A 46,668-nucleotide genomic window follows, 5' to 3' on the forward strand; every position below is an offset into this window, starting at 1 on the left:
TATCGGCCGAAGGATTGGACGTCAGATTGTTAACGCTAACATTGCCTGGCCGCCTCCGGCGAACGCTTGCCGTACTGGCGTCATCGCTGCTCATCGCCGTTTTCCTCATCGCACCGCGCGCCGAGGCGGCGACCGTCGACACCAACGCCTGGTACGTCCTGATCAACCGCAACAGCGGCAAGGCCCTGGACGTCTACAACCTCTCCACCGCCGACGGCGGCCGGATCACCCAGTGGACCAGGAACGACCAGAACCAGCAGCAGTGGCAGTTCGTCGACTCCGGCGGCGGCTACTACCGCCTCAAGTCACGCCACTCGGGCAAGGTCCTCGACGTCTACAACTTCTCGACCGCCAACGGCGGCTCGATCGTGCAGTGGAGCGACCTGAACGGCACCAACCAGCAGTGGCGCCTGGCCGACAGCGCCGGCGGCCACGTCAGGCTCATCTCCCGCCACAGCAACAAGGCACTGGAGGTCCAGGGCGCCTCCACCGCCGACAACGCCAACATCGTGCAGTACGACGACTGGGGCGGCAACAACCAGCAGTGGCAGCTCGTCCAGGTCGACGGCGGCAACCCCGGGCCCGGCGGCAGCTACACCAACCCGGTCGTCTGGCAGGACTTCGCCGACGGCGACATCATCCGGGTCGGCGACGCCTACTACTACTCCGCCTCGACCATGCACTACTCGCCGGGCGCTCCGATCCTGCGCTCCTACAACCTGGTCGACTGGGAGTACGCCGGCCACTCGGTGCCGAGGCTCGACTTCGGTTCCGGCGCCTACGACCTGAACGGCGGCCGCGCGTACGTGAAGGGCATCTGGGCCTCGACCCTGAACCACCGTCCCAGCAACGGCACGTACTACTGGATCGGCTGCGTGGAGTTCAACCGTACCTACGTGTACACCGCCTCCGCCGTGGACGGCACCTGGACCAAGCGGTCACAGATCAACAACTGCTACTACGACGCCGGCCTGCTCGTCGACACCGACGACACGATGTACGTCGCGTACGGCAACGGCACGATCAGCGTCGCCCAGCTCTCCCCCGACGGCCTCAGCCAGGTGCGCGCCCAGCAGGTCTTCCAGACGCCGTCGAGCGTCGGCACGCTGGAGGGAGCACGCTTCTACAAGCGCGGCGGCTACTACTACATCTGGCTCACCCGCCCGGCCAACGGCCAGTACGTGCTCCGCTCGACCTCCCCGTGGGGCCCGTACGAGATGCGCCAGGTCCTGCTGAACATGCCAGGACCGATCTCCGGCGGCGGAGTCCCCCACCAGGGCGGGCTCGTGCAGACCCAGGCGGGCGACTGGTACTACATGTCGTTCGTCGACGCCTACCCCGGCGGCCGCGTCCCGGCGCTCGCCCCCATCACGTGGACCGACGGCTGGCCGGCCGTACAGACGGTCAACGGCGGCTGGGGCGTGAACTACCCGCGGCCCGCCATCCAGACCAGCCGCACGGTGGCCCCGATGATCGGCCCCGACGCCTTCACCTCGAGCGGCCTCGGCCACCGGTGGGAGTGGAACCACAACCCCGACACCAGCCGCTACTCCACCGGCAACGGCCTGCGCCTGCAGACGGCCACGGTCACCAACGACCTCTACAACGCCCGCAACACCCTGACCCACCGCATCCAGGGCCCCTCGTCGACCGCGACGATCGAGCTCGACTACTCCCAGATGGCCAACGGCGACCGCGCCGGCCTCGCCATGCTGCGTGACCAGTCGGCCTGGATCGGCGTCAGGCGTGACAACGGCGTCAACCGGGTTGTGATGACCGGCGGGCTGACCATGAACAGCTCGTGGGAGACCACCGGCACCGGCTCGGAGCAGGCGGGCGCCGCCGTCTCCGGCGGCCGGATCTGGCTCAGGGTCAGTGCCGACATCCGGCCGGGTACCGGCAGGCAGGCCCGCTTCTCCTACAGCACCGACGGGACGACCTTCGTCGGCCTCGGCCCCGCCTTCACCTTGAACAACGCCTGGCAGTTCTTCATGGGATACCGCTTCGGGATCTTCAACTACGCCACCCAAGCCCTGGGAGGAGCGGTGACCGTACGCCGCTTCGACCTGACCACCCCCTGATGGAATCGGAGCAGCACGTGCGAATCAAACCCCTGGCCGTCCTCGCGACCCTGGCCGCGTTACTGGTGAGCCTGTTCGTGGCCGTCCAGCCGGCGAACGCGGCCACCGTCGACACCAACGCGTGGTACGTCCTGGTCAACCGCAACAGCGGCAAGGCCCTGGACGTCTACAACCTGGCGACCAACGACGGCGCCCGCATCACCCAGTGGACCAGGAACGACCAGAACCAGCAGCAGTGGCAGTTCGTCGACTCCGGCGGCGGCTACTACCGCCTCAAGTCACGCCACTCGGGCAAGGTCCTCGACGTCTACAACTTCTCGACCGCCAACGGCGGCTCGATCGTGCAGTGGAGCGACCTGAACGGCACCAACCAGCAGTGGCGCCTGGCCGACAGCGCCGGCGGCCACGTCAGGCTCATCTCGCGCCACAGCAACAAGGCGCTGGAGGTCCAGGGCGCCTCGACCGCCGACAACGCCAACATCGTGCAGTACGACGACTGGGGCGGCGCCAACCAGCAGTGGCAGCTCGTCCAGGTCGGCGGCGGAGGCAACCCCGGGCCCTGCGAGCTCCCGTCGAGCTACCGCTGGACCTCGACGGGCCCGCTGGCCCAGCCGAGGTCGGGATGGGTCTCGCTCAAGGACTTCACCGTCGCCCCGTACAACGGCAGGCACCTGGTCTACGCGACCACGCACGACACCGGCACCCGGTGGGGCTCGATGAACTTCGGCCTGTTCACCAACTGGTCGGAGATGGCCTCGGCCAGCCAGAACGCGATGACCAACTCCACGGTCGCGCCCACGCTGTTCTACTTCGCCCCGAAGAACGTCTGGGTGCTCGCCTACCAGTGGGGCGGGACCGCCTTCTCCTACCGCACGTCGAGCGATCCGACCAACCCGAACGGCTGGTCGGCGCAGCAGGTGCTCTTCTCGGGCAGCATCAGCGGCTCGGGAACCGGGCCCATCGACCAGACCCTCATCGGCGACAGCCAGAACATGTACCTGTTCTTCGCCGGCGACAACGGCAAGATCTACCGGGCGAGCATGCCGATCGGCAACTTCCCCGGCAGCTTCGGCTCGACCTCGACCGTGATCATGAGTGACACGACGAACAACCTGTTCGAGGCCGTCCAGGTCTACAAGCTCCAGAACCAGAACAGGTACCTCATGATCGTCGAGGCGATCGGCGCCCAGGGCCGCTACTTCCGCTCGTTCACGGCCACCAGCCTGAACGGTTCGTGGACCCCGCAGGCCGCCACCGAGAGCAACCCGTTCGCGGGCAAGGTCAACAGCGGCGCCACGTGGACCAACGACATCAGCCACGGCGAGCTGATCCGCACCAGCGCCGACCAGACCTTCACGGTGGATCCCTGCAACCTGCAGCTCCTCTACCAGGGCCGCAGCCCCAACTCCGGCGGCGACTACGGCCTGCTGCCGTACCGTCCGGGCCTGCTGACGCTGCAGCGCTGACGGTCTGACACGGGCGGGCTCGGCACGACCGAGCCCGCCCGTGCTGTGCCCCGGCCCGCCCGTCCCGAAAGGATCATCATGAGATCTGCACTCGCCTGGGTCATGAGCGTGCTCTGCCTCACGATCCTGTTACCCCCGGCAGCCGCCAACGCGGACAACCCGATCGTTCAGACGATCTACACCGCCGACCCCGCGCCGCTCGTGCACAACGGCCGCCTCTACCTCTACACCGGCCACGACGAGGACGGCTCCACGTATTTCACGATGCGCGACTGGCGCGTCTACTCCACGACCGACATGGCCAACTGGACCGATCACGGCTCGCCCATGAGCCTGGCCACCTTCGCCTGGGCCGACGCCAACGCCTGGGCCGGTCACGTCGCCTATCGCAACGGCAGGTTCTACTGGTACGTCCCGGTGCGCAACCGGTCGACCGGCGGCATGGCGATCGGCGTCGGGGTCGGCGACAGCCCGACCGGGCCGTTCCGCGACGCGCTGGGCCGCCCGCTGGTGGAGAACAACGAGATCGACCCCAACGTCCTCATCGACGACTCCGGCCAGGCCTATCTGTACTGGGGCAATCCGCGCCTAGCCTACGTGCGGCTGAACAGCGACATGATCTCCTACTCGGGCGCCGTCACCTACATCCCGCTGACCACGGCGGGGTACGGCACGCGTACCGGCAACCCCAGCCGTCCCACGCTCTACGAGGAAGGGCCCTGGGTCTTCAAGCGCAACGGCCAGTACTACAACGTGTTCGCCGCGGAATGCTGCTCGGAGTTCATCGGCTACTCGACGGCGCCGAGCCCCACCGGGCCGTGGACCTACCGAGGAACCGTCATGCCCCGGCAGGGCGGCAGCTTCACCAACCACGCCGGGATCGTCGACTACGCCGGAGGGTCGTACTTCTTCTACCACAACGGCGCCCTGCCGGGCGGCGGCGGTTACACCAGGTCGGTGGCGGTGGAGAAGTTCGCCTACAACGCCGACGGCACCATCCCGACGATCAACATGACCACCGCCGGGCCGCCCCAGGTCGGCACCCTCGACCCCTTCGTCCGGCAGGAGGCCGAGACGATCGCCTGGTCGTCGGGGGTGGAGACCGAGCCGTCCGGCGAAGGCGGCATGAACGTCGGCTTCATCGAGAACGGCGACCACATCAAGGTCAAGGGCGTCGCGTTCGGCAACGGCGCCTCCTCCTTCACCGCCCGCGTGGCCTCGGGCACCACCGGAGGCCGGATCGAGCTGCGCCTCGGCAGCGCCACCGGCACCCTCGTGGGCACCTGCGCCGTCAACGGCACCGGCGGCTGGCAGAACTGGACCACGGTCACTTGCCCGGTGTCGGGCGCGAGCGGCACCCGTGACCTGTACCTGCGTTTCGCGGGCGGCGCCGGCTACCTGCTCAACCTCAACTGGTGGCAGTTCACCCCGTCCGGTGGCGGCGGCGGGAACCTGCTGACCAACGGCACCATGGAGGACGGCACGACCGGCTGGACCAGCTCCGGCGGCACCCTGTCGTCCGCGACCGACGTGGCCCACGCGGGCAGCCGGTCGCTGCTCACCTCCGGCCGCACGTCCGCCTGGCAGGGGCCGCACCAGAACGTCACGAACCGGCTCACCAACGGCAAGACCTACACCACCAGCGTCTGGGTGCGCTCGCAGAGCGGCACTCCCAGCGCGAAGGCGACCCTGACCCTCACCGCGAACGGCACCACGAGCTACCTCCAGCTCACCCCCGCGCAGACGGTCACCGCCACCGGCTGGACCCAGCTCACCGGCACCGCGACCGTCTCCTGGACCGGCACGCTGACCAGCGCCTCCTTCTACGTCGAGACGGCCACCGGCACCGACGGCCTCTACATCGACGACGCCTCCTTCCAATGAGCACCGGAGTGATGTCCATGCGCAGGAAACGAACCCGAGCACTGCTGGCCACGATGGCCCTGGCGGCGGCGCTCACCCCCGCAGCGCAGGCCCAGGCGCTGGAGAACGGCGTGGGCCGCACCCCGCCGATGGGCTGGAACACCTGGAACACCTTCGGCTGCAACATCAACGAGACGCTGATCCGCCAGACCGCCGACGCGATGGTGAGCTCCGGCATGCGCGACCTCGGATACCAGTACGTCGTCGTCGACGACTGCTGGTTCGACCCGAACCGCGACTCCGCCGGCAACCTGCGGGCCAACCCGTCGAGGTTCCCGAGCGGCATGAAGGCGCTCGGCGACTACCTGCACGCCAGGGGCCTGAAATTCGGCCTCTACCAGGCTCCCCTGGACCGGACCTGCGCGCAGTACTTCGGCTCCTATCCCGGCGCCACCGGCAGTCTCAACCACGAGGTCCAGGACGCCAGGCAGTTCGCCGCCTGGGGCGTCGACTACCTCAAGTACGACTGGTGCTCGCCCACCGGCACCATCGACGACCAGGTCCGCACCTTCGCCAAGATGCGCGACGCCCTGGCCGCCACCGGGCGGCCGATCCTCTACAGCATCAATCCCAACAGCATCCACGAGAAGACCGGCCCGCAGCGCAACTGGGGCGACGTCGCCAACATCTGGCGCACGACCGAGGACATCACCAACGTCTGGAACTCCGGCCAGGCCAACGGCTACCCGATGGGCATCCAGAACATCGTCAACGTCAACGCGCCCCTGTCGGGCTACGCCAAGCCGGGGCAGTTCAACGACCCCGACATGATGGTGGTCGGCCGAGGCGGCATGACGGACACCGAGATGCGCAGCCACTTCGCCCTGTGGGCGATCATGGCCGCGCCGCTGATCGCCGGCAACGACATGCGGAACATGGACGCCGCGACAGCCACGATCATGAAGAACCAGAACCTGATCGCCATCAACCAGGACCCGCTCGGCCTCCAGGCGACCCAGATCGTCAACGACGGCACCCGGCGCGTCCTGGCCAAGCGGCTGAACAACGGCGACGTCGCGGTCGCGCTGTTCAACCAGGGTGGCAGCACCACGACGATCAGCACCACCGCCTCGGCGATCGGCCTGTCGGGCAGCTCCTTCAGCCTGCGCGAGGCCTGGACGAACGCGGTCACCTCGACCACCGGGAGCATCTCGGCGAGCGTGCCGTCCCATGGCACGGTCGTGTTCAGGGTCAGCGGCGGGACACCGAACCCCGCGTCCACGATCCGCGGCGTCCAGTCGGGACGGTGCGTCGACGTCACCGGAGCCTCCCAGACGAACGGCACCAGGGCCGCGCTCTGGGACTGCCACGGGCAGAGCAACCAGCTGTGGACCTCCACGGCCGCCGGTGAGCTGCGCGTCTACGGCAGCAAGTGCCTCGACGTGAACAACAACGGCACCGCCGACGGCACCAGCGTGATCATCTGGGACTGCAACGGCCAGAACAACCAGAAGTGGCGCTTCAACACCGACGGCAGCATCACCGCACTCGGCGCGAACAAGTGCCTGGACGCCGCAGGCACGGCGAACGGGGCCGGCCTGCAGATCTGGTCCTGCAGCGGGGCCGCCAACCAGCGGTGGGCACGCCCCTGAGAAAACGATCCGCGCTGCCGTCCTTCACGGACGGCAGCGCGGAGCTGTTTCAGACGCGGGTCCAGCGCTGGTTGTTGCCGCCCCAGCACGAGTAGAGCTGGAGCCGGGCGCCGTTACCGGTGCCGGTGGCGTCCAGGCACAGGCCCGACTGCACGCCGACGATCGTCCCGTCGGCGTTCACGCGCCACTTCTGGTTGGCGCCGCCCCAGCACGAGTAGATCTGCACCCTGGCCCCGTTGCCCGTTCCTGCGGCGTCGAGGCACTTGTTGCCGTAGACGCGCAGTTCCTGCGCCGAGGTGGAGGTCCACTGCTGGTTGGGGTTGGAGTGGCAGTCCCACAGCTGCACCTGCGTGCCGTCGGTCGTGGAGGCGTTCGGCACGTCCACGCAGCGCCCGGACGCGACACCCCTGATCTGGCCGCCGGGGTTCGGCGCGGACGTCTCCAGGCCGAAGAACCGGATCGCGTGCACGGCCATGCCGGGGTGCGGCAGGTTGTGCCCCGCCCCGGTGATCGTGTACGCCTCGACCTGGCCGGACCCGTAGACCCTGCGTGTCCAGCCCGACTGCGGGCTGGTGGTCGAGGTGGGCGTCTGGCTCACCCCGTGCACGTCGGTCCACTGGTCGACCTGCTTCTGCAGCATGCTGAAGTTCAGCACGTCGTCAGCGGTGCCGTGCCAGGTCATCAATCTCGGCCGCGCACCGGTGTAGCCCGGGTAGGCGTTGCGGACCAGGTCGCCCCACTGCCGCGCCGTCCGGTCGCCGCACCCGGGCGGGCCGAGGCAGCCGTACGGCACGCCGGCGAAGGGGGCGCCGGCCTTGAACACGTCGGGATAGGTCGCCAGCAGGTTGACCGTCTCCATCGCGCCGGAGGAGAACCCGGTGGCGAACACCTTGGCCGGGTCGGCGTTGTGGCGCTGGACGACGTAGTTCACCATCGACACGATCGAGACCGGGTCGCTGCCTCCGCCGTGTCGCAGCGCCTCGGGCGACCACACGTCGAAGCAGTTCGACAGGCCGTTGGCGCTCTTGTTGGCCTGCGGGTAGATGACGATGAAGCCGTGCCGGTCGGCCAGCGACGCGAACTCGGTCTGCCGGTGGAAGTCGACCGCACGGCCGTTGCAGCCGTGCATCGCCACCACGATCCCGGGACGCGAGGCCACCGTGTCGGGCACGTAGAGGTGCATCTGGATGTTGCCGGGGTTGGCCCCGAAGTCGCCGATCTGGGTCAGCGTGGCCGCTCTCGCCTGGGGCGCGAGGGCCACGAGCCCGGCCAGGACGGTGATCAGCACGACGACAACCGTCGAGATCACCGTCCCGGCCCCGATCGGCACCGGCTGGTGCCGTCTCACGATGCCGCCTCCTAGCCTCGGTTCCAGGTCCACTTCTGGTTGTTGCCGCCCCAGCACGAGTAGAGCTGGAGCAGGGTTCCGTTGCCGGTGCCGTTGCCGACGGCGTCGAGGCACAGACCCGACTGCACGTTGGCGATGGAGCCGTCGGCGTTCACGCGCCACTTCTGGTTGTCGCCGCCCCAGCAGGAGTAGATCTGCACCCGGGCGCCGTTGGCGGTGCCGCCGGCGTCGAGGCACTTGTTGCCGTAGACGCGGATCTCCTGCGCCGAGGTGGAGGACCACTGCTGGTTGGGGTTGGTGTGGCAGTCCCACAGCTGGACCTGCGTGCCGTCGGTCGTGGAGGCGTTCGGCACGTCGATGCACCGGTTGGAGGCCACGCCACGGATCTGGCCCGCGTCACCGGGGTTCTGCGTGGTCGTCGGCGAGGACGTCGGGTTGGGGCCGGCGTTGTTGAGGGCGTTCAGGACCGAGGTGTAGGCGGCCTTCTTGTTCCCGTTGCCGTCGAAGAGCAGCGCGCTGGCGCCCGAGCCCAGCCACGAGTCGGTGTCACGGACGCCCCACACGGTGACGCCGGTGCATCTGGCCACCGCCAGGCAGTCGTTGACCACGTTGGCGTAGGTGGTCGCCGAGCCGCCCTGGATGTCGAGCTCGGTGATCTGCACGTCGACTCCCAGGGCGGCGAAGCTCTGGATGGTCGTGCGGTAGTTGCTGTTGTAGGGGCTGTTGCTGTTGAAGTGCGACTGCAGGCCGACGCAGTCGATGGGCACGCCGCGCTGCTTGAAGTCGCGGACCATGTTGTAGACGCCCTGCGTCTTGGCCCAGCTCCAGTTGTCGATGTTGTAGTCGTTGTAGCAGAGCTTGGCCGACGGGTCGGCGGCGCGTGCGGTGCGGAAGGCCACCTCGATCCAGTCGTTGCCGGTCCGCTGGAGGTTGGAGTCGCGCCGGCCGCCGGAGTTGCCGTCGGCGTAGGCCTCGTTGACGACGTCCCAGGCGTAGATCTTGCCCCGGTAGTGGCCCATCACGCCGTTGATGTGGTTGATCATCGCCTGGCGCAGGGTGCTGCCGGACAGCGACTGCATCCATCCCGGCTGCTGGGAGTGCCAGGCGAGCGTGTGGCCGCGTACCCGCTTGCCGTTCTGGACGGCCCAGTTGTAGATCCTGTCGCCGGCGGTGAAGTTGAACTGCCCGCGGTTGGGTTCCGTGGCGTCGATCTTCATCTCGTTCTCGGCGGTGATCATGTCGAACTCGCGGTTCGCGATCGTGGTGTACGCCTGGTCGCCCAGCTTGCCCGAGGCGATGGCGGTGCCGAAGTAGCGGCCGCTCTGTTGCGCGGCGGCGGCCAGCGTGGTGGCCGCCGCGTCCGCGGGCAACGACACGACCAGCGCGGTGCCCATGACGCCGAGCGCGCCGACGACACCGGCGATCCTGCGCAGGACGCCGCTACGTCCGTGCGCGGGGGTGGGTAAGGCCTTCATGCCCATGCCTGACTCCAGACTGAAATGACGGAAGAGGTAACGCGGGGAATCCAGTGATCGACGCCGCGCCCCGATCCGGTGCGCACACCACGATGGCGTCCGGCGGCCCTCACCGATCACCACATCAGGCGGGGCCGACCGTCTCGGGGATCAGTCTGGAAACGCGACCGAAACATGTCAACACCTAAGCGAAATTTTCGGTGACGCAGACGGCTCATCCCGTGGCCCGGAGCACGGCCGCCGAAAACACCTGTGAAATTTTCACCCCCGTCTTCCTGCCCATACGGGCCTGACGGGGGCGCTTACCGGGCCACACCTCTTGACGGCATCCGGCCCGCCGTATTGACTCGCCGTCATCACCACGATCCCGACGGTGCCGAAGGAGGACCGGACACCGGATTGTTAGCGCTAACAGCAGGACGGCACCACACGTCCTGAGCCAACGAAAAGGAGGCGGTGTCGTCGACACCGCCTCCGCACAACCTCACAGGAGTGGAGCTATGGGGATTCGAACCCCAGACCTCTTCCATGCCATGGAAGCGCGCTACCAACTGCGCCATAGCCCCTGGTCACCGCTTCGAGCCTGCTCGTTGCGGCGCTCGGAGAGCATATCGGCTCCGCGAGGATTCGCCTAATCGGCGACCGGGATGTCGTCGCTGTTGATCGGCTCCGGAAGGGTGCCGGCGTTGTGCTCCAGCAGCCGCCAGCCGCTGCGGCCCTCCTCCAGCACCGACCACGAGCAGTTGCCGAGCCCACCGACGGCCGACCACAGCTCCTGCGGAAGCCCGAGCATGGCGCAGATGCCCAGCCGCAGCGCCGCGCCGTGGGAGGCGATGACGAGCAGGCCGTCGTCGTCGAGCTTGGCGGCCCAACGGCGCATCGCCGCGGAGACGCGGGCGGCGACGTCGGCGACGTCCTCACCCTCGGGCGCCTCCCAGGCGATGTACTCCTGCGGCCAGCGAGAGGCGATCTCCTCGCGGGTCAGGCCCTCCCACAGGCCGCCGCCGCGCTCGCGCAAGTCCTTGTCGACGTGGACGTCGAGGTCGACCAGCCGGGCCACGGCCAGCGCCGTGTCGTTGGCGCGCCGCAGGTCGGAGGAGACGACCAGGGTGGGACGGAGCGAGGCGAGCAGGGAGCCCGCCCGCGCCGCCTGGGCGATGCCCGTCTCGTCGAGCGGGATGTCGGTGTGCCCCTGGAAACGGTGTTCGACGTTCCACAGGGTCTGCCCGTGGCGCAAGCAGACGATTCGCTTGCTCAATTACGGCCCCGCTGCTGGTTGACCTGCTGCACGCTCTCGGGCAGCGCGATGGCGGGGCAGTCCTTCCACAGGCGCTCCAGCGCGTAGAAGGTGCGGTCCTCCTCGTGCTGCACGTGCACGACGATGTCGAGGAAGTCGAGCAGGACCCAGCGGCCCTCACGCTCGCCCTCGCGGCGCACCGGCTTGGCGTCGGCCTCGATGCGCAGGCGGTCCTCGATCTCGTCGACGATGGCGCGCACCTGACGGTCGTTGGTGGCGGAGCACAGCAGGAAGGCGTCGGTGATCACGAGCTGTTCACTGACGTCGTAGGCGAGGATGTCATCGGCCAGCTTGTCCGCCGCGGCCTCGGCGGCGATCTTGACGAGCTGGACGGCTCTGTCGGATGCGGTCACGATGTGGGTCTGTCCTCCATGGATGACTAGTACCCTTTCAGGTTACCCTTCCCCGGCCGGGGCGCTCACCTGCAATTCCTGTCACCCGGCGTAGGCCTTGGCCTGGAGGGTGTACATCTCCGCATATACCCCGCCGCGTTCCATCAGCTCGGCGTGGTCGCCGCTCTCCACGACACGCCCGCGCTCCAGCACGTAGATGCGGTCGGCCCACCGCACGCTCGCCAGCCGGTGCGTGATCATGAGCACGGTCCGCTGCACGGCGTGGCGCCGGATGCTCTCGAAGATGGCGTGCTCGGAGCGGGCGTCGAGTGCCGCCGTGGGCTCGTCGCAGATCAGCAGCGGCGCGTCCCGATACAACCCGCGCGCGACGGCGATGCGCTGCCACTGGCCGCCCGACAGCTCCGTCCCGCCCCGGTAGGCCGGGTCGAGCAGGGTGTCCAGCCCGTACGGCAGGCGCTCGACGACCCGGTCGGCACCCGAGGCGGCCAGCACGCTCGCGGGCGGCCTGGCCGTACTCAAGGTGATGTTCTGCCCCGCGGTGAACGGCCAGTGCGTGAAGTCCTGCGCGATGACCGCGATCCGGCCGCGCAACGCGTCGCGGTCGATGTCACGCGACTCCACGCCGCCCCAGCTCACCGTGCCCTCCTCCGCCAGGTAGAGACCGCCGACGAGCTTGGACAGGGTGGTCTTGCCCGAGCCGTTCTCCCCGACCAGCGCGACCACCTGGCCGGGCTCGATCTCGATGCTCACCCCGCGCAGCGCCGGTTCCTCGGCGCCCGGGTAGGTGAAGCTCGCCTCGCGCACGCTGACGCGGTCCAGGTCGGCGGGCGCAGCCGTACCTCCCTGAGGGGAGATCCGTTCCTGAGCGCGCGTAAGGAAGTCGCGATAGTCGGAGAAGTACAGCCCGGCCTCGTAGGCGGAGTTCAGCCCGTACAGGAACGAGCTCGTGGCGGATCCGGCCCGCTGGATGGCCAGCACGGCGGTCGCAGCGGCGGCCAGCTCGACCTGACCCGCCCACAGCAGCACGCCGAGCACGACGTAGACCGCGCCGTCGGCCACTCCGCCCAGCGTGCTGCCCACCACCGTGGTGAGTTGCTGCCTGCGCGCCGCCCGCAGCTCGTAGCGGGTGATCCAGCTGTAGACACGTTCGAACTCGGCCAGCAGGTGGCCGCGCATGCCGTAGGAGCGCACCTCGGCGGCGGAAGCGCGCTCGGTCATCAGATCCTGCAAGGTCCGCTGCCTGCGGTTGGCCGCCGCGATCCCCGCGTTGACCTGGTAGCCGACCCGGGCGGAACGCACGCTGGCCCAGGTGGTCGGCACGGTCGCCAGCAGCACCAGCGGCATGAGGAGCGGATGCAGCACGCCCAGCGCCCCGGCGATCGTCACCAGGCCGAACAGCCCGCCGATGCTCCCCATCACGGCCCACAGCAGCCAGGTGGCGCCGCGCACGGATAGGGCGGAGGTGCGCTGCACCTGGTCGTGGAAGTCGGGGTCGTCGAAGGCCGCCAGCTCGACCCGCGTGGTCAGCTCGACCAGCCGGGTGCTGATCGTCTGGGTGATCTGCGGCTCCAGCCGGGCCTTGATCCAGGCGGCCGCCTCCCTGAAGGCCGCGCGTAACACCATCGACGCCACGACCGCCACGATCGCGGGCATCGCCGCCCGGATGCGCTCGCCGGTCGGCACCGCCTGGAAGAGCCGGGTGAGCACGTCGTTGGTGGCCAGCAGGCCGAAGGCGGTGAACAGCTCCGCGGCCATCGTCGCGCCGAGCATCACCACGGTGTCGGCGCGGCTCGTGCGCCACGAGAGGATCAGCACCTCTCGCACGAGGATCGGCAGGCGGCGCAGCATGGTGAGCAGCCCGGACGCCGCGACCTCGGCGTCGTGCATCCACCACGGCTGCTCGACCAGTTCGACGCCGTCGAGCGTTTCGTCCCCCACAAGGAGCACTATCACCGCCGACCGGCGACATTACCCCTGATATAGCCCCCGTTTTCCGATGTATTGCACGATTCCATCAGGCACCAGGTACCAGATCGGCTCGCCGTTCTCCACCCGCTCGCGGCACTGCGAGGAGGAGATCGCCAGCGCGGGCACCTCGATGAGGCTGACCTTGCCGTGGGGCAGGCCCGGGTCGCGCAGGGTGTGGCCGGGGCGGGTGCAGCCGACGAAGTGGGCCAGCTCGAACAGCTCGTCGACGTCCCGCCAGCTCAGGATGGCCGCCAGCGCGTCGGCTCCGGTGATGAAGTACAGCTCGGCCTGCGAGCCGTAGATGTCGGCCACGTCGCGGAGCGTGTCGATGGTGAACGTCGGTCCGGGGCGGTCGACGTCGACCCTGGAGACCGAGAACCGGGGATTCGACGCGGTCGCGATCACCGTCATCAGGTACCGGTCCTCGGCCGCCGACACCTGCTTGTCGTCCTTCTGGTACGGCCGGCCGGTCGGGACGAACACGACCTCGTCCAGATCGAAGTGGTGCGCCACCTCACTGGCTGCGACCAGGTGCCCATGGTGGATCGGGTCGAAAGTGCCGCCCATGACCCCGACGCGGCGCTTACCCTCCCCACTCGGTGCATTCATCATGGATCGGACCATACGCGCAAGCCGTATGAAGCTTTACGGCACCCCCTCTTCAATGAACCGCGCACCACACCATTCGCGGACGTAGCATGCCCGCATGACGACCACCCCGGATCGCAGCCGCGTCCAACTGCCCGGCATCTCATCCCGTGCCTACGAACACCCCGCAGACCGGTCCGCGCTGGTCGCTCTGCGCAAGCTGAGCGGGTTCGACACGGTTCTCAAGCAGATGTCCGGTCTCATCAGCGAACGCCGGCTCCGCCTCATGTACCTGGCCTCGGCCGTGCGCGCCAGCGAGACCCAGTTCCGCTCGGTCTACGACATGGGCCGCGACGCCGCCTACACCCTCGACCTGCACCGGGTCCCCGAGATCTACGTGCAGCAGGACCCGCGCGTCAACGCCATGGCCATCGGCTTCGACGACCCGTTCATCGTCGTGACGACGGGTCTGCTGAACCTCATGAACGAAGAGGAGCAGCGTTTCGTCATCGGCCACGAGACCGCCCACATCCTGTCGGGCCACGCCGTCTACCGGACGATGCTCATCATCCTCACCCAGCTCGCCACCCGCGTGGCCTGGATCCCGCTCGGCTACATCGGCCTGCGCGCCATCGTCGCCGGCCTCGAGGAGTGGTTCCGCAAGTCCGAGCTGTCGTGCGACCGCGGCGGCCTGCTCACCGGCCAGGACCCCGAGACCGCCAAGCGCGCCCTGATGAAGCTCGCCGGCGGCGACTACACCCACGAGATGAACATCGAGGCCTTCCTCGCCCAGTACCAGGAGTACGACACCGCCGGTGACCTGCGCGACGGCTTCCTCAAGGTGCTCAACCTCCTCGGCACCACCCACCCCTTCGCCGTCGTCCGCGTCGCCGAGCTCGACAAGTGGCACCGGCGCGGCGAGTACGAGCGCATCCTCTCGGGCGACTACCCCCGCCGCGAGGACGACGCCGACGTCAAGGTCACCGACGAGATCAAGGCCGCCGCGGAGTCGTACCGGCGCTCCTGGTCGGAGTCGCAGGACCCGTTCATCGGCGTGCTTCGCGACGTCGCCGAGGGAGCTGTCAACGCCGGTGAGCGCATCTTCAACCGCTTCGCCCGCCGCGACGGCAACTGACGGCGCCAGGAGGTTGCTCACGGGGCGGCTTTGACCGTATCGTCCCGCCCCGTGAGACTCCCCGCCATCGCCGCACTGAGCTGCGTCTTCGTGCTGGCGTTCACCTCCCCCGCCGCCGCGTACCCGATCAACGAGCCCGAGCTCACCGGCAACGCGCTCTACTCCTACGGCCCGCTGCCCGAGTCGGACTGCGCCGAGAAGCCGGTCGACCCCAACAACGTGAGCGCGGCCAAGAACTACCTGCGCGGCCTGTTCTCCTGCCTCGACTCCACCTGGGGCCAGTACCTCGCCGCCAACGGCGCGGAATCCGACCCCATCAAGGTCGTCTTCGTCAAGAAGATGCCCAGGAAGTGGTGCGGGAGCGCCACCGGCTCGGCGAACTCGTCCTACCGCTACTGCGACGAGACCAAGACCGTCATGTTCAAGCTCGGAAGCAGCTGGCTCGACTACCCGGAAGACCTGTGGCTCTTCCACATGGCTGCCACCGCCTACGGCTTCCACGTGCAGAATCTGGTCGGCATCACGCACGCCTACGACCGCGCCCCCTACAAGGGCAAGGCCGAGCTCAACGAGCAGATCCGCCGCCACAGCCTCCAGTCCGACTGCCTGAGCGGCGCCTTCCTCAAGAGCATCTGGCCGCTCAAGGGCCGCGACAGCGGGGACCTGGCCGAGCTGTACGACCTGTTCGAGAGCGACCCCGAGTACGGCAAGGCACGATCGCAGCGTTACTGGGTCAGGGAAGGCTTCGCCAACGCCGACCCGGGTGACTGCAACACCTGGAGCGCCTCCTCCACCAAGGTGGCCTGATCACGTGACTTCCTGATCGCCGCCTCTCGACAGGGCCGGGCGCGGGTTCGCCACCGGGTGAGCCCGGCTCGTGCAACACGTGGGCCGCGCCCTCGTCGAGGGTCTCCTAGCCGAACAGCAGAGCGATCGCGCGCACGGCGGCCGTGCACAGGGCGACGAACCCGCCCAGCACGGCCAGCGCCCGCAGGCCCTCGCGCCTCAACTGGGGCAGCCGTGCGCCGACCCGCTCGATCTCCCGGCCCAGAATGCCGCCGCAGACGACGCCGAACACGACGCCCGCCGCCGTGACCGGCGCGATCTGCTCCCACCAGACGGCTCCGAGCTCGCCGCCCGCCACCGCCCAGAGCGTCGCCCCGGCGATCGCGACGGCCGGGATGCCCGGCCACACCACGACGGTCACGGCCGACGCGGCGGCCGCCACCGGGAAGAGCAGGACGCGCAACGTTACCCTGACCTTGCGCGAGGCGCGCTTGTGCACCGACCAGTGGCCCAGCCACAGGGTGCGGGTCAGGATCACGAACACGGCGGTGATGGCGACGGTGGCCACCGGCCAGATGAAGGTCGCCACGACGCACGGCACCGCGAGCACGGCCAGGACCACCAGGGCGACGTTCCCTTGCGGGAGTGCCGTGGTGCTGGGCTCGGCTCCCGCGGCCGCGCGTGCTCTGGCCCGCACCTTGCGGCTCCGCGCCGCCGGGCCCGCCTCGGCGGCGCTTCGCGCGTCGACCGACGAGCGGCCGGCCAGCTTGGCCTCGGCGCGGAGCTTGGCCCGGGACTCACCCGAGACCCTGGCCGCCGCCCTGGCCTCCTGCGCGGCGGTGCGGCTGGAGACGGCCCCTCGCGCCTCGGCGGCGGACCGGGTCGTGACGCGCGGCTCCGCCCCTCCGGCTCGGGCCGCCGCCCGCGCCTCCCGCGCCTCCCGTGCTTCCGCCCCTCCAGCTCTCGCTGCCGCCCGCGCTTCCCGCGCTTCACGCGCCTCCGGCCCTCCGGCTCGGGCCGCCGCCCGCGCCTCCGCGCTCCCGGACCTGGCAGCCGCTCGTGCTTCCCGCGCCTCCCGTGCCTCCTGGGCCGATGATCGGCTCGTCGTGCGCGGCTCGGGGGCTCCGGACCGGCTCGCCGCCGCCGTGCCACGCGCGTCGTCGGAGGCACGCCCCGCGACCCGCGCATCGCCGGGCGTACGGCCCGCCGCCGCTCCTCGCGGTTCCCCCCCGGCCCTGGCGTCGGCCGCAGCCGATCGCCCAGAGGCCGCAGCCCCACGCGCCTCCGCCGCACCGGGACGCCCGGAACCCGCGGCCCCACGCCCGTCCGCCGAAGACCGCCCGGAAGCCGAAGCGCCACGCCCGTCGCCCGAGGACCGCCCAGACCCCGCAGCCCCACGCGGCTCGGGCGCGCCCGACCGTCCGCGCGGCTCCGTCGCGCCCCGCCCTTCGGCGGCCGAGCGGCCGGGCGTGCCGGCACCGCGCGACTCCCCGGAAGGCCGCCCCGTGGACGCACGCCCCTCACCGGAGCGACGCCCAGGTCGCGACCGCTCACCCGTGGTGCGCCCCTCCTCCGAACGCCCGGGACGCGACCGCTCACCCGTGGTGCGCCCTTCCTCCGTGCGCCCGCGCGGTCCGCCGCCCTCGACGGGGGCGCGCGGCTGCGGCGGCGAGTCCTGGGAGTCGGCCGAGGCCTTGGCCAGCCGCGTCAGCCGGTCGGCGAGCAGCGCGGCGGTGGGCCGCTTGGCGGGCTCGCGGTTCAGCGATGCCCTGACCAGCGGCAGCAACCCGGCAGGCACCCCCTTGAGGTCCGCCTGCCCGTTGAGCACGTTGTACATCTGCGCCTCGGCCGTACCCCGCCCGAAGGTGGGCCGTCCGGTGGCGGCGAAGGCGACGGTGGCGGCCCACGCGTAGACGTCGGCGGGCTCGGCCACCTGCTCGTCGGCGAACAGCTCGGGCGGCGCGTAGCCGGGGGTGCCGAGGAAGGTGCCGGTCAGCGTCAGCCGGGTGGCGTCGCTGACCTGGGCGATGCCGAAGTCGATCAGCACCGGGCCCTCGGAGCCCATCAGCACGTTGGCGGGCTTGAGGTCGCGGTGGACGATCCCGGCGGCGTGCACGATGGCCAGGGCGGTGGCGATGCCCCTGGCCAGGTCGACGAGCTCGGAGCCGAGCAGCGGGCCGCCCCGCCGTACGCGGTGGAGCAGCGTGTCGCCGTCGATGTACTCCATGACCAGGTAGGGCCGGTCGCACTCCAGGTCGGCGTCGAGGACCCTGGCGACGTACGGGCTCTCCACCCGACGCAGCGCCCGGACCTCGCGGTCCAGCCTGACCCTGGACTTCTCGTCGTCGACCAGGTCACGCAGGACCTTGATCGCCACCTGCTCACCACGGCGGCTGCTGGCGAGATAGACCTCGCCCATCCCGCCCCGGCCGAGCTTTTCGAGAAGGGCGTAGGGCCCGACCTTGCCGAGCTTGCTCACCGTCCCTCCCCTGCGCCCATAAGGGCACAACTTTAACCGTCACTGCCTCTCGGTTGGCTGAGGCGCGCCGTTACTTCGAAAGGAGGTTGTCGAGCTCGGCCCGCTCGTCGGCGATCTTCTTGCGTCCCTTGCGACGCCAGTGGATGTGTCCTCGTCCCTCCAGCCAGAGCAGCAGCCGGTCGGCGCAGAAGAGCACCACGGCGGCGAACACCAGCGCGATCACGATCTCCATGTCACCCAGTCAAGCCGCTACCCACGGCGAGAACACGGTGACACGCCGTCTAGCTGCGGATGTGGCCGTCGCCCGTGTAGATCCACTTGGTGGAGGTGAGCTCGGGCAGGCCCATCGGGCCGCGCGCGTGGAGCTTCTGGGTCGAGATGCCGATCTCGGCGCCGAAGCCGAACTCGCCGCCGTCGGTGAAGCGGGTGGAGGCGTTGACGGCGACCGCGGCGGAGTCGACGAGCGCCACGAACCGCCGGGCTGCGCCCTGCGAGCGGGTGACGATCGCCTCGGTGTGCGCCGAGCCGTACTTCCTGATGTGCGCGACGGCCTCGTCGAGCGAGCCGACGACCTTGGCGGCGATGTCGAGCGACAGGTATTCGGCGTAGTAGTCGTCGTCGGTGGCCTCGACCGCGCCCTGGGCGACGAAGGCGGGGTCGCCGTGGACGGTCACCCCGGCGCCGGCGAGCGCGGCCATGGCGAGCGGCACGAACGTGCCGGCCACGTCGGCGTGGACCAGCAGCGTCTCGGCGGCGTTGCACACCGAGGGCCGCTGGACCTTGGCGTTGAGCAGGATCGTCAGCGCCAGGTCGAGGTCGGCCTCGGCGTCGACGTAGACGTGGCAGTTGCCCACCCCGGTCTCGATGACCGGAACCGTGGACTCCTCGACCACGGAGTTGATGAGCGAGGCGCCGCCGCGCGGGATCAGCACGTCGACCAGGCCGCGGGCGCGCATGAGCTCCTTGACGGAGTCGCGGGTCAGTCCGGGCACGAGCTGCACCGCCCCGGAGGGCACCTCGGTGTCTTCGAGCGCCTCCTGCATGACCTTGACCAGCGCGGTGTTGGATTCGTAGGCGCTGGAGGAGCCGCGCAGCATCACGGCGTTGCCGCTCTTGAGGCACAGCGCGGCCGCGTCGACGGTGACGTTGGGCCGGCCTTCGTAGATGATGCCGATGACGCCGAGGGGCACGCGGACCTGGCGCAGCTCCAGGCCGTTGGGCAGGGTGGAGCCGCGCGCCACCTCGCCGACCGGGTCGGGCAGGTCGGCGATCTGGCGTACGGCCTCGGCGATGGCCTCGATGCGCCCGGCGTCGAGCCTGAGCCGGTCGATCATCGCCTCCGAGGTGCCGCTTTCGCGGGCCTTGGCGACGTCGAGGGCATTGGCCTCGACGATCGTCTCGGTGGCGGCCACCAGCGCGTCGGCCATGACGCGCAACGCCCGGTCCTTCGGCGCCCGCGGGAGCGGAGCCAGCTCGGCGGCGGCGTCACGCGCCGCGTGGGCGACCTTCAGGAACTCTTCGGACATCACGCTCTCCAATGACCGGGGGTCTCAGCTGTGGGAATCCAGTATGACGATGTCGTCGCGGTGGATCAGCTCGCGTTCGTATTCCGGACCGAGCGAGCTGGCCAGCTCGCGGGTGGAGCGGCCGAGCAGACCCGGGATCTCGCCCGCGTCGAAGTTCACCAGCCCGCGCGCGACCACCCGGCCGCGCGGCCCGCACAGGTCGACGGGGTCTCCCGCGGCGAACTCGCCCTCGACGGAGACCACCCCGGCGGGCAGCAGCGACTTGCGCCGGGTCACGACCGCCTCGACGGCGCCGTCGTCGAGCACCAGCCTGCCCCGCCCGGTGGTGGCGTGGGCCAGCCACAGCAGCCGGGTGCCGGGGTGTTTGCCGCCCGGGTGGAAGTAGGTGCCGACGTCGGCGCCCGCGAGCGCCTGGGCGGCGTGGGCGGCGGCGGTCAGCACGACCGGGATGCCGGCGCCCGTCGCGATGCGCGCGGCCTGCACCTTGGTGACCATGCCGCCGGTGCCGACGGCCGAGCCGTTGCGCCCGATCTCGACGCCTGCGAGGTCTTCGACGCCGCGCACCTCGGCCAGGCGCCTGGAGCCGGCCCTGGACGGCGGCCCGTCGTAGAGCGCGTCGACGTCGGACAGCAGCACCAGCGCCTCCGCCCTGGTCAGGTGGGCCACCAGCGCGGCCAGCCGGTCGTTGTCGCCGAAGCGGATCTCGTCGGTGGCGACGGTGTCGTTCTCGTTGACCACCGGCACGATGCCCAGCTCCAGCAGCCTGTCGAGGGTGCGCTGGGCGTTGGCGTGGTGGGAGCGGCGCATCATGTCGTCGGCGGTGAGCAGCACCTGGCCGACGCGCAGGCCGTAGCGGGCGAAGGAGGAGGTGTAGCGGGCGACCAGGACCCCCTGGCCGACCGAGGCGGCGGCCTGCTGGGTGGCCAGGTCGCGGGGCCGGGCGCTCAGGCCCAGCGGGCCGAGGCCGGCGGCGATGGCTCCCGAGGAGACCAGGACGATCTGCGCGCCGCTCCTGCGCCGGGCCGCGAGCACGTCGACGAGCGCGTCGACCCGGTCGACGTCGATCGTGCCCTGCGGGGTCGTCAGGGAGGAGGAGCCGACCTTGACCACTACTCTCGACGCCGCGCTGATCTGTTCCCGCACGCCCTGAACCCTATCCGAGAGCGCGTGCCGTACCCGCCCGCATTCCGGCATGCGAGACCGGGCACGCAGGGACGGCCGCCTAGCCCTCCGACGGGTGGACGGCGGACTTGCCGCCCTCCCAGACGTTGTCGCGCCAGACGTTGCCCTTGCCGGAGCCGTCCCAGCCGGTCACCGGGCCCCAGAATCCGCCCTTGGGGAAGGGGTCGCGCAGGAACACGTTCCCGATGATCTTGATACCGGTGGGCGTGCCCTTCTTCCCGCCTCCGGCGTACAGGGCGTACCCGCCGCCGGCCAGGATGTTCTTCTCCACGATCGTGTCGCGGGGCACCCCGAAGTCCTGGAAGAGCGCGACCGCCGCCGTCTGCTTGACGGTGTTGATGATCGTGTTGCGCCTGATCACCAGCGACAGGCCCTTCTGGGCCTCTCCCGTCGACAGGATCATGTCGACGTGGTCCTGCGGGAACTCCAGCGGGTCGTGGAAGTAGGAGTCCTCGATGAGCCCGTGGTCGGTCTGGATGCCGTTGGAGATCACCGAGATGTCGGTGCGCCGCACGGTGAGCATGCCGCCCTGGTTGAGGATGCCGAACTGCATCTGCTCGGTGCCGTTGCCGCGGATCTCGCTGTCGACGATGGTCAGCCCCGAGGCGCCCTTGCGCTGGATGACGCCCCAGTGGCCGACGTTGACGATGCGGCTGTTGCGGATCGTCACGTTGTCGGCCTGCACGGAGACCTCGCCCTCGATGTCGAGGCCGTCGAGCACGGTGCCGTCCTTGACGACCCTGATCGAGCCGCGCTTGGACAGCTCCACACCGTCGGGCACGCCGGTGTTCGAGGCGTTCGGCCAGCCCTTCAGCTGCCCGGTGCGGTCCTTGGCCGGTGTGGCCGCCGGGCTGGTCGCGGGAGCGGCCGAGGCGGACGCAGACGTGGACGCCGACGCGGTCGCCGACGTCTGCGACACCGGCACCACGGTCGACGTCTGCGGTGTGCACGCCACCGCGGCCATGCAGACCAACGCCAGCCCCACGTTACGCATGCCCGGCTCCACCCGATGGACGACAAAGGATTGCCAGCACGCTCGCAGGCCGCCGATCACCCCGTCAAGGACAAACAGGACAATTGCTCTGCCAAGATCCGAGCGCTCCGGGATCTAGCCTAGGCGGTTGTCGGTTCCCCGCGGCCCCTGCCGGACGGCTTCGGCATTCAGGGTCGGCTGCCAGTCGAAGATGTAGCCGTCCTCCATGGAGCCGATGATGACCTCGGCGCCCGCGGTCGCGCCCGCCTTGACCAGTTCCTGCTCGATGCCCAGCCGCTCCAGCCGGTCGGCCAGGTAGCCGACGGCCTCGTCGTTGGTGAAGTCGGTCTGCCGGATCCACCGCTCGGGCTTCTCCCCGGTCACCTGGAACTGGTTGTCGCTCACCTTGCGGACCGCGAAGCCGCTCTCGCCGAGCTGCTTGGGCCTGATCACCAGGCGCGTCGGCTCCTCGACCGGCTTGTTCGCCCGCGCCGCGGCCACCCACTCGCCCATCGCGAAGATGAACTCCTTGAGCCCCTCGTGCGTCGCCGCCGAGATCGTGAAGACCTTCAGGCCCTTCGCCTCGAACTCCGGCGTGACGATCTCCGCCAGCTCGCGCGCGTCGGGCACGTCGGCCTTGTTCAGCACCACCATGCGCGGCCGGTCCTCGAGCTCGCCGTAGGCGTGCAGCTCGTACTCGATCGCCTCGTAGTCGGAGATCGGGTCGCGTCCGGGCTCCATCGTCGCCATGTCGATGACGTGGACGAGCATGTCGCAGCGCTCCACGTGGCGCAGGAACTCGTGGCCCAGGCCCTTGCCCTCGGAGGCGCCGGGAATCAGTCCGGGCACGTCGGCCACGGTGAACACGGTGTCGCCCGCCGACACCACGCCCAGGTTCGGCACCAGCGTCGTGAACGGGTAGTCGGCGATCTTCGGCTTGGCCGCCGAGATGGCCGCGATCAGCGACGACTTGCCGGCGCTCGGGAAGCCCACCAGCGCCACGTCCGCGACGCTCTTCAGCTCCAGGACCACGTCGAGCGCGTCTCCGGGCTCGCCCAGCAGCGCGAAGCCGGGCGCCTTGCGCTTGGTCGAGGCCAGCGCGGCGTTGCCCAGACCGCCGGGACCGCCCTTGGCGATCACGTAGCGGGTGCCCGCGCCCACCAGGTCGATCAGCACCTCGCCGGTGCGGGAGTCCTTGACCACGGTGCCGTTGGGCACCGACAGGATCACGTCGCCGCCGTTGGCGCCGTCGCGGTTGGCGCCCATGCCCTGCTTGCCGTTCTCCGCCTTGCGGTGCGGCCTGCGGTGGTACTCCAGGAGCGTCGCCGTGCTCGGGTCGACCTCGAGGATCACGTCGCCGCCGCGCCCGCCGTTGCCCCCGTCGGGGCCGCCGAGCGGCTTGAACTTCTCACGGTGCACGGAGGCGCAACCGTGCCCCCCATCGCCGGCTGTGATGTGCAGCACCACTTGGTCGATGAAGTCCGGCATCGTCGCCCCCACTGTTCGCTCTCGCCCGGAGCTTCCGGGCCTGGTCCCGCGCGGCGATCCGCCGCACGCCACTGCCCCTCATCCCGAGAGGCCCGCTTACGCGGTCCTGCTGTTGTACGGCACGCATGGGTCACCCCCACCCGCCGCACGGGGCCGGGGCCTGTCCAGGGAGACGGCCGGCCGGCGTGCGTGGCCGGCCGCCGTGACGATCCCCGTGGACGCCGCCCCTCTGAAGGTCTTCCCTCCAGGTGGGTGACGTCACCCCTTCCCGGCCGTCGCGTAACGGCGGCCGGCCGCGCACGCCTCCTGGCCGTCTCCCTGGACGGAGCCCGGCCCCGTGCGGCGCCTGGGGGTGACCCATGCGTGCCGTAAAGAAACCTGTGAACACAAAGATCGAGGGGCGGACCGGAAGATCCACCCCTCGATCGATAACGCCGTACGGCGCGAGATTACTCCGCGACCGGGACGATGCTGACGGCCTTGCGGCCGCGCTTGAAGCCGAACTGCACGTGACCGGCGGTCAGCGCGAACAGCGTGTCGTCGCCACCACGGCCGACGTTGTCACCCGGGTGGAAGTGGGTGCCACGCTGACGCACGATGATCGTGCCGGCGTTGACGAGCTGACCACCGAAACGCTTGACACCGAGCCGCTGAGCGTTCGAGTCACGGCCGTTCCGGGTGGAGGATGCGCCCTTCTTGTGTGCCATTTCTCAAACTCCCAATCAGGCCTGGTTGATGCCGGTGACCTTGACCTGGGTGTACCGCTGGCGGTGACCCTGGCGCTTCTTGTAACCGGTCTTGTTCTTGTACTTGAGGATCCGGATCTTCGGACCCTTGGTCTCACCGAGGATCTCGGCCGCGACGGTGAACTTGCCCGCCTCGGTGGTCACATCACCATCGTTGACGACGAGGACCGTCGGCAGCGAAACGGTGGAACCGACCTCGCCGGCGACCTTGTCGATCTCAAGGACGTCACCGACGGAGACCTTCTGCTGCCTGCCGCCGCTACGGACGATCGCGTACACCGCGGAACCCTTCTGCTGAACTAATGGATGCTGCGCTCTGCATCCGGCTGGTTGTCGGTTAGCGACGAACCGGGTGGGCGCGCAAACAGGGCGCGCCACCAAGCGCACCGATTGACCAGGGTACCGGATGAACGGCACCCTCGTCGAACCGGACGGATCGTCGGGCAGCCCGCCGAATCAGTCGGCGGACTTGGCACGGCGGGAGCGTCGCCGCCCCCTGCCGGAAGTCTGGTTCGCGGAGTCGTCCTCGGTCGGGACGTCCTCCAGCGCACCGGTCACAGTATCACGGTTCGGAGCCGCCGAAGCCGCGGACACCTTGTCCGCGACCGCCTTCTCCACCGCCATCTTGCCCTGCGTGCCGCGAGCCTCGGACTTGGCCTCCACCGGCTCGGTGGAGACGATCAGCCCACGCCCGTTGCAGCAGTCACACGGCGTCGAGAAGGCCTCCAGGAGGCCCTGTCCGACCCGCTTACGCGTCATCTGCACAAGACCCAGCGAAGTCACCTCCGCGACCTGGTGCTTGGTCCTGTCGCGCGCCAGGCACTCCAGGAGCCTGCGCAGGACCAGGTCCCGGTTGGACTCCAGGACCATGTCGATGAAGTCGATCACGATGATGCCGCCGATGTCGCGCAGCCGCAGCTGGCGCACGATCTCCTCGGCCGCCTCCAGGTTGTTCCTGGTGACCGTCTCCTCCAGGTTGCCGCCCTGGCCGGTGAACTTGCCGGTGTTGACGTCGACCACGGTCATGGCCTCGGTCCTGTCGATCACCAGCGAGCCGCCGCTGGGCAGCCAGACCTTGCGGTCGAGCGCCTTGCCCAGCTGCTCGTCGACGCGATAGTGCGCGAAGACGTCGCCCTCGGACTCGTCCCACCTCGACAGGCGGTCCTCCAGGTGCGGCGCGACGTAGCGCACGTACTCCTCGACCGTCTCCCAGGCCTCCTCGTCCTGCACGACCAGCGAGGAGAAGTCCTCGTTGAAGACGTCGCGCACGACCCGGATGGTCAGGTCGGGCTCGGCCGACAGCAGCTCGGGCGGCGAGGCCGACTTGGCCTTCTTCTGGATGTTCTCCCACTGCGCCGACAACCTCGCCACGTCGCGGCCGAGCTCCTCCTCCGAGGCGCCCTCCGCGGCCGTGCGGACGATCACGCCGGCGTTCTCCGGCATGACCTTCTTCAGGATGCTCTTCAGGCGCGTGCGCTCCTTGTCGGGGAGCTTGCGGCTGATGCCGGTCATCGAGCCGTCGGGCACGTAGACCAGGTAGCGGCCGGGCAGCGAGATCTGGCTCGTGAGCCTGGCGCCCTTGTGGCCGATCGGGTCCTTGGTGACCTGCACCAGCACCGACTGGCCGGACTTCAGCGCGGTCTCGATGCGCTTGGGCTGGCCCTCGAGGCCGGCGGTGTCGAAGTTGACCTCACCGGCGTACAGGACGGCGTTGCGGCCCTTGCCGATGTCGACGAAGGCGGCCTCCATGGAGGGCAGCACGTTCTGGACCTTGCCCAGGTAGACGTTGCCCACGTACGACTGCGAGGCCTCGCGGTTGACGTAGTGCTCGACCAGCACGCCGTCCTCCAGCACCGCGATCTGCGTGCGGTCGCCGATGCGGCGCACGACCATCATGCGGTCGACGGCCTCGCGCCGGGCCAGGAACTCCGACTCGGTGATGATCGGCGGACGGCGGCGGCCCAGCTCACGGCCCTCGCGGCGGCGCTGCTTCTTGGCCTCCAGGCGCGTTGAGCCCCTGACGCTCTGCACACCGTCGGCGGCCACGTCGAGCAGGGCCGCGGCCCGGCCGCTACGCGGCGCGCGGATGCGCACGACCGTGTTCGGCGGGTCGTCGGCGGTCGTGGCGTCTTCGGAGTCGTCGCCCCGGCGGCGACGGCGACGGCGGCGGCGGGAACCGACACCCGACTCCTCGTCGCTGTCGGCCTCGGCGCTCTCCTCCTCGGGACCCTCGTCCCCGTCCTCGGAGTCGTCGGCGTCGTCACGCTCGCGGGCCTTGCCACGGCCCCTGCCGCCACGACGGCGGCGACGGCGGCGGCTGCCGGACTCCTCGCGGTCGAGGTCGTCGCCCTCGTCACCCTCGTCGTCGCCCTCGTCGAGCTCCGCCTCGTCGGCCTCGGCGGGCGCCGGAGCGGGGACGGGGACGGGCACGGGCACGACCGGCTCGACCCGGGCGGGGATCGCCTGGGTGGGGTCGGGCGCCTGGAACAGCGGGGTGAAGATCGCGGCGGGGCGCTGGAACGTCGCTCCGGGCTGCTCCGCGCCCCTGGCGGAGAAGCCGAAGGGGTCGGCGAGCAGTCCGGGACGGTCGATGGGCTCCACGTCGAGGTCCTCGCCCGCGGGCTCGTCGTCGAGCGGCTCGTCCTCGGGCAGCTCTTCGAGGATGTCGCCGGTCACGGGCTCACCGGCCCGCCGCGCGTCGGGAGCGCCCACACCCTCGGCCGCGTCCTCGTCGTCGTCGGCGCCGAGCGCGGCCTTGATGGCACCGGCCTTCCCGCCCCGGGTGGTCCTGGTCGCGGCCGCCTTACGCGTGCGGCGCGTGGTGCCGGCCGGAACCTCGTCCTCTGCCGCCGCCACCGCCTCGATCGCCGACTCCAGCACCGACTCGGCGACGGACTCCGGCACGGCCTTCTTCCGCGAGCGGGTGCGCTTGACGGGCGCCTCCTCAACAGCCTCACCGGCCGAGGCAGAACCACCGGCCACCGAACCAGCCGCCACCGAACCACCGGCCGCAGAACCGGCCGCCGCGGAACCACCCGCCGTCGAACCGGACGCCGCAGAACCGGACGCCGTGGAATCGGCCATCACGGGACCCGCCGTCATGGACCCTGCCGACGTCGAACCCGCCGACGTGGCGATGTCGTCCGCCGGAGCGGCCTTGGCCCGCCGGGCCCGGCCCTTGCTCGCCGGAGCCGGAGCGCTCGCCGCCTCGACGACGGCGGCACTGCCCGCGGTCGTCGTCACCACGGGCGCGGCGCCCTCGTCGACCTCGGGAGGCGGCCCCGCGGCCCTGGTCGCCTTGCGGACCGGCGCGGCCGAAGCCGCGGGCTCCTCGACGAGCGAGGCACTCCCCCCGGTCGTGGCGGCGGCCTCAGAGACGGCCTCAGCGGCCTCGGCGGCCTCGGCCTTCTTGGTCGTACGGCGGCGCGTGGTGGCGGCCTTCTTCGGCTTCGCCTCCTCGGCCCCTCCCCCGACGACGATCACGCTCGGCGTGTCGTCGGGCGGAGCCCCGGCCGGCCTGCTGGCCGAGCGGCGCCGCGTCGCACTGGTTTCTTCACTTGTGTCCCCGTCGGTGCTTGCCGCACCGGCGTTGGGCTCGTTGTCGAGCATGCGGGCGTTCTCCCGTCAGCCCCCGGGCGCAGGGTCTGCGCCGCGCAGAGGCATTCGTGTTTCGTTGTCCGCCCGTGTCCCCCGTGAGGGAGGCGCGGGCGCCAAGTTCTGTCAGCCGGCCGCGCCCGGGGGCACGACCTGGCGAGCACCGGCATCCGACAAGTCGGACGAGGCCCGCCTAACCGCCGACGTGCTCGTCCGCCGGTCCCGCGTCGCCGCCGCGCGTGGTATCGCGGTCAAGGTCGAACGGGTCGGCAGGCTCACCGGTCGCATCGAGCGGCCCCTGCGCCAGCCTGGTTACCTCGGGGGGAACCGGCGGCGCGAAGTCGGCCACATGACGCAAACCTGCGAGCACGTCGTCGGGTCGAACGGCAGGAGTCACGTGCCGCACAACCATGCGCAGTATGACACACGACTGCCCGGGCACCTGAGCTGCGGTTCTCCGTGTTTCCCCTGCAGTTGCCGTTTCTCCTGCAGTTGCCTCGATGGTTCCCGAAACCACCTCAAGTGCCAGCACCGCCTCGCGCGCGTCGAAACGACGCATGCCCTTCTTGGTCAGGCGCTCGACCTCGACGACCTCCGCCGCGAGGAACTTCTCCACCGCGACCAGTGCCGACCCCGCGTCGGCTCCGGGCAGGCGGAGCTCCCACACCGATGCCTCCAGCCGTTCGGCGAAGCCGGACGAGCGCGCCTCGACGACGTCGAGCACGTCGATGCCGGGCGGCAGGGACGCGTCGAGGTCAGCGCGCAGCCGACCAGGGTCGCACGGCTCGGTGACGCCGATCTCGAGATACTCGGCCTCGCTGGCGACGCCGGTCGGCGCCGCACCCGCGTAGGAGATCTTGGGGTGGGGTGAGAAGCCCGCGCTGAAGGCCACCGGGATACCGGCACGGCGGACCGCCCGCTCCACAGCCCGCGAGATGTCGCGGTGGCTGGTGAAACGCAGGCGGCCGCGCTTGGCGTAGCGCACACGCAGGCGCTGCGCCGTCGGCGCGGGGGCGGGCCCTTCGGGAACAGCTTTCAGAGCGATGTCTTCCTTCCAGAGTCAGAGTTACTTCTCTTCAGGATAAGGCCGCGACCGAGCCGCGAACCCCGCCCTGACCTCCAAGATCTTGACCAGCCTCGGACGATTCTCACATATTGGTCAAGTGCGCCTACCCCGCGTGAAGCCCGAGCACCACCCCCACCGGCTGGCAAGCGGCACCGTCCGTCTCGGCGGCGCCCTGTACGGCGTCGCGTCGGACATCGACGACCCGCACGGCTGGGCGTGGACCGCCCTCACTCTCCTGGACGGCACGCGTACCCCGGAGCATGTCGCCAGGGAGCTGGCCGAGCACCATCCCGAGCTCGACAGGGACGACGCGGACGGCATCGTGGAGGCCCTGCTGGAGTCCGGCCACATCGAGGAGGCCGACCCGCCCGCCTGCCCGGAGCTCACCGAGGCCGAGCAGCAGCGGCACCGCCGTACCCGCGACTACTTCCGCTGGGTGGACCGTACGCCGCGCGCGCACGGCTGGGAGGCGCAGGTGATGCTCAAGCGCTCGTCCGCCGTGGTCGTCGGCCTCGGCGGCACCGGCGGGCACGCCGCGTGGTCGCTGGCCGCCTCCGGCGTGGGCAGGCTGCACCTGGTCGACCCCGACGTGGTGGAGCTGTCGAATCTCAACCGCCAGGTGCTCTACACCGAGGCCGACGTCGGCAGGCCCAAGGCTGAGGCGGCCGAGCAGGCGCTCGGGCGGGTCAACTCCGGCGTCGAGCTGTCGCATTCCCGCTAGAGGGTGGACGGGCCCGGCGAGCTGGCCGGGCTGGTCGAGGACTTCGACGTCCTGGTGTTGTGCGCGGACGAGCCGCGCGAGCCGTACGGCATCCGCGACGGCGGGCCTGTCGGGCCAGCTGGTCGCGCACGACACGATCGCGCTGCTCACCGGAACGTTGCCGGGCCCGCCCGGCTATTTCCACGGCCTCACGCTGCTCGATCCCGACGAGCACGTCTACGCGCGCCATTCCAGTAAGACCGATTGTCAGATTTGTGGTGTTGCTCCGAAAAGATACTGATCATATGGTCACGATGATCCCGATACCCCTTGATCGGCAAGGAGAGAGCATGAGCAAGCCCACTCCGAAGGCGGGCGGCCACTTCCGCCCTCCCTTTTCCGGAAAGGACGGTATGACCAGGTGCTGGACCGCATCCGCCAGGCCCCAGGGATGCAGCTGAACGCCGCCGACTACGGCGCCGACTTCGACAAGGAGTTCGCCGCCCACAGCGGCGTCGTCTGGAAGCTCGAGCGGCAGCAGTACTTCGACGAGGGTGACCTGGCCAGCTTCCAGGCGGCGATGGCCGGTGACTGGGAGCGGGCCTGGGAACTGCTGGAGGAGTTCCGGCCCACCTTCGCCGCGAGCTTCCCCGACAACATCGACTTCCGGCGGGTCAGGGTGGTCGAGGAGCCGTGGACGCCGTACATGCGCTGGGAGCTGCCCTGGCTGGTCGCCCGCGGGGAGGCGGGCGAGACGTGCAGGGTGGTCCCCGCGAGCCTGGTCGCCGAATACGAGAGCGAGCACCCCGTCCCCGAGCTCGTCCTGATCCACTCCGGCCTGCTCTACCAGGTGCTCTACGACGAGGGCGGCCTGCACACCGGCTGCCGCCGCATCACCGACGCCTCGGTCGTCGAACCCACCCGCGACATCCTGGCCGCGCTGTTCGAGCAAGGCGAGGACCTGCGCTCCTACGTCGAGAGGCAGTGAACCCCCATCCAGGGGCCACGGTCGAGTTCCACCCCCTGGGGTGGCGCCGCGACGGCGACGACTGGATCGTCGGCCGGGTCGACTCGGGCGACTTCGTGGCCGTGCCGGAGGAGGGCCTGCGCGCCGTCCTGCTGCTGGAGCGCGGGGCGACCGTCGGCGAGACCGAGCGGGTGCTCGATCTCGACGCGGCCGACCTCGTCACCGAGCTGTGCCGGGCGGGCCTGGTCCGTACGGCGGGCGGCGTCGCCGTGCCCGCCCCCGACCCCATCCGCGCGACCTTCCCACGCCTGCGGCGCCGGCACGTGCGCTGGGCCCTGCACCCGCTGCTGCCTGCCCTCCTGGCCGTACCCATCCTCTCCGGCCTGCTGCACCTGGACCGCGTGCCCGGCTGGGAGCAGCTGATCTGGTCCGCCAACGGCACCCTGGTCCTGGTCACCTGGACGGCGCTGCTGTGGTCGCTGGTCGGCCTGCACGAGGTGGCCCACCTGGTCACCGCCCGCGCGGCCGGGGTGCCCGCACGCATCTCTCTGGGTACACGCCTGCAGTTCCTCGTCGCCCAGACCGACGTCTCCGGCATCTGGCTGGCCCCGCGCCGGGTCCGCATCACCGTCTACCTGTCGGGCATCGCCGTCGACCTGGCCGTCGCCGGACTGGCGCTGACCTTCGCCGACCTCCACCCGCTGCTCGCCACGATCGTCCTGCTCCAGCTCGGCCGCCTGCTCGCCCAGCTGCTCGTCTTCATGCGCACCGACCTGTACTTCCTGCTGCAGGACCTGACCGGCTGCCGTGACCTGTACGGCGACGCCTCCCGCTACCTGCGCGCCCTGCTGTGCGGCCGGACCGGCACCCTCGGCTCTCTGCCAGGGCGCGAGCGCGCCAGCCTGCGCCTGTACGCCGCCCTGCTCCCCGCCGGGACTCTGGCCTGCCTCGGCTTCGCGATCGTGGTCACCCTTCCGCTGATGGTCACGCTGATCACCGGCGCCCTCGCCACCCTCGCCGCGACCCCCGGACCGCTCGCCGCGGCCGACGCCCTCCTGCTCCTGACCCTGGTCATCGGTCCCGAGGTGCTCTGGGCCAGGGCCTGGTGGCGCAGGCACGGCCCCAGGGTGCGTGCCATCATCGTGCGGTGACGAGAATCCTGATCACCGGGGCCAGCGGCCACGTGGGCAGCGTCGTGGCCAGGCACGCGAGCGCCGCCGGCCTCGAGGTGTACGGCACGCAGGGCTCGCAGGGAGGCGCCTGGCACCGGCTCGACGTGTCGCGGCGCCAGGATGTGCTCGGCCTCTTCGCCGCGATCGATCCGGACATCGTCATCCACACCGCCGCCGGACGCCGCATGGACGACGTCGACGTCATCGCCCACGGCACCGGCCACGTCGCGGAGGCGGCGCGCAAGAGCGGCGCCCGCCTCGTCCACGTCTCGACCGACGCGGTGTTCGCGGGAGACAGGGGCCCCTATGACGAGAGCGCCGGCCCCTGTCCGGTCAACGCCTACGGCAGGGCCAAGGCCCTCGCCGAGCAGCACATCTCCGCCGGCGACCTCCTGGTGCGCATCTCGCTGGTGCTCGGCGACGGCAGCAAGCACGAACGGCTGGTCCACGATCCGGGCGCCGTGCACTACACGAACGCCCTGCGCAGCCCGTCGCACGTCGAGGACCTGGCGCAGGCGCTGGTCACCCTCGCGGGCACCGGCCTGTCGGGGATCGTCCACCTGGCGGGCGCCGACGACCTCAGCCGCTACGAGGTGGCCAGGCTGATCGCCGAACGCGACGGCCTGGACCCCGACGCCGTCAAGGGTGCCGTCGCCGCCCAGCCGTACCCCACCGACACCCGGCTGCGCAGCACCCGATGGCCGGTGCTGCGCGGAGCGCGGGAGTTTCTCAGACGACCGTGAGCGGCAGCAGCTTCTTGCCGGTCGGCCCGATCTGGATCTCGGTGCCCATGGCCGGGCAGACGCCGCAGTCGTAGCACGGCGTCCACCGGCAGTCTTCGACCTCGGCCTCGTTGACGGCGTCCTGCCAGTCGTGCCACAACCACGAGCGGTCGAGCCCGGCGTCGAGGTGGTCCCACGGGAGCACCTCGTTCTCCTCGCGCTCGCGCGTGGTGTACCAGTCGACGTCGACCCCCACCTGCTCGGCGCAGTCGAGCCAGCGCCGGTAGGAGAAGTGCTCGCTCCAGCCGTCGAAGCGCCCGCCGTCCTCCCAGACGGCGCGGATGACGGCGCCCACCCGGCGGTCGCCGCGCGAGAGCAGTCCTTCGACGATCGAGGGCTTGCCGTCGTGGTAGCGGTAGCCGATCGCCCTGCCGTACTGCTTGTCGTTGCGCAGGGAGTCTTTCAGCGCCATGAGGCGCCGGTCGACGGTCTCGGCGTCGGTCTGGCCCGCCCACTGGAACGGCGTGTGCGGCTTGGGCACGAACCCGCCGATGGAGACCGTGCAGCGGATGTCGCGCGAACCGGTGGCCTCGCGGCCCGCCTGGATGACCTTCTTGGCCAGGTCGGCGATGCCGAGCACGTCCTCGTCGGTCTCGGTGGGCAGCCCGCACATGAAGTACAGCTTGACCTGACGCCAGCCCTGGGAGTAGGCGGCGGTGACGGTGCGGATCAGGTCTTCCTCGGTGACCATCTTGTTGATCACCTTGCGCATGCGCTCGGAGCCGCCCTCGGGGGCGAAGGTCAGGCCGGAGCGGCGGCCGTTGCGCGAGAACTCGTTCGCGAGGTCGATGTTGAAGGCGTCGACCCGGGTCGAGGGCAGCGACAGCGAGGTGTTGGTGCCCTCGTAGCGGTCGGCCAGGCCCTTGGCGACCTCGCCGATCTCGGAGTGGTCGGCGCTCGACAACGACAGCAGGCCGACCTCGTTGAAGCCCGACTCCTTGATGCCGTTCTCGACCATCGCGCCGATCGTCGTGATCGAACGCTCGCGCACCGGGCGGGTGATCATGCCCGCCTGGCAGAAGCGGCAGCCGCGCGTGCAGCCGCGGAAGATCTCGACGCTGAAGCGCTCGTGGACCGTCTCGGCCAGCGGCACCAGCGGCTTCTTCGGGTAGGGCCACTCGTCGAGGTCCATGACGGTGTGCTTGTGAACCCGCCACGGCACGCCGGAACGGTTGGGCGCCACCCGGGCGATGCGCCCGTCGGGGTGGTAGGTCACGTCGTAGAACTTCGGCACGTAGACGCCGCCCGACTCGGCCAGGCGCATCAGCAGCTCGTCGCGGCCGCCGGGGCGGCCCTCCGCCTTCCATTCGCGGATGACCTCGGAGATGGCGATGGAGATCTGCTCGCCGTCGCCGAGCACGGCCGCGTCGATGAAGTCGGCGATCGGCTCGGGGTTGAACGCCGCGTGACCGCCGGCGATGACGATCGGATCGTCGTCGCCGCGCTCGGCCGCCACGAGCGGGATGCCCGCCAGGTCGAGCGCGGTCAGCATGTTGGTGTAGCCGAGCTCGGTCGAGAACGAGACGCCCAGCACGTCGAAGGCGCGCACGGGACGGTGGCCGTCGACCGTGAACTGCGGCACGTCGTGCTCGCGCATGAGCTTCTCGAGGTCGGGCCAGACGGAGTAGGTGCGCTCGGCCAGGGTGCGCGGCAGCTCGTTGAGGATCTCGTAGAGGATCGCGACGCCCTGGTTGGGCAGGCCGACCTCGTAGGCGTCGGGGTACATCAGCGCCCAGCGCACGTCGGCGTCGTCCCAGTCCTTGACGGTCGAGTTCAGCTCACCCCCGACGTACTGGATCGGCTTCTGCACCTTGGGCAGGAGCGCTTCCAGGCGGTGGAACACAGACTCGACAGACATACGTCCAGACTATCGGCACTCAGTGAAAGCTCTGCTCGCGAATGCGGATGGCCTGCAGAAGTCCGATGGCGATGAGATTCGCGAATGTGGACGTACCGCCATAAGAGACGAACGGCAGCGGCAAGCCCGTGATCGGCATGATCCCGACCGTCATCCCGATGTTCTCGAACGTCTGGAACGCCAGCCAGCACACGATCGACCCCGCCACCAGCGTGCCGAACCTGTCCTCGCACTGCCGCGCGATCTGCAGCCCCCGCACCAGCACCACGGCCAGCAGCGCCACCACGGTCACCGAGCCGAGGAAGCCGAACTCCTCGCCCGCCACGGTGAAGATGAAGTCGGTGTGCTGCTCCGGCACGAACCGCCCGGTCGTCTGCCCGCCGTCGAACAGTCCCTTGCCGAACAGCCCGCCCGAGCCGATGGCGATCATCGACTGGGTGCTGTTGTAGCCGACGCCCCGAGGGTCGTGCGTGGGGTCGAGGAAGGCGGTCAGGCGCGCGATCTGGTACGGCTCCAGCAGCTCGAAGTACCAGACGGCCACCGCACCCGCCACGGCGATCAGCCCGAGCAGCAGCAGGTACCTGCGGCGGATCCCCGCGATCGCCAGCGCGCCCACGGTGATCACGGCCATGACCAGCGTGGTGCCGAGGTCGGGCTGGAGCATCACCAGCGCCATCGCCAGCCCCGACGCCATCAGCGCGAACAGCACGTCGAGCATGCGCGGCCGGTCGGTGCCCTCGGCCGGCTGGGCCAGCAGCATCGCCAGCATCAGCACCAGGCCGAGCTTGGCGAACTCCGACGGCTGGAAGGCGAATCCGCCGCCGAGCGTGATCCAGGAGTGCGAGCCGTTGATGGTGGAGCCCAGCGGCGTCAGCACGACGACGAGGCCCAGCAGCGACAACACGTAGACGAGCGGCGCGTAGGCGCGCATGAGCCGATGGTCGACCATCGCGACCGCGCTGCACAGCGCCGCCCCGATGGCCAGGTTGAGCATGTGCTTCTTGACCAGGCCCGTCGAGCCCGGCGCCCAGGTGCGGGTCGACGACCAGACCAGCAGCGTGCCGATCACGCACAGCGAGGCGACCGCGACGAGCAGCACGGCGTCCAGGCGCCAGACCGCCGACTGGGCGCCGAGTTTGGTGAAGGCCCGGCGCCGGGCCAGGAGCGTGCGATCGACCATCATCGGCGCACCGTCCCGTCCCTGGCGATCTGCGGCAGTCTGGACACCGGCTTGATGGGCTGCTGGTTCTTGATGCCGTAGATGCCCTCGTAGATCTCGCGCACGGCGGGCGCGGCGCTCTGGCCGCCCATGCCGCCCTGGGAGACCATCACGACCACCACGTACTTCGGCTTCGAGGTCGGGGCGAAGGAGGCGAACCAGGAGGTGTCCGCCTTGCCGTACACCTCGGCCGTGCCGGTCTTGCCGCCGATCTTCACCTGGTCCATCGGGAAGCCGCTGAACGCCCCGGCCGCGGTGCCGTCGGAGGCCACCTGGCTGAGCGCGTTCTTGATGTAGGCCCGCTCCTTGGCGTTGATGGGCAGCTTGCCCACCACCGGGACCTCGATCTTCTTGACCTGCGTGCCGTCCGGCCGCACCAGCGCCCAGCCCACCCGCGGGCTGCGCAGCCTGCCGTCGCCCACGAGCGCCACGTAGGCCCTGGCGAGCTGGAGCGGCGTGACGAGCACGTCACCCTGGCCGATGGAGAAGTTGGCGGCGTCACCGGGGCGCAGCAGGTAGCCCTCGACGCAGTTCTCGTAGGCCAGCCGCTTCAGGAACGCGGCCTTGGTTCTGTTCTTGACGCCGGGGTAGCCGGTGCGCGAGGCCTTGCAGTTGTCGGCGCTGGTCTGCGCCCACAGGTCCTTCTTCCAGTCACGGTCGGGGATGCGTCCCGCCGACTCGCCCGGCACGTCGATGCCGGTCGGGCTGCCGAAGCCGAAGGCCCGCGCGGTGTTGGCGAAGCGCTCCTTCGGCGTCTTCTTCGGGTGCAGCCCGCCGTCCTTGATCCACTGCTCGTAGGAGGCCTTGTAGAAGATCGTGTCGCACGACTTCACCAGCGCCGTGTGCATCGTCAGGGTGCCCAGCGGGATGCCGCGGAAGTTGTGGAAGGGCCGGTCGCCCACCATGAACGCGCCGGGGCAGCCGTAGTGCCCGTTGATCGGGTAGCCGGAGCGCAGCATCGCGGCCACCGAGGAGACCTTGAAGGTCGAACCCGGCGCGAACTCCCCCTTGATCGCACGCGACACCAGCGGCTTGCCCGCCTTGTCCGACAGCAGCTGCTGATACTCCCGCTCCGAGATGCCGCCGGTCCACACCGCGGGGTCGTAGCCGGGCGCGCTGGCCATGGCCACGACCCGGCCCGTCCGCGCGTCGAGCACCACGCCCGCCGCGCCGTCGGCCCGCGGGGCCCGCTTCATCGCCCCGTGGACCGCCCGCTCGGTGAACGCCTGGATACGCGCGTCGATGCTGGTGATCAGCGTGTCGCCGGTCGTCGGTGCGACCTGCTGCTCGATCCCGATGACCTTGCCGAGCCTGTCGACCTGGATCTTGCGCAGCCCCGGCGCGCCGCGCAGCGCCTCGTCGTAGGTGGCCTCCAGTCCGTCGCGGCCGACCAGGTCCACGCCGGAGAAGCCGGACTTCAGGCCCTCCCGCCGGTCGAGCTCCTCCTGCGTCACCGGCTGCAGGTAGCCCAGCAGCTGCGCCGCCGCCCTGCCGTTCGGGTACTGGCGGACCGCCTGCACCTCGGCGGTCACCCCGGGGAACTCCTCCTGGCGCTCCAGGATGGTCAGCGCCTCACGCGTGGTCACCTTCTCGTCGATGGGGATCGGCTGGTACGGCGAGCCTGGCCAGCACGGCCTGGTCACCCCGGGCCCGCACGGCCTGATGCGCTTCTCCAGCGTCTTGACCGGCCGCCCCAGGACCGACGCCAGGCGCGTGAGCACGCTCCTGTCCTTGGCGATCTCGTTGCGGTCGACCGAGACGACCAGGGCCGTGCGGTTGCGCACCAGAGGGCGCCCCGCCGCGTCGAGGATCTGCCCTCGCACGGCCGGCACGACCACGTCCCTGGTCCGCGTCTCGGCGGCCGCCGACACGAACTCCTGGCCGCGCATGACCTGCACCTGCCACAGCCGTACGGCAAGCGCGGCCAGCAGCGTCAGCACCATGACGTGCAGCACCACCAGCCGGGTCCGCATGCGGTTCACGAGGCGTACCTCCGGTCGCCGCGGGTGGTCAGCCACACGACCACCGGAGCCAGCAGCAGCGTGTAGGCCGCGGTGACCGGCATGACCTCGGCCATGGCCTCCAGCGTCACCCGGGGGTCGCCGATCAGCCCGCCGACCGCTGCCGCCAGCGGCGGAGCGGCCAGCACGCAGACGATGACCGTGGGAACCATGCCGCCGATCCCCCGCCCGGCCAGGAAGCCGATCAGCGCGTACACGAACGCGTACTGCCCCACCACGTGCGCGGTCGGCGGGATCAGGTCGGCCACCAGCCCGCCGCAGAAGCCCATCACCGCCCCGGCCAGCGGGCCGCGGGTCAGGGCCAGCCCGATCACCGTCAGCAGCACCACGTCGGGCGCGCCCATCGGCAACGGCAGCCGGTTGACCAGCATCACCTGCACCAGGACCGCCGCGACCAGCGCCAGCGCCGCGATCACCGCTCCCCCTGAAGGACGGGCAGCACGGCGTCCCTCGGATCCCGCTTGGGCGCCTTGACCACGACGCCCACCACGTCCAGCGAGGTCAGGTCCACGAACGGCCGCGCGTAGGCGATACGCGTCAGCTCGCCGGGAGTCGCCTCCACCCGCTCGATCACCCCGATCGGCACGCCCGACACGTACGGCGCGGCCTTCTGCGAGCCGAAGCTCACCAGGCGCAGCCCTGGCGCCAGCGGCGCGGTGGAGTCGAGCAGCCTGAAACGCACCAGCTTGCCCCCGTGTCCCACCCCGCTGACGACGCCGATCTCGTTGCCGCCCTCCAGGCGCGCTCCGGCCGACGAGGCGGGATCGCTCAGCAGCACCACCGTCGACGTGGTCGTGCCGGCCTGCACCACCCGCCCGATCAGGCCGTAGCCGTTCAGCACGGTCATGTCCGTCCGCACGCCGTCGTCGGTGCCCGCGTCGATCTCGACGGCGTCCTCGAAGCCCGGATGGCCGCGCCTGGCCACGACGTTCGCCGACACCACGGTGTAACCGCCCAGCCCCGACAGGCCCAGCATGCTCCTGAGCTCCTGCGAACGTTTGCGGTCCAGGGCCGAGGCGGACAGCCCCGCCCGCAGCCTGGCGTTCTCCTCCTCCAGCCGCTTGATGCGGTCCTGCGCCCCCGGCGCGCCCGCCATGGCGGAGAAGAACGACGCCACCGGGCGGCCGACCGCGCCCCCGAACTGCTCCGCCGTACCGAAGACCGCCGCCCCCATGCCGCGCAGCGGGCCCAGCGGGGAGTCCTGCCCCGTCCGGTGATCGATGGTCAGGATCACGAGCGCCGCGGTCAGCAGCAGTCCCAGGATCAGCCTGGCGCGGCGCGTGTCCCTCATGAGTGACGCGCCTCCGGAACCAGGACCTGCTGCAGGCCGTCGAACTCCTCCACGCACCGGCCCGAGCCCAGCGCCACCGAGTCGAGCGCGTTGTCGACCAGGTGCACCGGCATGCCCGTCTCGATCTTCAGCCGCTCCTCCATGCCCTTGAGCAGCGCTCCGCCACCGGTGAGGGCGATGCCCCTGTCCATGATGTCGCCCGACAGCTCGGGCGGGCACTTGTCGAGCGTGGTGCGCACGGCGTCGACGATGGCGTTGACCTGTTCCTCCGTGGCCCTGCGGATCTCCTCCGCGCTCACCACGATCGTCTTGGGCAGCCCGCTCACCAGATCACGGCCACGGATCTCGGCATGACAGTCGTCGCCGGTGTCGCAGGCCGAGCCGATCGCCATCTTGATCTCCTCGGCGGTGCGCTCGCCGAGCATCAGGGAGTACTCCTTCTTGGCGAAGCTGATCACCGCCTGGTCCAGCTCGTCGCCGCCGACGCGGATCGACTGGCTGGTCACGACGCCGCCCATCGAGATGATCGCCACCTCGGTCGTGCCGCCGCCGATGTCGACCACCATGTTGCCGGTCGGCTCGTGCACCGGCAGCCCGGCGCCCAGCGCCGCCGCCATCGGCTCCTCGATGATGTACACCTTGCGCGCGCCGGCCTGGTAACCGGCCTCCTTGACCGCCCGCTGCTCCACCCCGGTGATGCCGCTCGGCACCGCGATGATGATGCGCGGCTTGGCGAAATGGCGGCGCTTGTGCACGCGCTGGATGAAATAGCGCAGCATGCGCTCGGTGACGTCGAAGTCGGCGATGACGCCGTCCTTCAGCGGGCGCACGGCCACGATGTTGCCGGGCGTGCGCCCGATCATGCGCTTGGCCTCGATGCCCACCGCGACGATCTTGCCGGTGGCGGTGTTGATGGCGACGACCGACGGTTCGTTCAGAACGATGCCGCGGCCGCGCACGTAGACCAGCGTGTTGGCCGTGCCGAGATCGACCGCCATGTCGCGGCCGAGAAAGGCGAGCTTGCTACCCATGGGGAAAGGAGCCTTCCGTCACGTCGTACGCGGATGACTGCGGATCGCATCCGAATCGTAACGTGACGTACCCATCACTGAGCGCGATGAGAGCGTCCACACCAGAAAAATCTTGTCTCACTTCTTTAACATGCAAAAAGCCTGCCGCCCCCCAGCGTTGTGGGGTACGGCAGGCTCAGCGCCCGGCGCTCAGAAGCGGTCGGGGAAGAAGATCTTGATCTCGCGGGCGGCGGACTCGGGCGAGTCGGAGCCGTGGACGACGTTCTCGCCGATCTCCAGGGCGTGGTCGCCGCGGATCGTGCCGGTGTTGGCCTTCACCGGGTCGGTGGCGCCGGCCAGCTGGCGGAACGCCTCGATCGCGCGCGGGCCCTCGACCACCAGCGCCACCAGCGGCGCGGAGGTGATGAACTCGACCAGCTCGCCGAAGAACGGCCGCTCGGTGTGCTCGGCGTAGTGCGCCTTGGCGGTCTCGGCGTCGAGGGTGCGCAGGTCCATGGCGACGACCTTGAGGCCCTTGCGCTCAATGCGGGCGATCACGTCACCGATGAGGCCACGCTTCACCCCGTCGGGCTTGATCAGGACAAGAGTGCGCTCGGACACTGGAGGTTCTCCTTTGAACAGGTCATGGTCATGAGTCGCGACGAAGGCGCGTGACGACGCTCAGCTTACCGTCAAGCGGCGGTCAGACGGTGTCCTCCGGGGACTGGGCGGGGGGTGGGACCACGGGGAGCTTGAGTGCGTCGCCGGTGATGCGGGGCACTTCCCCGGTGGGGGCGTCGTCCCGCTCGTCGTCATCGGCGCCGGGCGCGGCGGCCCTGTGCTCGGCCGACTCCACGGGCCTGTGCTCGGCCGACTCGACGGGCCTGCGCTCGCCCGACTCGACGGGCCTGTGCTCACCCGACTCGACGTCTGCCCCTTCACTCACCTCGGCGGCGCTCTCGTGGCTCCTTGCCCCGGGCGCCACCTGGGGCGCTGTCTGTGGCCCCTCGCCGGCCCCTGCAGCGCCACCCTCGCCCGCCTGCGCCCCGGTCTCTGCATCGGCCCCTGTCCCGGCCGCTGACGCAGGCCCCTCTCCGGCCCCTGCGCGACCCCCGTGGCCAACGCGCCCCGACTCCTGCGACGCCGCCTGAGGCACCTCTCGCGGCGCTACGGGTGACGCCGCGCCCTTACCCACGACCTCAGCCCCGCGCCCCTCACCGCCAAGGCCCTCCCCGGATCGGCCCTCGGCGCCCGGCACACCCTTCCCCGCGCCCCTGCCATCGCCAGAACTCCGCCCCCCGGCAGCACCCCGACGCTCGTCAGCCAGCGCCTTGACCTCCCTCACAGGGGCCGCATCGCCATCCTCCTGCCGAGCCACCACCACGGAAGCCAGCACCGGCGCCTCGGCCCCTCCCGAGTCCTCGCCCGAAAGCGAGCTCCCCGGCACAGCGGCAGGCGCGGGCGCCGGAACCACGGGCACCACCGGCGTCTCCTCGGCAACCGCCTCCCGAGTCCCCTTCCCCCCGCCGGACCCCGGCACGACCTCCGGAGCCCCACCACCCGCCACCGGCTCCCTGCGCGCACGCCACGACGCCAGCACGATGATCGCCACCACCAGGAACCCGCCCAGAAGCGCCCACAGATGCAGCGCCCCCACGAAGTTGTCGACCAACTGCTGCTGGTTCCGCGCCTCCCGCAGCAGCGTCACCTGCACCCCGGTCCCCAGCAGATAACCCGCCAGCACCCCGGGGAAGCACAAGGTGAGCGCGAAGAGCGCCCCGCCGATGGCCGCCTGCCGTACAGCGGCCGTCAGGGCCACCGCGGCGCCCGCCGCCAGGAACGTGAAAGGCACCACCAGCCACATCCCGGCCGAAGTCGGCACCATCGCCCGCACGCAGCACAGGCCCATGACGATGGCGAGCAGCCCGGCGGGAACCATCCACCGGTGCGAGTCGCGCCCCCACCGCACGACCGCCACCGCGGCGACCACCGCCAGGACGGCGGCGATGGCGAACGGCTTCCACAGCCCGCTCAGCCCCGGCCCGCCCAGCCCGCCCATCTCGACGTAGGTGGTCTGCGCGGCGCTGGGCAGCAGCACCACGCCCACCGCGACGGTGGCGTACGCGAGTGTGCGCCCGCTGGAGGCGCCGATCGAGGCCAGCGTGAGCAGCGCGCCCACGGACAGCACCGCGGCCACGATCACGAGCCCGGCGCCCCAGTCGCTGTAGGTGGTGCCGACGGCCAGCGCGGCGATGCCCGCCGCGGGGACCGCCGACATCGTCAGGCGGCTGCTCTCGACACCCTGCGGCCGGGGCGCGGCGTTCTGGCCGCTCAGCACCCACAGCACGAAGTAGATCGCCGCCAGGCCCAGCGCGATGCCGGTCACCATCGGGTACGGCTGGAGCGTGATCTGCCAGCTGGTGGCCCCGTCGAGCGGCCACAGCGCCAGCGCCTGGGCGGTCAGCAGGCCGGCCGAGAGCGCACCGGCCCAGATCGCCCGCATCACCATGCCCCGGTCCCAGACGGCGACGAGCGTGGCGGGCAGCAACAGCCCGGCGCCGACGCCGTGGGCCACGCGCAGCACTCCGACCATCCAGGTGGAGCCGGCGAACCCGCCCAGCGCGTCGGCGAGCGCCAGCAGTGCCAGCCCGCCCACCAGGACGTGCGCCACCTTCCACCGGCGCAGCGCGATCGCCGCGAGCGGGACGGTGAGCATCGTCGCCGGAACCGACAGACCGTGGGCCCGCATGAGCCCGACCCGGTCCATGTCCGGCGGCAGCAGGTGCGCCACGACCGAGACGGTGTTCGGGATGGCGAGGATCGCGAGCGGAAGCACGACCACGATGAGCAGCCCGAGCACGACATCGAAGAGCACGGGCTTGGAGTGCCAGGCTGCGCTGGCTTCCGGTCCCGCGGGCGCCGCCTGCTGGGACCGCTGAATGGGGGGGACGGCCATGTAGGCCGACTTTAGCGGGAAGTCACGCCCTCGACACGGCGAGCGACGATAATCGCGGTGATCCAGAGCGCCGCGAAGATCACTCCGAGGAAGAACATGGCCGGTACGAGGAAGCCCGTGGCGATCGCCAGGACCTGCAGGAAAGAGCCCGCGACGTAGGCCCATGGCCGCTTCAGCATGCCGGTCACGACGACGCACAGCACCGCCAGCCCGACACCCGCCGTCACCGCGACGGCCGGCTCGACCTTGTTCACCATGATCGCCACCGGCGTCACGAGGCCGACGACGATCGCCTCCATGCCAAGCACCGTGGCACACAACCGCCGCAGTCCCGGCGTGACCTCGAACTTCACGACCCGCCTCCGTCCTTCACGCCTGCCATCCTCCACCACGGGCACGCCGGTCACCCAACGCACCCCTCCCCAGAGCGGGCCGCTCACGGTCATCCGGGCACGAGCCTCGAAGCCCGAACCGGCCACACTCACCCGCCGACACCACCCGCACCCCAGCCGCCCCACCAGCGGCCCCACCAGCGGCCCCACCGGCGGCCACTCTGCAGCACTCACTCGGCGCCTGCAGACGCGCGCCAAGTTCCCTCGGCGCCTGCAGACACCTCGCCAAGTTCCCTCGCCGCCTGCAGAGCCTCACCCGGCGCCCGCGGACCCCACGTCAACCTCACCCGATGCCCGAAGGCACCTCACCAGTCCCCGCCAAGCCCGCCACGCCCCGTACAGCTCGTCAGTCCTCGTCGCCCGCATTCAGCAGGTGCCGCGCATCCCCCGCCGTGATCACCGACCCCGTGATCAGCACACCCGTCCCGCTGAACTCCCCGGCAGCGTCGGCGATCCCGATCCCCCGGTCGATGGCGTCGTCGATCCGCTCCACCACATGCACCCGGTCCGGCCCGAAGTACTCCGCCGCCAGTTCCCCCAGCTCGTCGGCCGGCATCGCGCGTGGTGACGAGTTCGTCGTCACCACGATCTCCTCGAACACCGGCTCCAGCAGCTCCAGGATCCCGGACACGTCCTTGTCCCGCATGACCGCCACGACCCCGATGACCTTCGCGAAGTCGAACGCCTCGTCCAGCGCCTCGATGGTCGCCTTGACGCCGCCGGTGTTGTGCGCCGCGTCGACCACCACGGTCGGCCCCCGGCGCACCACTTCCAGCCGTCCGGGCGACGTCACCTGCGCGAACGCCTGCCGTACCAGCTCCACGTCGAGCGGATCGTCACCGCCGGTCAGCGCCTCCGCCGCCGCGAGCGCGCACACGGCGTTGCTCGCCTGGTGAGCGCCGTACAGCGGCAGATACACCTCGTCGTAGACGCCCTTGAGCCCGCGCAGCGTCAGCAACTGCCCGCCCATCGCGACCTCGCGCGCGAGCACCCCGAACTCCAGCCCTTCGCGAGCCACGACGACACCCGTCTCGGCGGCCTTGACCATCAGCACCTCGGCAGCTTCCAGCTCCTGCTGCGCCAGCACCACGGTCTGGCCGGGCTTGATGATCCCCGCCTTCTCCCCCGCGATGCTCGGAATGTCGGGCCCGAGCCGGTCCATGTGGTCGAGCGAAATCGGCGTGATCACCGCGACGGCCCCGTCGGCGACGTTCGTCGCGTCCCACGTGCCGCCCATCCCGGTCTCGATGACGGCCACGTCGACGGGCGCGTCGGCGAACACCGAGAACGCCATCGCCGTCAGGAACTCGAAGAACTGGATCCGCCGCCCGCCGTCCTTCTCGAGCAACTCCACGTACGGCAGCAGCTCTTCGTACGCCTCGGTGAACTTCTCCTCGCTGAGCGGCTTGCCGTCGACGACGATGCGCTCGCGCATATGGACCAGGTGCGGGCTGGTGAACCTGCCCACGCGCAGATTCCGCTCCCGCAGCAGCGTCTCCGTCATGCGTGCCGTACTCGTCTTGCCGTTGGTGCCCGCGATGTGCACGATCGGATAAGCCCTCTGCGGCTCGCCGAGCAGCTCCAGGAGGCTCTTGACCCTCTCACGCGTCGGGTCGAACTCCCACTCGACGCCTCGGGTGATGATGGCTTGCTCAACTGCTCGATAGTCCACCCTCCAACCCTACTGAGGGCACTGCCATGATCTGGCCTGTGTACTTCATCAACCGGGACTGGACGGCCGGCCCGCTCAGCAAGACGGTCAGGCATTTCCCCGGAGTATCGATGCTGGAGTGGTTCCAGGCCCTGTGGCAGCCAGGCGGGCTGGAGACGGCGCAGCAGACGCTCGGATGTCGCGAAGGGAGGCTCGAGAGCATCTGCACCAGTGGTCACCCGCCGCCTCGCACCCTGGAGGACCTGCGAAATCTCATCCGTATCGTCTGGTGGGCCGATCATCACTTCCGGATGGACGAGCGGAGCATCCGCATCTTCGTCGCCGATCTGTGGTACGAGACCGCCTACTACTTCGTCGAGGATGCCGTTGTCGCCGAGAACCCCGAGCGCTGGTCCTACATCGTTCACGATGACTGGCGCCTCCCCGACGCAGACGACCACATCGACGACGTCCCCCCATTCGTCTCTCCCGTCCCCGTCCGCCTACCGCACTCTCCTCCGGCAACCGGCAGCCCCGGGGCGACGTACCTACTGGTGACACACCTGCCGGCCAAGCACGACGGTCTCGCGTGGGACAGCCCGGACCAGATTCCAGGCGTACGGCTACCGCAACTGGTCGATGTGTTACCCACCCTCGACACCGACGGCCTCGGCCAAGACCTCGTCTGCTTGCAGGGCCTCATCGAGCCTGGCGACGCGGACCTGACCCCCGCCCTCGATCGTCGCAGCAGGCTCCCCGCAGACCTCGACGAATTCCCTGATGACGAGCAGGCGAACGACCAGACGCTCTTCCACGTGGGACGGCACCTGGCTCAGATGTGCTTCTACTCCGACGAGTACAGCGGGTACCGCCAGTGGTTCGCCTTCGACGACATCTGGGCGGCCTCCCACCGCGATCTGGCCACCTCTCTGGTGCACTATGCCTTCCACTGGGATCCCCTGTGCGCCAGACGTCACGACTTCTACGAACCGTGCGTCACCGAAGGAGCCATCGAGCTCGATCTCCTCTGGACCGACTCGGTGCGCGACTACGAGACCTACGATGAGCCGGCCATATTGGAACTGCTCCAGCACCCGGCTCCGACGGTGGACGCGCTGTTGCCGGATGGTGAGGGCGAAAAGCGCGTTCTGGTCATCGTCAAAGCCCACACGAACAGTGACCCTGTGATAGTCGGCGTCATCGGCCTGCTGCTGAACACCCCCAGCCCAGGGATGGTCGACATCCGGCTCCTCCGGTCCGTTTCGGATCGACCAGACGCACCGTCCCGTGCTCTCAAGGCCATCTGCTGGGCCCTGCGGCTGGAAGGCTTCGAACGCGTGACGCTCCTGACGAGGATTCTGCAGCCCCGGCAACTCGCGAAGGTGTTGCGCCATCAGGTCGTCGAGCGCAACGGGCGGATCGACGTCCACCTGTCGGAGATCTCCCGGCCCTTCCGGTAACGCAGAAAGGCCCACCCGGAGACCGGGTGGGCCTTTCTGATCAATATTTGTGCGGCGGCGACCTACTCTCCCACACCCTGGCGAGTGCAGTACCATCGGCGCAGAGAAGCTTAACTTCCGGGT

The 46,668-nt window shown here is 70.2% G+C and carries 37 protein-coding genes, 1 tRNA gene and 1 rRNA gene; 11 read left to right on the forward strand and 28 right to left on the reverse strand.

What is annotated here, in order from left to right; all coding sequences use genetic code 11:
* Positions 1-41: 41 nt before the first annotated feature.
* The 4 genes from HNR30_RS41160 (at position 42) to HNR30_RS41175 (ending at position 7,062) form a co-directional block, all read left to right on the forward strand.
* Positions 42-2,081, forward strand: coding sequence for a family 43 glycosylhydrolase (locus tag HNR30_RS41160; RefSeq protein ID WP_181615592.1), 2,040 nt, complete (start codon positions 42-44; stop codon positions 2,079-2,081).
* A 50-nt stretch (positions 2,082-2,131) separates the two neighbouring features.
* Positions 2,132-3,547 carry a non-reducing end alpha-L-arabinofuranosidase family hydrolase gene (locus HNR30_RS41165; protein WP_246380190.1) on the forward strand — a complete coding sequence of 472 codons (1,416 nt, stop codon included), beginning with the start codon at positions 2,132-2,134 and terminating at the stop codon, positions 3,545-3,547.
* 78 nt (positions 3,548-3,625) lie between these two features.
* A complete protein-coding gene (locus HNR30_RS41170) occupies positions 3,626-5,431 on the forward strand; it encodes a family 43 glycosylhydrolase (RefSeq protein ID WP_181615594.1) in 1,806 nt (601 codons plus the stop codon).
* 17 nt (positions 5,432-5,448) lie between these two features.
* Positions 5,449-7,062, forward strand: a complete 1,614-nt coding sequence (locus HNR30_RS41175) for a glycoside hydrolase family 27 protein (RefSeq protein WP_181615595.1) — start codon at positions 5,449-5,451, stop codon at positions 7,060-7,062.
* 49 nt (positions 7,063-7,111) lie between these two features.
* Here the strand turns inward: HNR30_RS41175 and HNR30_RS41180 are convergent, their stop codons facing one another.
* From HNR30_RS41180 to nadD, 7 genes are all read right to left on the reverse strand, one after another.
* The gene (locus HNR30_RS41180) at positions 7,112-8,410 is read right to left on the reverse strand and encodes an extracellular catalytic domain type 1 short-chain-length polyhydroxyalkanoate depolymerase (protein ID WP_312895010.1); all 1,299 of its coding nucleotides are present in this window, start codon (positions 8,408-8,410) and stop codon (positions 7,112-7,114) included.
* Positions 8,411-8,421: 11 nt separating this feature from the next.
* Positions 8,422-9,885 (reverse strand): endo-1,4-beta-xylanase, encoded by a 1,464-nt coding sequence (locus HNR30_RS41185; protein WP_246380136.1) that lies wholly within the window; start codon positions 9,883-9,885, stop codon positions 8,422-8,424.
* A gap of 493 nt (positions 9,886-10,378) precedes the next feature.
* Positions 10,379-10,451: transfer RNA gene (locus HNR30_RS41190), tRNA-Ala, on the reverse strand.
* A 65-nt stretch (positions 10,452-10,516) separates the two neighbouring features.
* Entirely contained in the window at positions 10,517-11,143 is a 627-nt protein-coding gene (locus HNR30_RS41195) for a histidine phosphatase family protein (protein ID WP_181615597.1), read from the reverse strand.
* Positions 11,140-11,535, reverse strand: coding sequence for a ribosome silencing factor (gene rsfS / locus HNR30_RS41200; protein WP_181615598.1), 396 nt, complete (start codon positions 11,533-11,535; stop codon positions 11,140-11,142). Before rsfS ends, HNR30_RS41195 begins: the two co-directional genes overlap by 4 nt.
* A gap of 81 nt (positions 11,536-11,616) precedes the next feature.
* Positions 11,617-13,473: an ABC transporter ATP-binding protein gene (locus HNR30_RS41205; RefSeq protein ID WP_312895011.1), complete on the reverse strand. Its 1,857-nt coding sequence runs from the start codon at positions 13,471-13,473 to the stop codon at positions 11,617-11,619.
* A 30-nt stretch (positions 13,474-13,503) separates the two neighbouring features.
* A complete protein-coding gene (nadD, locus tag HNR30_RS41210; RefSeq protein ID WP_181615599.1) occupies positions 13,504-14,115 on the reverse strand; it encodes a nicotinate-nucleotide adenylyltransferase in 612 nt (203 codons plus the stop codon).
* Positions 14,116-14,209: 94 nt separating this feature from the next.
* On the opposite strand from nadD, the gene HNR30_RS41215 reads away from it, so the two are divergent.
* Positions 14,210-15,226 carry a M48 family metallopeptidase gene (locus HNR30_RS41215; RefSeq protein ID WP_181615600.1) on the forward strand — a complete coding sequence of 339 codons (1,017 nt, stop codon included), beginning with the start codon at positions 14,210-14,212 and terminating at the stop codon, positions 15,224-15,226.
* 51 nt (positions 15,227-15,277) lie between these two features.
* The gene (locus HNR30_RS41220) at positions 15,278-16,033 is read left to right on the forward strand and encodes a neutral zinc metallopeptidase (RefSeq protein ID WP_181615601.1); all 756 of its coding nucleotides are present in this window, start codon (positions 15,278-15,280) and stop codon (positions 16,031-16,033) included.
* A gap of 106 nt (positions 16,034-16,139) precedes the next feature.
* Here HNR30_RS41220 and HNR30_RS49750 read toward each other — a convergent pair whose 3' ends face one another.
* From HNR30_RS49750 to HNR30_RS41270, 10 genes are all read right to left on the reverse strand, one after another.
* A complete protein-coding gene (locus HNR30_RS49750; RefSeq protein ID WP_312895012.1) occupies positions 16,140-18,491 on the reverse strand; it encodes a serine/threonine-protein kinase in 2,352 nt (783 codons plus the stop codon).
* 70 nt (positions 18,492-18,561) lie between these two features.
* Positions 18,562-18,723, reverse strand: a complete 162-nt coding sequence (locus HNR30_RS41230) for a hypothetical protein (protein ID WP_181615602.1) — start codon at positions 18,721-18,723, stop codon at positions 18,562-18,564.
* A gap of 49 nt (positions 18,724-18,772) precedes the next feature.
* The gene (locus HNR30_RS41235; RefSeq protein WP_181615603.1) at positions 18,773-20,017 is read right to left on the reverse strand and encodes a glutamate-5-semialdehyde dehydrogenase; all 1,245 of its coding nucleotides are present in this window, start codon (positions 20,015-20,017) and stop codon (positions 18,773-18,775) included.
* Positions 20,018-20,041: 24 nt separating this feature from the next.
* The gene (proB, locus tag HNR30_RS41240; protein WP_312895013.1) at positions 20,042-21,160 is read right to left on the reverse strand and encodes a glutamate 5-kinase; all 1,119 of its coding nucleotides are present in this window, start codon (positions 21,158-21,160) and stop codon (positions 20,042-20,044) included.
* Between the two features lie 79 nt (positions 21,161-21,239).
* A complete protein-coding gene (locus tag HNR30_RS41245) occupies positions 21,240-22,193 on the reverse strand; it encodes a right-handed parallel beta-helix repeat-containing protein (protein ID WP_181615604.1) in 954 nt (317 codons plus the stop codon).
* Positions 22,194-22,307: 114 nt separating this feature from the next.
* Entirely contained in the window at positions 22,308-23,660 is a 1,353-nt protein-coding gene (gene obgE, locus HNR30_RS41250) for a GTPase ObgE (RefSeq protein ID WP_181615605.1), read from the reverse strand.
* A gap of 449 nt (positions 23,661-24,109) precedes the next feature.
* Positions 24,110-24,367: a 50S ribosomal protein L27 gene (gene rpmA, locus HNR30_RS41255; RefSeq protein WP_181615606.1), complete on the reverse strand. Its 258-nt coding sequence runs from the start codon at positions 24,365-24,367 to the stop codon at positions 24,110-24,112.
* A 15-nt stretch (positions 24,368-24,382) separates the two neighbouring features.
* Positions 24,383-24,685, reverse strand: a complete 303-nt coding sequence (gene rplU, locus HNR30_RS41260) for a 50S ribosomal protein L21 (RefSeq protein ID WP_181615607.1) — start codon at positions 24,683-24,685, stop codon at positions 24,383-24,385.
* Between the two features lie 177 nt (positions 24,686-24,862).
* The gene (locus tag HNR30_RS41265) at positions 24,863-28,015 is read right to left on the reverse strand and encodes an Rne/Rng family ribonuclease (protein ID WP_246380139.1); all 3,153 of its coding nucleotides are present in this window, start codon (positions 28,013-28,015) and stop codon (positions 24,863-24,865) included.
* A 178-nt stretch (positions 28,016-28,193) separates the two neighbouring features.
* Positions 28,194-28,985: a TIGR03936 family radical SAM-associated protein gene (locus HNR30_RS41270; protein ID WP_376771781.1), complete on the reverse strand. Its 792-nt coding sequence runs from the start codon at positions 28,983-28,985 to the stop codon at positions 28,194-28,196.
* A 178-nt stretch (positions 28,986-29,163) separates the two neighbouring features.
* On the opposite strand from HNR30_RS41270, the gene HNR30_RS49755 reads away from it, so the two are divergent.
* The 4 genes from HNR30_RS49755 to HNR30_RS41290 all read left to right on the forward strand — a co-directional run bounded on the left by HNR30_RS49755 (position 29,164) and on the right by HNR30_RS41290 (position 32,648).
* Entirely contained in the window at positions 29,164-29,787 is a 624-nt protein-coding gene (locus tag HNR30_RS49755; protein ID WP_181615608.1) for a HesA/MoeB/ThiF family protein, read from the forward strand.
* 400 nt (positions 29,788-30,187) lie between these two features.
* A complete protein-coding gene (locus HNR30_RS41280) occupies positions 30,188-30,754 on the forward strand; it encodes a DUF6879 family protein (protein WP_181615609.1) in 567 nt (188 codons plus the stop codon).
* The gene (locus HNR30_RS41285) at positions 30,751-31,884 is read left to right on the forward strand and encodes a hypothetical protein (protein WP_220134574.1); all 1,134 of its coding nucleotides are present in this window, start codon (positions 30,751-30,753) and stop codon (positions 31,882-31,884) included. Before HNR30_RS41280 ends, HNR30_RS41285 begins: the two co-directional genes overlap by 4 nt.
* Positions 31,881-32,648, forward strand: coding sequence for an SDR family oxidoreductase (locus HNR30_RS41290; RefSeq protein WP_181615610.1), 768 nt, complete (start codon positions 31,881-31,883; stop codon positions 32,646-32,648). Before HNR30_RS41285 ends, HNR30_RS41290 begins: the two co-directional genes overlap by 4 nt.
* Here HNR30_RS41290 and HNR30_RS41295 read toward each other — a convergent pair.
* The 10 genes from HNR30_RS41295 to HNR30_RS41340 all read right to left on the reverse strand — a co-directional run bounded on the left by HNR30_RS41295 (position 32,635) and on the right by HNR30_RS41340 (position 45,106).
* Positions 32,635-34,545, reverse strand: a complete 1,911-nt coding sequence (locus tag HNR30_RS41295) for a TIGR03960 family B12-binding radical SAM protein (RefSeq protein WP_181615611.1) — start codon at positions 34,543-34,545, stop codon at positions 32,635-32,637. The genes HNR30_RS41290 and HNR30_RS41295 overlap by 14 nt on opposite strands.
* A gap of 19 nt (positions 34,546-34,564) precedes the next feature.
* Entirely contained in the window at positions 34,565-35,728 is a 1,164-nt protein-coding gene (rodA, locus tag HNR30_RS41300) for a rod shape-determining protein RodA (RefSeq protein ID WP_246380140.1), read from the reverse strand.
* The gene (mrdA, locus tag HNR30_RS41305) at positions 35,725-37,737 is read right to left on the reverse strand and encodes a penicillin-binding protein 2 (RefSeq protein ID WP_181615675.1); all 2,013 of its coding nucleotides are present in this window, start codon (positions 37,735-37,737) and stop codon (positions 35,725-35,727) included. The genes rodA and mrdA overlap by 4 nt, the downstream gene beginning before the upstream one ends.
* Before the next feature lie 5 nt (positions 37,738-37,742).
* A complete protein-coding gene (mreD, locus tag HNR30_RS41310; RefSeq protein WP_181615612.1) occupies positions 37,743-38,201 on the reverse strand; it encodes a rod shape-determining protein MreD in 459 nt (152 codons plus the stop codon).
* Positions 38,198-39,076, reverse strand: coding sequence for a rod shape-determining protein MreC (mreC, locus tag HNR30_RS41315; RefSeq protein WP_181615613.1), 879 nt, complete (start codon positions 39,074-39,076; stop codon positions 38,198-38,200). The genes mreD and mreC overlap by 4 nt, the downstream gene beginning before the upstream one ends.
* The gene (locus HNR30_RS41320) at positions 39,073-40,107 is read right to left on the reverse strand and encodes a rod shape-determining protein (RefSeq protein WP_181615614.1); all 1,035 of its coding nucleotides are present in this window, start codon (positions 40,105-40,107) and stop codon (positions 39,073-39,075) included. Before HNR30_RS41320 ends, mreC begins: the two co-directional genes overlap by 4 nt.
* A gap of 189 nt (positions 40,108-40,296) precedes the next feature.
* Positions 40,297-40,707, reverse strand: coding sequence for a nucleoside-diphosphate kinase (gene ndk / locus HNR30_RS41325; protein ID WP_181615615.1), 411 nt, complete (start codon positions 40,705-40,707; stop codon positions 40,297-40,299).
* A gap of 82 nt (positions 40,708-40,789) precedes the next feature.
* The gene (locus tag HNR30_RS41330) at positions 40,790-43,042 is read right to left on the reverse strand and encodes a hypothetical protein (RefSeq protein WP_181615616.1); all 2,253 of its coding nucleotides are present in this window, start codon (positions 43,040-43,042) and stop codon (positions 40,790-40,792) included.
* Between the two features lie 11 nt (positions 43,043-43,053).
* The gene (locus HNR30_RS41335) at positions 43,054-43,395 is read right to left on the reverse strand and encodes a DUF4233 domain-containing protein (protein ID WP_312895014.1); all 342 of its coding nucleotides are present in this window, start codon (positions 43,393-43,395) and stop codon (positions 43,054-43,056) included.
* Positions 43,396-43,780: 385 nt separating this feature from the next.
* A complete protein-coding gene (locus tag HNR30_RS41340; RefSeq protein ID WP_181615618.1) occupies positions 43,781-45,106 on the reverse strand; it encodes a bifunctional folylpolyglutamate synthase/dihydrofolate synthase in 1,326 nt (441 codons plus the stop codon).
* A 38-nt stretch (positions 45,107-45,144) separates the two neighbouring features.
* On the opposite strand from HNR30_RS41340, the gene HNR30_RS41345 reads away from it, so the two are divergent.
* A complete protein-coding gene (locus HNR30_RS41345; RefSeq protein ID WP_181615619.1) occupies positions 45,145-46,545 on the forward strand; it encodes a hypothetical protein in 1,401 nt (466 codons plus the stop codon).
* Between the two features lie 49 nt (positions 46,546-46,594).
* Here HNR30_RS41345 and rrf read toward each other — a convergent pair.
* Positions 46,595-46,668 (reverse strand): 5S ribosomal RNA (gene rrf / locus HNR30_RS50780); the annotation flags it as partial.

The sequence above is a fragment of the Nonomuraea soli genome, assembly GCF_013761175.1.
GTDB lineage: Bacteria > Actinomycetota > Actinomycetes > Streptosporangiales > Streptosporangiaceae > Nonomuraea > Nonomuraea soli.

Coding starts and splice junctions, on each gene's coding strand:
- HNR30_RS41185 (WP_246380136.1), bottom strand. CDS start 9,885: ATGAAGGCCTTACCCACCCCCGCGCACGGACGTAGCGGCGTCCTGCGC.
- HNR30_RS41175 (WP_181615595.1), top strand. CDS start 5,449: ATGCGCAGGAAACGAACCCGAGCACTGCTGGCCACGATGGCCCTGGCG.
- HNR30_RS41235 (WP_181615603.1), bottom strand. CDS start 20,017: ATGTCCGAAGAGTTCCTGAAGGTCGCCCACGCGGCGCGTGACGCCGCC.
- HNR30_RS41265 (WP_246380139.1), bottom strand. CDS start 28,015: ATGCTCGACAACGAGCCCAACGCCGGTGCGGCAAGCACCGACGGGGAC.
- HNR30_RS41215 (WP_181615600.1), top strand. CDS start 14,210: ATGACGACCACCCCGGATCGCAGCCGCGTCCAACTGCCCGGCATCTCA.
- HNR30_RS41320 (WP_181615614.1), bottom strand. CDS start 40,107: ATGGGTAGCAAGCTCGCCTTTCTCGGCCGCGACATGGCGGTCGATCTC.
- obgE (WP_181615605.1), bottom strand. CDS start 23,660: ATGCCGGACTTCATCGACCAAGTGGTGCTGCACATCACAGCCGGCGAT.
- mrdA (WP_181615675.1), bottom strand. CDS start 37,737: ATGCGGACCCGGCTGGTGGTGCTGCACGTCATGGTGCTGACGCTGCTG.
- HNR30_RS41245 (WP_181615604.1), bottom strand. CDS start 22,193: ATGCGTAACGTGGGGCTGGCGTTGGTCTGCATGGCCGCGGTGGCGTGC.
- nadD (WP_181615599.1), bottom strand. CDS start 14,115: ATGATGAATGCACCGAGTGGGGAGGGTAAGCGCCGCGTCGGGGTCATG.
- rodA (WP_246380140.1), bottom strand. CDS start 35,728: ATGATGGTCGATCGCACGCTCCTGGCCCGGCGCCGGGCCTTCACCAAA.
- HNR30_RS41330 (WP_181615616.1), bottom strand. CDS start 43,042: ATGGCCGTCCCCCCCATTCAGCGGTCCCAGCAGGCGGCGCCCGCGGGA.
- rpmA (WP_181615606.1), bottom strand. CDS start 24,367: ATGGCACACAAGAAGGGCGCATCCTCCACCCGGAACGGCCGTGACTCG.
- HNR30_RS41170 (WP_181615594.1), top strand. CDS start 3,626: ATGAGATCTGCACTCGCCTGGGTCATGAGCGTGCTCTGCCTCACGATC.
- mreC (WP_181615613.1), bottom strand. CDS start 39,076: ATGAGGGACACGCGCCGCGCCAGGCTGATCCTGGGACTGCTGCTGACC.
- HNR30_RS41295 (WP_181615611.1), bottom strand. CDS start 34,545: ATGTCTGTCGAGTCTGTGTTCCACCGCCTGGAAGCGCTCCTGCCCAAG.
- HNR30_RS41230 (WP_181615602.1), bottom strand. CDS start 18,723: ATGGAGATCGTGATCGCGCTGGTGTTCGCCGCCGTGGTGCTCTTCTGC.